Source organism: Alistipes sp. AF14-19, from assembly GCF_003461645.1.
GTDB lineage: Bacteria > Bacteroidota > Bacteroidia > Bacteroidales > Rikenellaceae > Alistipes > Alistipes shahii.
Window position 1 is genome coordinate 57,672 of sequence record NZ_QTXM01000012.1, and the last position, 48,625, is coordinate 106,296.

Consider the following 48,625-nt stretch of genomic DNA (forward strand, 5'->3'; position numbering starts at 1 on the left):
CAATTTGATCTGTGTATAACTTAGTATTCGTCAAGCTGTCTTTTTATCCGTTGGATCACATAGAGTTGCAATAATTGGAGTGAAATCGTGGAAATGTAGATCTAATTTTTCTGCAGTAGGGATATCCCTGTAGATATTTTGATTAGTATTTGAAAAAATGGAATCTTTGTCAATATTTCCACATATGCATTTAATTCATAAGCATTCGATAAATTGTATCTTTTTGACAGAATTTGTCATGTTTGCAGCATATCAGTAGATAAAAAGGTCACTTAAGATACGTTTATGCCGTGGAATTTTCATCACTTGTTAAAGGTATCTTCTGAGGTTTCTATTGCTCAATTCATTTTGAGGCATTCTGGCAAAAATATCTTCATCCATAGTTTCAGCACTTGTGGTCTTGCGGCCTTTCGAAAAAGCCATAAATCATATATCCATCACTTTAGTCCCCTCCTAGTAGTCTTCCAGAAGTTTTTTGTCAGACGACCGTTACGGGAACTTGTATATGGTGGGAAAAAGATTTTCTGGCACAGCATTGCAATTCACCACATGTAATTCTTTACAGCACAGAGTTTCTTATCGTCAATAACAGGCCCTATACTTTCTGCCTGAATTTCATCCCGCAAACAGCCACAACGATTTAAGTTATACATAGTGGCAAGTCTGGCGTTGAGCGTCAAAATGATGAGCGAGACTACCGGTTTCTGGTATTTTTAATCACCCAGTAAGAAGCAGTTTGGTAGAGATACTTGTTGGGATAATGTTGGTGGTCACGATCTAAACCAGAGATAGAACGCTTGTAATACAGTGCTGTATTACAAGCGTTCTATCTCTGGAAAGTAATCAATTTAGTATTGAAGCTATTCGGAGATCAGCTCTAAATTGATATTGCTGGAATATAAATCACCCTTACGCATAAGTATAAAGCTGATTACCTGCCATTTTTTTATAGTTTTTTGACAGTTTAAACGACATTTCGAATTTTCTATCTATTTTCGACCATCAACATCATATCTTTTGTGGGTTTAATTAAATGAATTCGCCTTTGGGAAAGACTCGCAATTCCTAATGCTTACATCGGATACGGTAATATTGATGTGAATTGAACCCGAATTCTCGTAGACTCGCAGTCAGACTTATCCCAGTATTTTACTGGAGGGCCCTATCAATGCTCTTTTATTTAGCATACTTTTTTGTTCAATGGGAAGTTGAAATTGCGAGTGGAAATATTGGGTTCATTCAGATACTTACAAATCACAAAAGTTATAAAAGATAAAAAACAATATGATATGGGAAAGCTTGTAATTTATACAGAAAAATCAAACATAGAAATTATTTTATTCCGTGTTTCTGCAATATTCGAATAATTTGTGGCTGAACTTTCTTCAGCATCCGTTCGAACCCGAGGTCCGTGGGGTGTACGCCGTCGACGGTCGCCTCGTGGTCGTCTCCCAGCTCCATGCCGGGATTGATGAACCAGATGTTTTTGTCCGTTTCGAGGATTTTCTCCATCCCTTTCCGGGCAGCTTCCCGCTTAGCGTCTTCGAAAGCCCGTTTTTTCAGGTCGAAGTTTCCGCTTTCGCGCACCTCCGTCTGGAGGAAGATCAACGGCGTCGTGGGATGGCTTTCGCGGATGCGCCGGACGAACCCTTCCAGCCGCTCGTCGATCTGTTGGGCCGACGGGTTCGAAAAGGTGTCGAACAGAAAGGCGTCGGCCCGGGTCTCCGCGGCGATGCGCGCGAAGAATGTATCGAGCTTGCATTGCCCGCTGGCCCCGAGGTTGATGAACCCGAATCCCAGGGTGCGGCCCAGGCGTGCGGCGTAGGCCATTCCCGGACGGCTAGCCGAAGTGCCGTGCGTGATGCTCGACCCGATCACCACAATCCGGTGGCGGAAGGGGTCGGGAGCGGCTTCCAACAGCGCACCTTCGTCGGTTCCGATTTCGAGGGCGGCGATCTCGTCGTGCAGCGGGAGGTAGAGCAGGCACTCCTTCATCGTCGTATCCATGTGTTCGACGACGGGGGCTTCGTGCTGCGTTCCGGATTTGCTCGGCACACCGACTCCGGCGAAGACCCATTTGCCGTCGCGGCGAATGTAGAGGTCGAGCCCGCGCTGGGCGATGAGCGTCGAATTGGCTCCGGGGAGTTGGTTGACGGTGGTCCACCGGGCGCGGATGTTGCGGCTGTCGGTGCGGAACACCACGGCCAGCCCCGTGGAGTAGCGGTAATATCGCGTGACTGTCGGGGTCAGCTCGGGATAACGGGCTACGTCTATGCGCTGAAACGCCGGGCCGCCCGGCTGGGCTTTGTTGACGATCGTGAGACTTGCCGCATCCGTGTATTTTACCGGAGCGTTTTCTGCGGCGGCCATTGCCGGCATCAGCAGGCAAAGGAGCAGGTATGTCAGTCTTTTCATGCTTCTGTCTTTTGTTTTCGGTTCATCAGCGGCAGCAGGAAGGAGATGACGGACGCCGCGATCCAGAACAGGGCGACGGGTCCGAAATCGTAATGCTTCGCACCGTCCGTGGCGACGGTGATGTGCGAGTCGATGAGCCATCCGGACGCCACGTCCTGAATGCCCGCGGCGATGTAGGAGGCGATTCCCACGACCCCGAGCGCGGCTCCCGTGGCCTTGCGGGGTACGATATCCACGGCCATCAGTCCTCCGAGGAAGCAGATCAGCACGCCGATTGCTATTCCGAAGAGCACCATCGAGAGAACGTTCACCCACATGGCATTTCCTCCGTAGAGGAACAGGACCAGCGCCAGGGAGTTCAGTATGCCGAACAGCAGGGCGGGAATCTTTCGGTCACCCTTGAACAGCTTGTCCGAGAACCACCCGGAGAGCACGGTTCCGAGAATTCCCAGCAGTGCGTTTATCGAGACTACGGAAATCGCCTCTACATCCGAGAATCCCTTGGCCTCCTGGAGGAACAACACTCCCCATCCGTTTATGGCATATCGGGATATGTACATGAATGCGCTTGCCGCCGCCAGCACCCATACGGCCGGGGTGCGGAGCACTTGTTTTTGAATCTCCCGAACGGATTTGTCCGCTCCCGGCGCTGGTTTCTCGTGGGCCAGGGCCTCTACGGGCGGCAGTCCTTTGGATTCGGGGGTGTCGTGAAGCCAGCACAGGACGATGACAACGCCTATTGCACCTGCAAGTGCCGATCCGAAGAACCCGGCCTGCCAGCCTGCGAATGTCACGATGGAACCCACGAAGAGGAACGAGAAGAACTCCCCGAGGTTATGGCTTGCGGAGAAGAATCCGTAGTAGGTTCCCCGTTCCCGGAGGGGATACCACCGCGAGAGGGATATGATGGCCGGGGGCGCTCCCATGGACTGCGCCCATCCGTTCAGTCCCCACATGACGGCGAATGCCGCGAATATCACGGCCGTGGGAACTACGGAATGCGCCAGCCCCAGCAGTCCCATCAGGGCGTTTGCGGCAGCCGAGACGATGAGTCCCGTGGCCATGAAGCGTTTGATGTTGCAGTAGTCGGCGATGAATCCGTTTACGAACTTTCCGACGGCATAGGCGAAGAGCAGGGCCGATCCGATGACGCCCAGCTGGGACGCGTCGAGGGATCCGCTGTCGAGAATGGGCTTCTTCATGACGTTGAGACTCGTGCGGCAGACGTAGTAGAGGCTGTATCCGAGCGTCGCGGCGACGAACGCTTGCAGGCGCAGACGTCGGTAGTACTTCGAGCGGGCGTCGTCGTCCATCTCGCGCCCGGGGGCGGGAGGGCTGATGCGGTAGAAGTCGGTGATGCGGCTCATGGGGTCAGTCGTGCAGTCCGCGTGCGCGGAGGTAGGAGATCAGCAGTTCGGGACGGTCGGTCTGGATCATGGTGGCGCCCATATCGACGAGTTTGCCGTAGACGGCCGCCGGGTCGCCTTCGAAGGCCGCATCGTCGCAGAGACCTCCGCAGAGCGACGGCCACAGGGAGTTCACCCAGAGTTTCGAGCCGCCGGCCACCACTTTTTTCATGCAGGCTTCGACTGCGGGGGTGTATTCCGACCAGCAAACCTCGTAGGCAAGGGGTACGGTGTCCGTGCCGAGGTATTCGGCGAAGAGCGCCTGCCCTTTGGGTTTGAGGATGTCGATGATGGGCATGTACATCATGTTGTGCTCGTAGCGGGAGAACTTCGCGGCGACGTCTGCGACGGGGCTTTTGCCTTTGATGAGGAGCTGTCCGGTGACCCCGAGTTCCTCGGAGAGGCGCTGCACGAGGTCATAGTACTGGTAGCCCTTGTCGATATTGACCACGATGCGGTCCTTGCAGAGCTCCAGCGCTTCACGAAGCGTCGGCATGCGGTGCGACGTGGCCACGCCGTGGCCCGATTTGAGGAAACACCGTTGGATGGAGTCGTAGGGGATTTCGGCGATGAGACCTTTGCCCGTCGTCGTGCGGTTCAGCGTCCGGTCGTGGCAGACCACCAGCACGCTGTCGGAGGTCAGCGCAAGGTCGATCTCAACGATGTCGGCCCCCATGCCGATCACCGACTCGATGGCCGCCAGGGAGTTCTCGGGCCAGTTGCGCCAGTCGCCCCGGTGGCAGGCGACAAGCACCTTTTTCGAGGCGGGGTTGTGAATCTCCGAAACGACCCGTTCGGCACGGGTGCCGGGGGCGGATTCGGTGTGTGAACAGGAGGTTTGTAAAAGCAGCAGTCCTGAAAGAAGAATAAGCAGTTTTTTCATGGATTGTTTGGATTGAAGGCAATAATAATGTTAAATATATAGTAAGAAAAATCGTGTATTCGCGTGGACATACACGATTTTCTGTTGGAATCCGCTTCGTGTTACCAGTTCATCACGCGGACTTTATAGACATCCAGGTCGGGAACTTTGATCGTTCGTGTCTCTGTCGAGGCGTTCTTGTCCGTGGAGTAGCGGATGGTCTGTGTCGACCAGCTTTGCGAGCCCTCGGGGTTGGTGGAATCCGTGTACCACAGTTCGCCCGTCTCGTCGTTGTAGTTAATCGATTTGATAGCTGTCGATGCGCTGAAGAGCATCATTTCGGTAAACCGGTTGGCGCCGATGTCGTAGAGATAGGCCCGGCGTCCGCCGATGCAGAGCGTGTTCGAATTGACGTAGCTCATGTCGTGCAGACCTCCCTGGGGCGTCTGTACGGTCTTTTCCAGTTCGAGCGACGGGGCTGCCGTCTCCCAGTCTTTGAGTTTGTAGATCTGGAGGCTCTGGCCGCCGATCGCATAGAGGCGCTGGGTCGTTTCGTTCCACACGACGCCGTGCGCCGAGCCGAGCGCCGACTGGTAGAGAATCCGGTTGGGCTGCGAGATGTCGTAAAGTTGTATAGAGTTATTCCCAGAACTTTCGCCTCCGGAACAAGCCACGACGATGCGGTTGCCGGGCAGCAGTTCCGCCGAGTGGGCGTTGGGAGTCGCCGTAGTGTGGAACAGCACCTCCTTCGTGGCGATGTCGAGCAGCACGCACCAGTTGTAGGAGCTGGTGCACAGGAGTTTCTTGCCGTTGTCCACCGGCTTGCAGTCGTCGAGGTGGTTGCAGCGGCTCTTGTCCAGCCCGAGCACGGCGGCGGCTTCGGTCGCGTCCCAGCTCCATGTGACCGCATCCTTGTAGGTGGTTTCGTTGGCCAGCCCGGCGTCGATCATGTAGACCATGTTGTCGCCGCAGAAGACCAGTTCGGTCACGAAACTCGAACGGGCGTCGTCGGTGTCGTGCTTGCCCCCGGCCTCCAGGGTCACGGGCTCCGTCTTCCCGACCGAGAACGAATTACCGTCGGTGTCGGTGAGGGTCACGGTGTAGCCCTGCGACAGGGCCACGGGGGCGATCATTACGGGTATCAGCTGCGTCTCTTTCGAACAGTCGAGGGGTGCGGGCAGCGTCACGGTGATCGTCTGAGCCGATGCCGATGCCGACCAGTCGTCGATGCCGATCGTGAGCTCTCCGGCGATCCCTTCGCCGCCGTTGGCCTTTACGACCGCCTTGCTGACCGAGTAGTTGCCCTTTTTAACGCTGACGTACATCGTGCAGAAGAGATTCGTGAGCTCCATGCTGCAACCCTCGTAGGTGTTGAGCCGCGCCGTGGCCTTGCCGGCGAGAATCGGGGCGACGGAACCCGTCTGCGCCGTGGGAACGACGGTTTTCAGCGTGCCGTTCTCACAGCGGAGATCGGCGTCCGAGGGCCAGAAAGCGACGACCGTCGAAGCGGCGTGCTGCGGCGCGCTGAGCGTGAAGAGAAAGAGCGATTTTTGCGATCCCGGCTGGATCGGCGCCGCATAGACGGCCTCCGGGACGCTTTGGTCTGCGGCGAACAGTCCGGCCTTGTCGTTTCTGCCCCAGGTGGGCAGCGTTGTCGCTCCCTTGTCGTTGTAGTATTTCGACAGCGTCAGGGTGGTTTTCGAAGAGAGTTCCCGGGGCGAGTCGTCGTCGTTCGAGCAGCCCGCGACGAGGAGTCCCGTTCCGGCGCAGAGCAGCAGAACCCGGAACAGGCGGAGTTTTAAGCTATTCATAATTTCAAATCTTTTGTGTCGCATTTTTATTGAGATCTTAAAATAAAACGAAACAAGTTCTTACCGGATAATGATCCGAGATATAAGGAGCACCATAATTTTCTTTCAGAGTTTGGAAAATGCTTGCCACGCATCCGTTATCATAAAAGATATGGTCAAGTTTACGGGTTCCAGATGTTTTGTAGCCGTTGTATGTGGCTTCCTGATCTGTGACAGGAGCAGTCGCACGGGCATCTTTCATTACTTGGTGCAACGGATTGAAACAACTCTCATCGGTATCCGAATTGAAATCAGCAGTAAGAAATACCGGAAGTTGTTCTGAGTTGACCTCCTCTATTTTATTTATAATTAATTTGATAGATTCTTTTCGAGCCACAGTGCCGGAGTTGTCGAGATGCGTGTTGAAAAAATAGAACCGCTTGCCGGTTGTTTTTTGTCTGAATAACGCCCATGTACAACTTCGGTTGTAATTGGCATCCCAACCCTTCGAGGGTATGTTAGGCGTTTCTGACAGCCAAAAAGTTCCTTTATCCAGCATTTCGACTATTGATGTCTGGAAAAAGATGGCCATACACTCTTCAGAGGCATATGTTTCCGTTTTGGGAGGTGCTTCACCGGTATCGCGTCCTAATCCGTACCAAGCATATTCCGGGCACTGTTTTGCCAAATAAGTGATTTGATGGGGTTGTGCTTCTTGTAAACCCATTATGGTCGGCTGTTGCCTGTTTATCATCGTTATGACGGCTTGTTTACGATTCTTCCAGATGTTGTCTCCATCGGAGGGGTTGTCGACACGGATGTTGAAAGAGATGGTTTCGATGACATAAGGCGAACGGGCCTCGTCAGCATCAGCCTTGCCGCCGGCTGTCAGCGTGATTGGCTTGTCCGATGAAACAGTATATGAAATCCCGTTAATGTCATAGATGGTCACGGAGTATCCTTGCGACAGGGTTACAGGCGCGAGCATAACCGGGATCAGTTTGATCTCAGCCGAGCAGTCCAGCGGTGTGGAAAACTTTACGGTAACACTCTTTTCCGATGCGCAAATAACACCGTCCTTAAGCCTGATTGAAGTTTCTCCGGCGATGGCTTCCCCGCCGTTGGCCTGTATAACGGCTTTGGCAATTGCATGGCTTCCCCAAACAGGTATATACATGGTGTTGAACAGGTGTTTCAACTCCATGTGCAACCCTTCGTAAGAGTCGATGCGACCTGTTGTTTGTCCGATCAGAAGTGGAGCGACGGTTCCTGTCTGCGTTGTGGGTATCGTCGTTTTCAATATGTCGTCCTCATATATGAGATTCGCATCGGCTGGGTAGAAAGCCACTAATGTTGCATTGCTATGTTTCGGGGCCTTGAAATTGAGCAGAAAAAGCGATTTCGGCGATTGTGTCTGAATTGGGGAGATGTTGATCTTCTGCAAAAAGTTGTCCCTGATGACGAAAATGCCGGCCTTATCGTCTTTTGTCCATGGATGAAGCGTTGTTTCTCCTTCGTTGTTGTAATATTCTGACTGGGTCAGGGTGATTTTTGCGGCTAATTCGATGTATTCCGAGGAATCGTTATCGGAGCAGCCCGCCATGAAATATGCGGTCATTCCGAATCCTATTCCGAACCATATTGATTTTCGAATTTTATTCAATGAAAAGCGTTTCATTGTTCAACGTTTTTTATTTTATTAAGAATGACTTTGCTGCAGGTTTTCATGACGTTTCCGGAGGTAAGGTTTCCTGCGGCGTGCCGGCCTGCTCCCCGCAGGCGGCTCCCGAAAGAGCCGCTGCGAGGATCAGCAGTTTGTTGATTGTTCGTATCATCGGTTATCGTTGGATTAAGTATTCGTTTTCATGTCCCAGTACGACCTGTTCGGCGACGCTGCGCAGGTAGGCGGCCTTCGATGCCTCGATGCCGCAGTCGGCGGGCGAGCTGCCGAACGCCTCCCCGTAGAGCACGAGGTAGTTGACGCAGGCTTTCAGGTAGGCGCCGTAGACCGACTGGTGCTTATTGTCGGTGTGGTAGAGGTTGATGCCCGAAGAGCCTTCGCGCACGATACGGAACGCTTCGCCGATCGGCGATATCCACGTTCCGGCGGCTTTTGCCATGGCACGTGCACCCTTGGCATTGTAGTTTTCGAAAGTCGCGAAGTCGGTGAATCCGCCGTAGCTGCTGGCCGAGAAGGTCCAGGTCTGTTCGAGAATGACTTTGCAGGAGGCCGATTTCGCCCGAATTTTGTCCGCCAATGCCGTGCAGTTGGCAGCTATTGACGCCGTGCCGTCGCGTCCGTAGGTCGCGGGATTCTGGCTCTGGTCCTGAATGAAGGCGTAGTCGTAGCCTCCGATGTCGATGGCGTCGGTCGAGAACGACAGCCCCAACTGCTGTCCGAAATTCTGCGAACCCTTGAAATGCCCCTTGACATTGAGATAGTGGCCTTCGTTCCAGGCGATCTCTTTGAGCATCCACGCCGGGTTGCTGTAATAGGAGAACGAGTTGCCGAGGCAGAGCACCTTTTTCGTGTCGCCCGGGACCGCCGTGCCGAGGTTCTGGACATAAGAGCCCGAGAACCCGAATTGGGGTAATTGACTTGCTGAGTCGTCAGCCGAAATGTCTTGTGTACCACCCGTGCAGGTGTAAGGACCCACAGCGCGGCAGCGGATCTGCACCGCACCCTCGACGGGATCGGTGAAACGGATGGTCTGCATGATGCTGGCGTGCTGGTAGTTGGTTCCTGTGGCCACGCCCGAGCACTTGTAGGAATAACGGATCGAGGGGTCCTCGGGTGCGGTGAGCAGGTCCTCTTCGACGCTCTTCCAGACACCTCCGTCGAGATACTCCACGATGAAGTATTTGGGCGAATTGGCTTCGCCGGCCATCGTGGCGTCGAACTCTACGGCCGTACCGGCTTCGAGTCGCCTTACGGGCAGGGTGTAGAGCCAGTAGTCACCTTCGACCATTGTCGAGACGGAGGGACGGTATGAATTGACCGTGCGGGTGAATTCACGCCCGACGTTGGCCTCGCCGCGTACGACGGATATACAACCCGAACTGCCCGAGGTCGACGGAAGCATGTTCGAAGCGCTCCACGAGGAGTTGTACTGTCCGACAGTCGATGCCGAGAAGATCCACTGGCTCGGGAAGGCCGGGCCTGCCATCAAATCAGTGTCGAGCTTGCCTCCGGCCTCCAAGGTCACCGGTTCTGTTTTTTTGATTAAAGCTATATCTTCGCCTTTGGAATCGTAGATGGTCACAGTATACCCTTGCAAGAGTGTCGCAGGGGCGATCATAACGGGTATCAGTTGTGTTTCCTGTGAACAATCCATGGGGGTGGGCAGTGTTACAGTGATCGTCTGTTCTGATGCTGATGTTGACCAGTCATCGATGTCAACGGTGAATTCCCCTGCAATTGCTTCGCCGCCGTTGGCCTTTATGACCACTTTGCTGACTGAATAGTGGCCTTTCTTGGCGCTGATATACATCGTGCAGAAAAGGTTTTTCAGTTCCATACTGCAACCCTCGTAGGCATTGAGTTGTGCTGTGGCCTTGCCGACGAGAATCGGGGTGACAAAACCCGTTTGCATCGTAGGGATGACAGTTTTTAACGTGCCGTTTTCACAGCGGAGATTGGCATCCGAGGGCCAAAATGCGACGACCGTCGAAGTTGCATGTTGCGGTGCGTCGAGCGTGAAGAGAAAGAGCGATTTTTGTGATCCCGACTGGATCGGTGCTGTATAGACGGCTTCCGGAGCGTTTTGGTCCGTAACAAACAGTCCGGCCCTGTTATTCCTCTCCCAGGCGGGCACCGTTATTGTTCCTTGCTCATTGTAGTATTCCGTTAGCGTTAAATTGGTTTTCGAAGCGAGTTCGCGGGACGAATCGTCGTTGTCATTAGAACAACCCACGGCGAGTAATCCTATTCCTGTGCAGAAAAGTAGCAAGCCTCGGAGCAAATAGAATTTTATTATGTTATTCATATTTGTGGCATTTGATTGGGTTATTTTTTCATTTTGCCGAGAATAACCTCTTTGTAGGCTTTTACGACATTTTCGGGCGTAGCGTTCACCCCGGCGCGGACTTCGTGCATGAAAACTCCCTTGTAGCCGGAAGCCTGTAGGCGGCGGAGGAAATCAGGCCAGTCGATGACGCCTTCGCCCGGCAGCCAGTGACGTTCGTCCTTGCGGTCGTAGTCCGAAGCGTGGATCGTGCCGATGCGGTTGCCGACGGCCTCGAAGAAGTGCGCATGCTCCTCTTTGAGCAGGTGGTTCGAATCGAAGCAGACCATGACTTCGGGGTAGTCGGCGATGAGCCGCATAAGCTCGCCCGAGTCGCGGCCCAGGCACGTGCGGGGCAGGTTCTCGATGCAGAGCACCGCGCCGATCTCTTTGGCGGACAGCGCGAGGCGACCGATGGAGTTGGCCGAGTTCTGCAGGCGGATCTCCCGTTCTTCGTCGGCGATCGGCTCCGAACTGGGATGGAGCACGAGCCGCTGCGGGCCGAAGATCGACGCGAGGCGGATCATCCGCTCCATAAGCGCGACGTTCTGTTCGCGCAGCGCCGGATCGGGTACCGAGATGTCGAGCTGGCGGCTGAACGGCAGGTGGCAGGACCAGACTTTCAGTCCGGCTTCTTCGAGCAGCGCCTTGACGCGGTAGGCCCGGGTGTAACATTCGTTCTCGGGAGCGTTGCGCCAGAAATAGTTGAAGACAACCTCCACGTGGTCGATGCCCGCGGCTTTGATCTGCGCGAGTTTTTCGGGCTCAGGGACCTTCACCATGCCGAGCGATACGCCCAGGGGGTATTCGGCCCGGACGGATCCAGCAGTCAGCAGAAAGGTTATCGTTATGAGCAGTAGTTTCTTCATTGTTTTATTTTGGCTGGTGAAAGGAGACGCCGGGGATTCCCGGCGTCTCTTGATTCAATTATTTGACGCAGCACGATCCACAAATGTCGCCGCCATGGGTACTCCAGCTCGATGCGCGTTCGCCGCCGACGTATTTGCCGACGAAAACGCCGTTCTTGCTTGAGCCGCCGATGAAAGCCGAATAAATGACTCCGTCGAGATAGTTGTTGCCGCCCATCTGCTTCTGGTTGTTGTCGCCGCTCTCGTAGGTCCAAGAATCAACCACGTTGCCGCTGGCATCGAAGATGTAGGTCGTGTTAGAGGTCTGTCCCGAAGTGATGTAGAAGCGGTTTTCGCTGTCGACGCACGGGTGGGAGTAATTGAAGGCGTTGGCGAGGGAGCTGCCGGTGTGGACGTACTCCCAGTTGACGGCCGAAAGGTCGCCCTTCACGTTGTAGACCGAACCGTTTTTCGAACCGGCGAAGACCGAACCGTTGGGGGCCACAACGGGCTCATAAAGGAGGTTGGGATTGTCTTTCTCTACTACCAACGATTTTATCGCTTCATGTGTTTTTATGTTAACGGCCCCTATATAACCATTTCTGCCACCAAAATAAGCAAGGGTTTTGTCGCTGTTGACGGCAAATCCGGTGATGTCGGACATTTCGCAGCCAAGGGTAACCTTGGCGATTTGTTCGCCGGTTTCAATATTGACGAAGAAAGCGTCGGTTTGCGTTCCGATCAGCAGCTCGCTGCCGTTAACCAGCAGGCCCCTTCCGGCATCTCCTGCTGAAAACTGCCATTTCTTTTGTCCCGATGCAGCGTCTATGGCGAAGGCTTTACCCAAAGCATCACAAATGTAAACCACTGTTCCGTTAGCATTGACGGCCGGGGCGGCGCTCTTCATTGAACCGGCTTCGGAGAAGATCCACTTCAACTCGCCTTCCGGCGTGATGGCATAGAACTGTCCAGCGCTTGTCGTGCCGTAGTAAATGTCGCCTGTCACGGGATTCACGGTGAGCATGTTGTAGCTTCCTGATTTGGAGGTTGGTAGGTAACGCCACTTCTCATTGCCTGTCACGACGTCGAAGGCGTAGAGGGCGGAGACTTTGTTGAAGGTGATGATGTAGACGGTCTTTCCGTCGGGCGAGAACACCGGACAAGTGCCTTTGAATCCGTTGTAGTTCGAGCCGTCCTGCGCCCAGTCGGTGCTGTAGATGACGTATTCGCGGATTTCGACCTCGAGGGTCCACGAGCGGGCGTTGCCGTCGATCGTGGCGTTCAGCTTCACGGTCTGTGTGCCGACCGTGCCCAGTCCGTATTTCACGACGGTTCCCTCCTTCACGACGTCGCCCGGGAAGGTCCACTTCACGTCGGTGGCCGTCGGGTAGTCTTCGGTGTTGAACGAGAACGTGATCGGCTGGTTCTTGGCCGCCTTGTCGCGGTCGAGGATGTAGGGGATCGCCAGGGTCGGCATCGCTTTCGCGGTGGCCGGTTCCGAGGCGCCCTTTTCGTAGTTGGCCGTCAGCGAGAAGTAATAGTTCTTGTCGTTGATCAGCTTGTCAAGCGTCACGCTCGTCGCGTCCTTGTCGAGCGTCTGTTGCTCGACGTTGTCGGGTGTGTCCTCGTTGTAGTAGGAGAGCGTGTAGGAGAGCACCGTCGTCGCGGGCTTGGTCCACGCGAGGCTCACGAACGAGTCGCCCGCATCGACCGTGAGGTCGGTGACCGGGAACCGCGTCGTGGCGGGTCTGCCGACGGCGGCGACGTAGTTCGAGACGAGTTTTCCGTAGACCGCCTGCACGTAGAAGGTGTACTGCGTGTCGTTGACGAGTCCGCCGACCGTGCAGTTCATCTCGCCGCCCGTGCGCAGGGTGACCGTTTCCGAATCGGCATCGGTGTAGTAGACGATGAAGTCCGTCGGGTTCCAGCCTTCGGGCAGGCTCCAGGAGAGCAGTACCTCCTCGTCGCCCGGCGTGGCGGTGAGATCGGTGACCTGGTGGCGGGCCGCTCCGGCTTCGGGGATATCCTCACTCCAGCATGCGGTGAGGCCCGCGGCGATGAACGATATCAGCAAAAGGTTGATTATCTTTTTCATGCTTGTTCTGACTTAAGTGGTTGGTTAATTGAAACCGGGATTCTGCCAGAGAATCGACGGGTTGTTCACGATTTCGATCTGGTTTTGCGGGATCGGGAAGATCAGGTTGTGCGAATCGAGTGAGTAGCCCATTTCGCGGAAATAGTCGACGGCCAGCCCCAGCCGCACGAGGTCGAACCAGCGGTGGCCTTCGAGGGCGAACTCACGGCCCCGTTCAGCGGCCAGCTCGCGGCGGAACTCCGCTAGGCTTTTGACCTCGTCGGTCGTCAGTTCGTCGAGCCCGGCCCGCGTGCGGGTCTTATTGAGCCATTCCAGCGCGTCGCCCAGGCTGCCTCCCGATTCGGCCAGCGCCTCGGCGTACATCAGCACCACGTCGGCATAGCGCAGGTGCGGGAAATCGTTGCCCACCTGCGTTGTGTAGGTTGCGTCGTAGGTGTCGTACCATTTGGTCATGGCGAAGAGATTGTCTTTAATCTTGGTGTAGGAGCTGATCAGCGGTAGACGGTTGTCCTTCTCGCTGTCGTAGATCGCCTTGAAGGTTGGTGTGGGGTTGTTGATGTCTGCCAACACATCTGTGTTGGCGCTGTACCAGTAACCGTGGCCGTTGTCGTTGGTCTTGTTGTAGTAGAGCGCGAAGATGATCTCCCGGTTCATTTTGTTACCCACGTCGAAAACCTTTTTCGTCGTCGATTCCAGTCCGTAGGAGGTGTTCTTCATCGCCTCTTCGAGGGCCGTCTTGGCCTCGGCGGGCTTGCCGAACGTGAGGTAGACCTTCGCCAGCAGCGTGTAGGCCGCGATGTTCGCCACACGGGCCTTTTCCGGACCCGGTGTCGGCGGCAACAGCCGGGCCGCCTCGGCAAGGTCTTCGGTCAGCAGCGTGTACATCTCCTCCTCTGTGCAGCGGGGGATGAGTTTGGCAGCTGCTGGGGTTACCACAGTGCGGGTGATGGGCACCACGCCGAAGACGCGGTAGAGGTTGAAATACCACCACGACCGCAGGAACAGACATTCGCCGCGATATTTGTCGTAGTTGGCGATCTTGGCTCCGGTCATGTGGTCGAGTACGTCGTTGCAGCGATAGATGCCGTTGTACCAGGCATTCCAGATGTCGTTCAGGATGCCGTTGTTAGCTGTCTCAGCGAAATGGTCGATGTCGTAGCGGTTCTGCGTCGATACAGCCATCGATTCAAGGACGTTTTCGTCTCCGCGGTAGCCGATCTCCGTGAGGTGGAAGCTCATCTGGGTTTTGAGTTTGGCATAGCACGCCACGACTCCTTGGTTGAAGTCGTCGTCGGTCTTGTAGAAGTTGCCTTCGGTGATGTTGTTGCTCGGGTACTGTTCGAAGAAACTTTCGCCGCACGAGCCCAGACCCAGTACGAGGAGTCCCAGCGCAAGGAAATATTTCGGTTTCATAGTCATCGTCATTTTTGATTACAGGTTAAAGTTCACACCGACGCTGAACGTGCGCGACAGCGGATAGGAGCAGTAGTCCTCGCCCGGACGCAGGGCGTCCGTCGAGCGTTTGTTGACCTCGGGGTTGTAGCCCGAATAGTCGGTCCACGTGAAGAGGTTCGTGCCCTGCACGTAGATGCGCAGCTTCGAGATGCCGGCCTTGCGGGTCCAGCGGTCGGGGAAGGTGTATCCCAGCGAAAGGTTTTGCAGGCGCAGGTAGGAGCCGTCTTCGAGGTGGAACGTCGAGGTACAGGCGCCGTTGTTGCCGCTCGATTTGCGGGTCGCGCGGTTCAGTTCGCCGTAGGGATAGCGTTGCAGCGACTCCTTCATCATGTTCGACGAAGCCTCCATGTTGAGCAGGTAGCGGCGTTCGAGGTTCAGGATTTCGTTGCCGTAGACGCCCTGGAAGTTGGCCGCCAGGTCGAAGCCCTTGTACGAGAGGTTAACCGAGAAGCCGTAGTAGAAATCGGGCATGTAGTTGCCTACGATCACGCGGTCGGCGTCCTTTTCGAGAATGCCGTTGCCGTTGGCGTCGACGAAGCGGAAGTCGCCGATCGTCGTGGTGTCGAAATGGGGATAGGAGTCCAGCTCCTCCTGGTTGTGGAAGATGCCGTCCTGCACAAGCAGGTAGTAACAGCCGACGGGCTGGCCTACGCGCGTGAGGTAGTAACCGCCGGCGTAGGAGGATTCTTTGATGATGTCGGCGTTCTCATCGCCGAGGCTCAGCACCTTGTTGCGGTTGAGCGACCAGTTGGCGGCAAAGGCGTAGGAAAAGTCGCCGAAGCTGCGCCGCGAGGTGAGCGCCAGCTCGATACCTTTATTCTGCATTGAACCGATGTTGACGTTCGACGAGGTGAGGCCCGATACTGATGAGACGGGAACGTCGAACAGCATGTCGGTCGTCTTCGAATAGTAGTAGTCGGCGGTGAATCCGAGGGTGCCGCGCCACAGGCTGACATCCAGACCAACGTTGTACTGCGTGTTCTTCTCCCAGCCCAGGTCGTTGTTAGCGATCTGCGTGGGATAGACCTGCGAAGTGAGTCCGTTGCCGAGATCGATGTTCGTCGAGCCGTAGAGCGCCAGGTATTCAGAATTGCCGATTTGAGCGTTACCGGTCTGTCCCACGCTGGCGCGGATTTTCAGGTCGTCGACCCATTTCACATCGCGCAGGAAGCTCTCGTCGCTCATGCGCCATCCCACGGAGGCCGCCGGGAAATAACCCCACCGGGTGTTGGGGGCGAAGCGCGACGAACCGTCGCCGCGGATCGAGGCCGAAACCATGTAACGGCCCTTGTAGGAGTACTGCGCACGCACGAGCCACGAGGCGAAGGTGTAGGCGTACTTGTTGTTGTAGGTCTCCGTCAGGTCGATGGTCTTGCCCTTCGTGGTGCGGATCTTGTCGTCGCCGGCCGTGCCGGTGCCCACGATCTGCGAGGTCTGGATGCCCTGCTTCTCGGCTTCGTAGACCGCCACGGCGTTGACCGAATGATCGCCGAAGGTGCGGTTGAAGGAAAGTTGGTTGGAGATCGTCCAGTGGAAATAGGAGTTCATGTTGTTCTGCGCTTTGGGGGCTGACAGATCGTCGTAATATTTATGGCCGCGCAGGGGGATGTACGAGGGGCGGTAGTAGTTGCGGATGTAGGAGTAGTAGTCGCCGCCGGCCGTGAATTTGTATTCCAGCCCTTTGATGAACTCATAGGAGACGTAGGCGTTGCCCAGAATGTTGATCTTCTCGCGCACGTCGTCGATTTCGAGCGCCAGCGCCACGGGGTTGAGCACCTCGTTGGTCTGGGTGTCCCAGCTGTTGACGCGCAGGAATCCGTTCATGTCCCAGTTGTAGGAGCCATCGGTGTTGTAGACCGGGAAGACCGGAGGCGCCATCAGTGCCGAGGCGATTACACCATCGTCGCCGTACTGCGTGTCAGAGGAGATGTAGTTGGTCTTCGAGTAGGAGGGCGAGAAGCTGACGCCGTATTTCAGCCGGTTGCGCTTGCCGTCGATGTTGGCCCGCAGGCTGTAACGTTCGAAATCCGACCCGATGATCGTTCCCTCGCGGTAGAGGTAGTTGGCGCCGATGTAGTAACCCAGCGTCTTGGTGCGGCCCGAGACCGATACAGAGTGCTTGGTCGAATAGGCCGTGCGGAAGATGGCGTCCTGCCAGTCGGTGTCGGTCATCGTGCCGGTCTTGTCCTGCAGGTAGGCCGTGATGAGCGGGTCAACGCGGTGGTAGGTCTGGGGACGGTCCTCGTAGGGGTCGTCGATCGAACCCGTCGGAACGTTGAACAGGTAGGCGCCGTCGCGGGCCTCTTTGAAGATTTTGGCGAATTCATAGGCATTGAGCATGTCGATCGTCTTCGAGACGCTCGAGACGCTGAACTGGCCGTCATAGCTCACGACGGGGCGTTCGCCCTCGCCGCGTTTGGTCGTGATGAGGATGACGCCGCACGAGCCGCGCGAACCGTAGATCGCCGCCGCCGAGGCATCTTTGAGCACTTCGAGGCTCTCGATGTCGCTGCTTTCGAGGTTCGAGAAGGCCCGGGCGTCGCACGGAACGCCGTCGATGACGTAGAGCGGGTCGTTGCCCGACGTGGCCGACTGGATGCCGCGGATGCGGATCGAAACGTTGCCGTCGGGCTGGCCGCCCAGGGTGAGCACCTGCACGCCCGGCATCTTGGCGGCCATGGCGTCGCGGAAATCGGCCGTCGGCATGGCGGCGAAGTCTTCGGCCTTGATGGACGAGATGGCCGTCGTCACGTCGCGCTTGTTCTGCACGCCGTAGCCTACGACCACCACGTTGTCCATGGCGATCGCCTCGCTTTTCAGCGTAACGTCGGCCTGCGTCTGGTTGTCGGCGAGGGCCAGTTCCACTTTGTTGTAGCCGATGAGCGAGTAGACCAGCACGGCGTCGGCCTGCCGGATGTCGATGGCGTATTCGCCCATGGCGTTGGTCGCCGTGCCGATCGTGGTGCCTTTCAGGATGACGGTGGCGCCGATCACCGGCGCGCCGCTTTCGTCGGTCACGCGGCCCTTCACGGTACGTCCGGCGTCAGCGGCCGGGCGGGTCTGCGATTCCCCCCCCCGTTTGGCTGTGAGGACAATTTTCAGCCCCTTAACTTCCATATTCACATTGGGAAGCACCTCGGCGATGATCGAGGCGATGCTGCGGTTGACGGCCTTCACCGACACCCGTTTGTCGGGGTTGATGTCGGCGTCGATGTAGGCGAACGTGTACTGGCTGTTGGCTTCGATGCGCTGCAACAGCTCTTTGATGGTAACGTTCTTCGCATCGACGGTGACGGTCGGGACCTGGGCCGAAGCCGTGGCGGCCGACACCGCGCAGAGGAGGACCGCCAGGAACAGATGCCGGCAGATCCTTTTCAAAACGTTGAGTTCATTCATGATAGTTTCGATTTGTGTTTGATTCGATTTTTCAAATGAAAGGGTATGCCGGAGCCTCTTGTTGCGGGAGGTTTCGGGACAGACCGTCTATGTTACAGGGTTTATCTCTGGGTGATCAGGACGCGGTTGCCGTCTATGCGGTAGCGGATCGACATCAGCGAGGACATTACCTCCATGAGGTCTTCCAGCGGTTCGTGGCAGACGACCAGCGACAGTCGTTTTTCAGGCGAGATGTTCGAAGAGAGGGAGATTTCGATATTGTACCTCCGTTCGAGGTTGATGATGATGTCTTTCAGCGGCGTGTTGTCGAAGATCAGACGCGGTGAGAACCACTGGCTGTAATTCCGCGCGTCGACCTTTTCGACGCAGGCGCGTTTCGAAAGCCGGTCGAGCGAGAACCGCTCGTCGGGACGCAGCGTCACGGGGCTTCGGAGATGCTCCCCGGAGATCTTCACCGAGCCGGTTTTGAGCACCACCTCCTCGCTCGATCCGAACGCGTAGTTCATGACGTCGAACGAGGTGCCCAGCACCTCGACCTGCAAGTCGTTCATGCTGACGCGGAACGGCCGCAGCGTGTCTTTACGCACTTCGAAGAACGCTTCGCCCGTCAGGGCCACGTCGCGGGTCCTGCCCGAGAATTCCGCGTTGTACTTCAACCGGCTTTCGCCGTTGAGCCACACCTTTGTCCCGTCGGGCAGGGTGAACTCCCCGACATGTCCCTTGGCAGTCAGCAGCGTGACCTCCTTTTCGGGTGCGAGCGTCTGCGTGGCGGCGAAATAGCCTCCGAGGAATACCAGCACGACGGCGGCGGCCATGCCTGCATAGCGCAGGACGCGGCGTGGAAGCGTGCGGACCCGGCTTGCGCGGAGCGATGCCCGGAGCCGTTCGAGTCCCCTGCGGTCCTCCTCCTCCGAGGCGGGCGCCGCATGGTTTTCCCAGATGTCCCACAGGATTTCGTCGATCCCGGAGTCGTGCTCCCGGGCCAGCATCCAGCGTTCGAATTGCTGCCGGATGTCTTCCGGGGTGTCCGGATGGCGGAATATGTAGTCGATGATTCGCTTGCGTTCCGTTTTGCTCATCGTGTGCCGGTTTTAGAGGGGCTGCGGTTTATTGCGCTTTCTGCGTCAGGGTGTAGGTTTCCGAATAGGTCCCGGCCTCGAAGACGACCCGGCCGGTGCGCAGTGCGCCCGTGTCGTTGGCCCCGAAGCTGAGGTGAACGGCGAAAATGCCCTTTTCGCCTCCCGAAAGGGGTTCGATCGTGATCCAGTCGTCGCCGGTGGCCTTCCAACCGCAGGTGGTGTAGATCGTCACGGACTGTGTGCCGGCAACGGCCTCTACGGTTCCCGACGTGCTGTGCATGTAAAGACTGTCGGGGGCCGCCGGATCGTCGTCCTTGCAGCTGCCCGCCAGACATGCGCACAACAGGACCGCAATGAATAGTAGCTGTTTTTTCATGTTGAGTTTTTCAGGTTAAATAGTTGTTTTCGGAGCCGGTTCCATAAATTAAGACAACTTGCCGGCGGCGATGGCCAGTCAGTTCGTACAATTTTTTTTATATTCCCGCCGTTCCGTTAAAAAATCGTGAAAAAAGGAGAAAAGATTTTTAATTTATTCGCTTAAAATCTATATTTGCACCGACCGACTATGGATTGCGACGAACATATTATCCTGAAAAAACTCCGTGACGGGGATTCCGAAGCATTGGATATCCTTTACCTGCGCTATGCCTCCAAGGTCCGTGATTTCGCCTTCCGGCTGCTCAAAGACCGGACCGACGCCGAAGATGTCACGCACGATATTTTCCTGAAAATCTGGGAACAGCGCCGGGGACTCGGGGCCGTCCTTTCGTTTCGGGGCTATCTGTTCCGCATGACGCGCAATGCCATCTTCAATGCCTACAAGCACCGGCAGGTAGAGTCCAAATATCAGGCGGAAACTGGAGCTGCGGAGAGTCCCGCCGCGCCCCAGGCCGACGAAAGCGTGTCGACGGACGACCTGTTGGAGATGATCGACCTGGCGGTCCGCAACATGCCCGAGCAGCGTCGGCGGGTTTTCTGCATGAGCCGTTACGAGAACATGTCCTACAACGATATCGCCGAGGCGCTCAACATCAGCCCCAAGACCGTGCAGTACCACATCTCGGGAGCGCTGGCCGAATTGCGCAAACTGCTCTCGGCGATGGCGTTTTTCATATAGCCTGCAAAAACGAAAAGGGCGGACCACAAGAGTCCGCTGTTTTCAATTCGACCGAAGCCGTCCACGGATTGCCCCCCCCCGAAAGTTCCGTCGTTTTTGATCAGCGAGGCATACATCGTAAAAACGGGACGAATGGATGACGTATGCTCCATTCGTCCCGTTCGGGGGATGATTGCGGCAGATGCGCCGCAATCATCGAAAATTACAGCCGGCGCGAACCGTCGGAGATCACGACGTCGTAAACCTTCGGTTCGTGGCCGTATTTGGCGTTGAACTTCTCCTTGGCCGTGGCGATGAAGTTGTCGTAAAGTTCGTCCTTCACCAGGTTGATCGTGCAGCCGCCGAAGCCGCCGCCCATGATGCGCGAACCCGTCACGCCGCACTCCTCGGCGACCTCCGCCAGGAAGTCCAGCTCCTCGCACGACACTTCGTAGTCCTTCGACATGCCCCAGTGGGTCTCGTACATGCGCTTGCCGACCGTCTCGTAGTCGCCCTTTTCGAGCGCCTCGCAAACATCCAGAACGCGCTTCTCCTCGCCGATCACATAGCGGGCGCGCTTGTAGTCCTCCTCCGAAATCCGATCCTTGACGGCTTCGAGCTGCTCCATCGTGGCGCCGCGCAGGAACTCCTGCCCCAGCACTTTCGCAACGCGCTCGCAGGAAGCGCGGCGGTCGTTGTACGGAGAGCCTACCAGTTCGTGCTTCACGCGCGAATCCAGCAGAACCAACTTATAGCCCTTCGGGTCGAACGGGAAGTAGGCGTATTCCAGCGAACGGCAGTCCAGACGGATCAGGTTGCCTTTCTTGCCGAACACCGAGGCGAACTGGTCCATGATGCCGCAGTTCACGCCGCAGTAGTTGTGCTCGGTCGACTGGCCGATCTTCGCCAGTTCGAACTTGTCGATACCGCAGTTATAGAGGTCATTCAGCGCAAAGGCGTAGGTTGACTCCAGCGCTGCCGACGACGACATGCCGGCGCCCAGGGGCACGTCTCCGGCAAACACCGTGTCGAAACCGCCGATCTTGCCGCCGCGCTTCTGAATCTCGCGGCAGACGCCGAAGATGTAGCACGCCCAGCTCTCGGCCGGTTTGTCCGCCTCGTTCAGGCCGAACTCCGAGCTTTCGCCCAGGTCGAGCGCATAAGCGCGCACCTTGTCCGTGCCGTTGAGCCGGATCGCTGCGACAATGCCCTTATCGACCGCCCCCGGGAAGACGAAACCCCCGTTGTAGTCCGTATGCTCGCCGATCAGGTTGATGCGGCCCGGAGAGGCGAACAGGATGGCTCCTTCGCCGTAAAGTTCATTGAATTTCTTGCTGACTTTTTCTTTCATGGCTCTTATTTTGTGGTTTTAAGTTTGAGTATCCGGATTCGGATTGCACGAAGATAGGAAAAAAATCCGTGACGCCCGGCATAATTTTGCTTCAATTAACAATAAAAATCGACCATTTCATGCCCGGAATCCCCGAAAACGGCTGCGGCGACATCCTTATGCAAACGAAAGTTTTGCCTTCCTTTCGACTTGTAAATCCGGAAATGTTTGCTACCTTTGTAATAGTTTCGTTTCAGAAGTCACCAACTAACATTTCAAACGATATGACAAAAAACCTCATTTTGGCCGCCGCCATGCTGTTAGCAGGAGGCGCCGTCGCAGCCCAACCCAAGGTAATCGCACACCGCGGTTACTGGACAGCCCCCGAATCGGCGCAGAACTCGATCGCTTCGTTCACGAAAGCCGACGCCATCGGTGTCTTCGGCTCGGAAATCGACGTATGGCTCACCGCCGACGACAAACTGATCGTCAACCACGACCGCATTTACAAAGGCACGGACGTCAACATGGAGAAAGCCACCGCCAAGGAGATCACGGCCATCGTGCTGCCCAACGGCGAGAACATCCCCACGTTCGACGCCTACCTGAAACTCGTCGCCTCGAAACCCAACACGCGCCTGATTCTCGAAATGAAGTCTCTTTCGGATTACAACCGCGAAGACCTCGCCGCCAAAAAGATCGTCAAGCAGCTCAAGAAATACGGCGTGCTGGACCAGACGGAGATCATCGCCTTCTCGATCAACGCCTGCATGGCATTCAAGAAGCTCATTCCCGACACCAAAATCTACTACCTCAACGGCGACCTGGCTCCCAAGAGCATCAAGAAACTGGGGCTGGCCGGCATCGACTACTCGATGAAGGTGCTCCGCAAAAACCCCGAATGGGTGAAGCAGGCGCACGATCTGGGTCTCGAAGTCAACGTCTGGACCGTGGATTCGGAGGAGGACATGAAGTATTTCATCGGGCTGGGCGTGGACTACATCACCACCGACTACCCCGAGCGGCTGCAAGCCCTGCTGAAATAACGACCGGCCGATTCGTCAGACAGCCGCTAAAGATATGTATAAAAAAGCGCTACTGATGCTGGGATTGCTGAGCCTCGGGCCAGGAGATGCGGTCATTGCACAAACAGACATTGTAAACATCCCGGAGGCGTTCTGGGAGTCGGGATTTGTTCTCAACGGTTGCAAAATCGAATTTCCCTGCAAACTTATCGACCTGATGCAGACCTCGAATTATAAAAGCGGCTCAGTCAACACCAAAATTCCTCCTACCGGCGAAAACGAATTTTGGGCCGTAACTTTAACCAACGGGAAGGGAGAGAGAATCGAGGCTACGCTATTCAACCCCACGGCGCAGGAACTCGATGAAGCCGACTGCCTTGTAAACAGCATCAGCATCGGACCGCGTTCCGATAATTGGCACAATATCTCGGACTTTGCCGTTTTCGGTTTAAAGAGTAAGACGGCCACGCGGGAAGAGGTCGTCCAGGCGATCGAGAAATATTGCGGCGCACCTGCATACGTCATCGAAACTCCGAATGCGGATTATTACCAATTTTATGATAAAAAGCCTACGGTAGCTAATCCGGCACATTGGACAAATATCAAAATAGAGATCACGATTTCCAAAATGAAAGACACGTATAATGAAAAAATGATAGGATTCGACTTCCAACATGCAGGTGACTTTTACCGTAAACCGGAACCGAAATGATAAACCGTGCCGAACCTCTATTTTTCGCTTAACCTGAAAGCGGCCGTGATGTTCACGGCCGCTTTTTTATGATTCCACGTTCGGGGAAGAATGGCATATCAGACATCCACCACCGTCACCTCGATTCCGCGTTCGCGCAGGCGCTCCAGATAGAGGGGCTGCACGCCGCTGTCGGTGATGATGCGGTCCACCGCCTCCAGGTCGCAGATCTTGCTGAACCCGCGGCGGCCGAATTTCGACGAGTCGGCCAGCACCACGACCTTCTGCGCGGCATTGATCATCGCATCGTTCAGCGAGGCTTCGAGCACGTTGGTCGTCGTCAGTCCGAACTCCGTGTCGATACCGTCCACGCCTACGAACAGTTTGCTGCAATTGAAATTGCGGAGCATCGCCTCGGCAAAAGGCCCCACGACCGACACCGAACTGCTGCGGGTGATGCCGCCCAGCTGGATGACGTCCACATCGGCGTGCTGCGAGAGAATCTGCGTCACGGGAACCGCCGCCGTGATGACCGTCAGGCGGCCTACGGGTTTGATCTCCCGGGCCAGAAAGGCCATCGTCGTGCCCGAAGCGATGATGATCGAATCGTCCTGCGACACGAGGGCCGCGGCGGCGGCACCGATCGCCCGCTTCTCGGCGACGTTCTTCTTCTCTTTCTCGTTGACGTGGCGATCGCTGATATAAGGGCTTATAAGAATGGCGCTGCCATGCGTCCGGTAGAGTTTCTTCTGCTGTTCGAGGTAGGACAGGTCCTTGCGGATGGTCACTTCCGAAACCTTGAAAAGCTCGGAGAGCTGTGTCACCGAAATCGAGCCGTTCTGCTGCAACAGCGACAAAATACGGCTGTGCCGTTCCGGAAGGCTCAAAAGTGGTTCTTCACCTGGTTTGTTCATGCGCAATTAAAATTTTAAAGTTTTGAGAGACTAATATACGAAAAATATTCGAAACACGAACATTCCGCCGCGATTATTTTCCCTCCCGCAAGAAATTGCATGCCCGATCAGAATATTTCAAATTAAAAGGTTTTTTATTTTGAAATCGCCGAAATGATTTGTACTTTTGTTCCGAAACGAAATCAATCATCAAACCGATATTTATGGAAAGAGCATCACAAATCAAAAAGTTGTCCGACAAGGGCAAAATCTGGGACATGGTAGTCGTAGGCGGCGGTGCGACCGGACTCGGCGTCGCGGTGGATGCAGCCACGCGCGGCATGAGCGTAGCCTGCCTGGAGAAGACCGACTTTGCGAAATGTACGTCGAGCCGCTCGACCAAACTCGTGCACGGCGGCGTGCGCTACCTGCAAAAGGGCGACGTGATGCTGGTGCTTGAAGCGTTGCGCGAGCGCGGCCGCATGAAGGCCAACGCCCCGCATCTGGTGAAGGACCAGGCGTTCGTCATTTCGAACTACCGCTACTGGGACAATTTCCTTTACTTCTGCGGCCTGACCTTCTACGACCTGCTCTCGTTCGGCTTCGGCTACGGACGTTCGAAGTACATCTCCGCCAAGAAAGTGATGAAATACATCCCCACCTCGGTCGAAAAGGGGCTGAAGGGCGGCGTGGTCTACCACGACGGACAGTTCGACGACTCGCGCATGGCCATCAACCTCGCCCAGACCTGCGTCGAGAACGGCGGCACGGTCGTCAACGAGGCCACCGTGACGGGCATCCTGCACAATGAGGCGGGCAAGGTCGCCGGCGTGAAGTTCGTCGACAACACCACCGGCGAGGAGTATTCGATCAAGGCGCGCAGCGTCGTGAACGCCGCCGGCTGCTTCGTCGACGACATCATGCACATGGACAGCCCCGAACACCGCAAGATGGTCACCCCGAGCCAGGGCGTGCACCTCGTGCTGGACATGAAATTCCTGCAGAGCGACTATGCGATCATGGTTCCCAAGACCTCGGACGGCCGCGTGCTGTTCGCCGTGCCCTGGCACGACAAGGTCGTGGTCGGAACGACCGACATCGTGCGCCCCACCCCGGAGGAGGAGCCGCGTCCGCTGAAGGAGGAGATCGACTTCATCCTCGGCACCGCGGGACTCTACATGAACCCGGCGCCCACCTACAAGGACATCCTCTCGGTATTCGCGGGTCAGCGTCCGCTGGCGGCGCCCAAGAAGGAGGGCAAGAACACGAAGGAGATTTCGCGCAGCCACAAGGTCATCACCTCGGACAACGGTCTGGTGACGATCACCGGCGGCAAGTGGACCTCCTACCGCCTGATGGCCGAGGACACGGTGGACAAGGCCATCGAAGTAGCGGGACTTCCCCGGCGCAAGTGCGTGACCAAGAAATTCCACATCCACGGCTACCGCAAGAATCCCAACCTCGCCGACCATATGTACGTTTACGGTTCGGACGAGCCGAAGATCCTGAATCTGATCAAGGAAAACCCGGCGCTGGGCGAAAAGCTCTCTCCGAAGTTCGGCTACACGCTTGCCGAGGTGGTTTGGGCCGTGCGCGAGGAGATGGCCCTCACGGTCGAGGACGTACTGGCGCGCCGCGTGCGGCTGCTGTTCGTCGACGCCCGCGAGGCGATGGCCGCCGCTCCGAAGGTCGCCGAAACGATGGCCCGCGAACTGGGCCGCGACCAGGCATGGATCGATGCGCAGGTCGAAAGTTTCACGAAGATGGCGAAAAATTATATCTTTGAAGCTTAAACGGACTTTAACCCAAGCTTAAAATGTTCAATTTTTTTAATCCTCCGGCTCCCAAACCGAGGCTCTCCCAGGACAAAATCCCGGCCAAATACGCGCAGATGCGTCTGCGCGTATTTTTGGGTGCGTTTCTGGGATACGCAGCCTACTATCTGGTGCGCAAGAATCTTTCGCTCGCAGCGCCAGGCATGATCGAGTCGGGACTCCTCGACAAGGCCAGCGTAGGACTCGCGGGTTCGGCGATCTCGATCGCCTATGCCTTCAGCAAGTTCATCATGGGCAGCCTTTCCGACCGTTCCGACGCACGCAAATTCCTTGTCGTAGGACTTATTCTCTCATCGTTGCTGATGATTTGCACGGGACTGATCCCTTACAGCCACACAAATCCCGGCATCAACGTAGGCATTATCTTCGGTCTGATGCTGCTGGTGGGCTGGCTTTCGGGCATGGGATGGCCTCCCTGCGGGCGTATCATGGCCCACTGGTTCTCCCAGAACGAACGCAGTTTCAAAATGTCGGTATGGAATACGTCGCACACGATCGGCAGCGGCTCGCTGGGACTGCTCGTAACCGCCGGAATCGCCATCTTCGCCATGCTGGGATGGGGCGACACGTGGCGTGCAGCCTTCATCTTCCCGAGTTGCGTGGCGCTTCTTCTGGCCGTTTTCTGCTGGTGGGCGCTGCGCGACACGCCCCAGGCCTGCGGGCTGCCTCCCATCGACGAATACCGCAACGATTACTCGGCGGTAAAGGCCGCCAAGGGAGAAGAACAGAAAATCCCCTTCAAAAAACTCTTCGTCGACTACATTTTCAAGAACAAGATTCTCTGGCTCATCGCCCTGGCCAACGCTTTCGTCTATCTGGTGCGTTACGGCATCAGCGACTGGGCGCCGGTCTACCTGCAGGAGATGAATATCATGGATGCCTCGCAGAGCAACCTGGCCTTCTCGCTGCACAACTACGCGGGCGTCCCCGGAACGATCATCTGCGGATGGATCTCGGCCAAATTCTTCAAGGGACGCTGCGCCCCGGCCAACGTGATCTACATGGTGTTGGTGCTAATCGGCATTCTGGTCTATTGGAAAGCCGCTCCCATTGCCCAGTCGCTGGCTGAAATCTTCGGCGGCGACCCTGCCGCCATCGGCCGCACGGTCGTCTACACGGCGCTCTGCGAAATCGGGTTCTGCATCTACGGTCCCGTGGCGCTGATCGGCATTCAGGCGCTGAACCTCGTGCCGAAGAATGCAGCCGGAACGGCCGCAGGATTCGTCGGGTTGTTCGGCTACCTGTTCGGCGACGCCGTGCTGGCGAAAATCGTCATGGGTTCGGTCGCCAACGACAACTCGCTGGGATGGAACGCCACCTTCTGGATGTTCATTGTCGCCAGCCTGCTTGCCACGGCATTCTGCGCCACAACCTGGAAACGCGAGAAACAGGCTCTCTCCCGATAGAAAATTCCCGCTAACGAATCGTGAAAGCCCTTAACTCCCGGTTAAGGGCTTTTTCACGCCCTCCGACCAGACGGTCGACCAAGGCATGGAAACGGGGCGAATGGTCGTGGTGAACCGTGTGGCAGAGTTCGTGGACGATCACATAGTCGCGCAGGTGCTCCGGAAGAGTCATCAGAAAGAGGCTCAACGAGATGTGGTTGCGCCCCGAGCAACTCCCCCACTTCGTGCGCGAGGCGCGGATCGAAAGTTTTTCGCACTTCAGGCCCGTCGCCTCCGACAGCCGCCCGATGCGGCCCGGCAGGTCGGCTTTCGCCGCACGGCGCAGCTCCTCGATGCGGGCTTTCCGCTCCTCGGGCGGCAACTGCGGAGGCAGGGATGCCCGCTTGCGGGCGAGCCGTTCGCGCGCCGCCCCGATCCATTCCGCTTTTTGCTCCAGAAAATCCAAAGCCCGTTTTTGCGGCACCCCGCAGGGGAACGAAAGCCGCACGGCGCCCGTGGCGCGCACCGAAATCGAAATGCGGCGGGCGCGCACGGTCTGCGAGAGGGTCACCTCGCCCAGCCGGGGATGCACATAGAGGGAGGTCATCGCATCAGCACAGCATTGATCGCCATTCCCTGTATTACAACGGCAGAATCCGTACGTTCCAACTTAATATTTTCGAACAGAATCCGGCAACGGTCATCGCGGTAATCCAACAGCCGCAGCAACTGCTCCGGCGCAGGCTCGCACGCTTCGGCCGGATCGAATCCGCTCCTTTCCAGCTGGCGTTCCAGCAAATCCCGACAGGAAATCCGGTACACGGCACACTCCTCCCCCAAAAACAGACGAAGCGTATCGTTGCTGACATCATAACTATGATCGTTGTACCAGTTCCGGAGATTCGTATAATAATGCGGATATTCCGCATTTACCTCGAACCGGACATTAACGGGCGCCTCCAGTTCAATAATATTGGTATCGACACATGTATCGACACAGCTCCAATCATAGCCCCACCTCACGTAATCGCGCATCGCTTCGGGAAAAATCGCGGCCAGATCGTCGAGGTCCTTCACGCCGAAACGGGCGAAAGCCGCGCTGTCGCGGCGGATATAGTCGAGCGACTCGTAGAGTTTCCGGTACTCCTTCTTATAAACGGTATCGGCCAGCGGCATCGGCGTCAGCAGCAGCCGTCCGTCCCCGCCGAGGCGTCCGAGCCGCTCCGCCACCCGCTCCGCGCGCTGCGTCTGCGACTGCACGGCGATACGCTCCGGCTCGAGGAAGGGAACGTAAGCCAGCGCGGCGAAGCTCACCCATGCCGCAAGACACACCCACAGGTAACGGCCCGTACGCTGCGAAAGGAACAACAGCACGCAGAGGGTCATCAGACCGCCGCACACCACGAGGTAGACGCGCGGTTCGGTCAGGCCGTATTCGTTCGTGCGGCGCACCACGCCGATCCAGAACAGCGTCAGCACGGGCAGCGACACAAGGCTGAAACGGTCGAAAAACCAGTCGTAAATCCGTTTTTCAAGCAGCCGCCCCAGCGCCTTCACGGCCAGCGCCGTCATCGTGAACCCGAAGACCAGATAGGCCACGCCGCCCTCGGGCAGCGTCCACGTGACGAGGATTTTGGCCATGTAGAGGTAGAGGATCGCGGCGTAGATCAGCAGCGCGGGGGTCACGATGTAGTTCAGCAGCATTTCGAGGATGCGGCTGCCGCGCAGTTCGGCGTCCCGCCAGCGGTCGGCCATCATCAGGAACAGCAGCGGCACGGCCAGCGTCTCGCAGATCGTCACGGACCACACCGCGACGTGTTCGATCCACGCTCCGCCGAGGCCGAAGATATAGGTCGCCGAATAGAGTATCGCATAGAACAGCCCCAGCGCGACATTGGCGAACAGCAGGGCCAGCGCACCCGAGCGCAGCCAGACGAGCGCGCCGTTGACGAACCGGTCGTTGCGCACGGCCCGCAGGCTCAACAGCAACAGCAGCGGCGCCAGTATGCCGAGCGAAATGCGGAAAGACGCGCTTTCGATCCAGTCGCCGAGACCGCTCCAAAGCGTCAGCGGCACGATCGGCGCCCACACGACCCAATAGACTTTCCGCCACGGTCCGCGCCCCGCCAGGTTGTTGACGGCAAGCGCCAGAGCGAAGAACAGCGGCACGAGGCCGAGTCTATTAAACAATTCCTCCTCGCTCCAGTCGAGTTCGTAGGTGAGCAGGCACCGGATGCAGGCGTAGAGCGCCAGGAGCGTTTCGACCGGGTACGACCGCACGACCCGCACGGCCCCTTCGCGGAGCCAGCGCAGGCAGTATTCGAGTTTGGCTTTCACAGAATTATGATTTTGATTATCGGCTTTGCATATTCGTTCGTCATGGCGAGGCGTCGTCAGATGCCGCGGCCATCTGCGGAGAGTGTCGTAACGCCGCAAAGATTGCCGCGTCGCTGCGCTCCTCGCAATGACGGGACTCCGTCTCCTCCTTTCAGTTCTCCGGCCCGATGCGCTGGCGCACGACCTCGAACAGCATCACGGCCGCCGCGGCCGAGACGTTGAGCGACTCGATGTGGCCGATCAGCGGAATGGCCAGCTGCTCGTCACAGAGTTTGAGCACCTCTTTCGAGATACCCGTATCCTCGGCGCCCATCACGATCACCGTAGGACGGCGGAAATCGGCATCGTAGAGCAGTTTGCGGCTCTTCTCCGTGGCGGCCACGACCTGAAAGCCCTCCGCCTGCAATGCCTTGAGCGTATTGCGGACCGAACCGACGCGGCACACCGGAATCGTCGTCAGCGCACCGGCCGACGAGCGGATCGCCTCGGCGTTCACGGGCGCCGAGTTCTTCAGCGGCGTGATCAGCCCGTGCGCCCCGGCACACTCGGCCGAGCGGGCGATGGCCCCGAAATTCCGCACGTCGGTCACCCCGTCGAACAACACCACGAGCGGCGTCTCGTCTTCGGGCACGCGTTCCAGAATGTCGGTCAGCTGCACATACTCGATGGCCGCGGTCTGCGCCACGACGCCCTGGTGGTTGCCGCGCGTCAGGCGGTTGAGCTTCTCGACCGGAACCTCCTGATAATGCAGACGGTGGCGCATGCAAAGATCTTTCAGCTCCTGCATCAGCTGCCCTTCGGCTCCCTTGCGGATGTAGAGTTTCTCGATCTGCTTTCCGGCCTCGATCGCTTCGGCCACGGGACGAATCCCGAAAATAAGGTTGCTATCCATAGTTAGGTATATTTGCTTTGTTCGTTCTTCGCCATTCCCGATTTCCGATTATCGCGGAGCATATTTTGAGTTTCGCGAGTCAGGCAAGGCAGGAGCATACTCCACGTATGTGACTGTCTCGACCGGCGAGGGAAGTTCGAAAGGTGCCCGAGAGAATTGGGAATCACTCGTTTTCGATGATTTCCAGTTCATACGACGCCTTCTCCCACTCGTGCATCTGGTGGTCGTAACGGGTTTTCAGTTCGTTGTAAGCCTTGTAGTCGGCCTCGTTGTATTCGGTCGCGGCGGCGAACCGCGCATCGTACTCCGCGATCCGCTTCTCGATGTCGGCCAGCTCCGCCTCGATCGTCTCCACGACCTTTTTCGCTTTGCGCAGCTGCTTCTCCTGCTCCTTCCTCTGCTCGTAGGAGAGCTTTCCGGATACGGCCGGCTTCGGTTCGTCGCCTTTCGCAGGCATTTTGGCCGGAGCGTCGCGCCGCTCGATCTCCTGCAACGACTCCAGCTTGCGCTTTTCGAGGAAATAGTAGATGCCGCCCAGATACTCCTTCACCCCGCCGTCGCGGAACTCGTAGACCTTCTCGACCATGCCGTCGAGGAATTCGCGGTCGTGCGACACCACGACCACCGTGCCGTCGTACTTCATAATGGCGTTCTTGAGGATGTCCTTCGAGCGCATGTCCATGTGGTTCGTCGGCTCGTCCAGCACCAGCAGGTTGCGCGGTTCGAGCATCATGCGGGCCATCGCCAGACGCGCCCGCTCGCCGCCCGAGAGGACCTTGACCTTCTTGTCGATGTCCTCGCCGCGGAACAGGAACGCCCCCAGAATGTCGCGCAGGCGGGTCCGGATGTCGCCCACGGCCACACGGTCCAGCGTGTCGTAGACCGTGAAATCGCCGTCCATCAGATCGTCCTGATTCTGGGCGTAATAGCCGATATTGACGTTCGCCCCGAGGCGCACCGACCCTTCGGTGGGCGTCAGCTGGCCGATCAGCATGCGTGCGAGGGTCGTCTTGCCCTCGCCGTTGCGGCCTACCAACGCAATCCTGTCGCCCTTCTCGATGACGAAATTCGCGCCGCTGAAGACATGTTTCTCGCCGAACGACATGCCGGCCTCGCTGATCTCCGCGACGATCTGCCCCGAGCGGGGCGCGGGCGGGAACTTGATGTTGAGCGTGGCGAGGTCCTCTTCCTCGATCTCGAGACGGTCCAGCCGCTCCAGCTGCTTGATGCGCGACTGCACCTGGTTCGACTTGGTGGGTTTGTAACGGAATTTCTCGATGAACTCCTCGGTCTTCTCGATCATCCGCTGCTGGTTCTCGTAGGCCGCCATCTGCTGCGCCCGCCGCTCGGCGCGCAGGACGACGTATTTCGAATAGGAGACCTTGTAATCGGTGATCTTGCCCAGCGACAGTTCGACCGTGCGGTTGGTGACGTTGTCCAGAAAGGCGCGGTCGTGCGAAATGAGCAGCACCGCGCCGTTGTAATTCCGGAGATACTCTTCGAGCCACTGAATCGACTCGATGTCGAGATGGTTCGTCGGTTCGTCCAGCAGGAAGATCGAGGGCCGCCTGAGCAGCAGTTTCGCCAGCTCGATACGCATGCGCCAGCCGCCCGAGAACTCGCTCGTGGCGCGCCCGAAATCCGACCGTTTGAACCCGAGGCCCAGCAGCGTCTTCTCGATGTCCGCGTCGCGGGTCTCGCCGCCGAGGATATGATAGTGGTCCTGCGCGTCGTTCAGACGGTGCAGGAGCTGTTCGTATTCGGAGCTTTCGTAGTCGGTGCGCTCGGCGATCTCGCGCGTCAGGGCCTCGATCTCGGCCTCGAGCCGCAACACCTCCTCGAAGGCCTTGGCGGTCTCCTCCGCGAGCGTCGTGGTGTCCGCCACGCGCATCGTCTGCGGCAGGTATCCGATCGTGCAGTCGCCGTTGAGCGTCACGGCGCCCGACGTGGGCTGCTGTTCGCCCGTGATGATGCGCAGGAGCGTGGTTTTGCCCGCTCCGTTCTTGCCCACCAGTCCGATGCGGTCCTTCGGGTTGATCAGGAACGAAATATTGTCGAAAAGGGTCCAGCCCCCATAACTGACGGTAAGGTTGTCTAATGAAATCATGGCGAATCTAAAAACACCGCAAAGTTAGCGATTTAATCCGACATATCGTATCTTTACGGTCCCGAAACAGAATCCCGGAGATGGAAAAACTGGAACGATACCTGCAATTCATGCGCGAAGCCGAACGGCTGAAAAACGTCCTGCGCTCGGCCCGCACCTCGACCGGACGGCACGAAAGCACCGCCGAACACACGTGGCGGCTGGCCCTGCTGGCCCTCGTCCTTGCGGACGAAAAACCGGAACTCGACCTGCCTCGGGTCCTTGCGATGTGCCTGGTCCACGACCTCGGGGAGGCTTACGAAGGCGACATCCCGGCCGTTGCGCAGTGCGACCCCGCCTCCAAGGCCGCGGCGGAACTTGCGGCCATGGAGCGGCTCACGCCCCTGCTGCCCGCAGAAGCCGCAGCACGCATCCGGACGCTCTGGGAGGAGTACGAAGCCTGCGCCACGCCCGAAGCCCGCTGGGTCAAGGCGCTCGACAAGGCCGAGACCATCCTCCAGCACAATCAGGGAGCCAATCCCGCCGATTTCGATTACGAATTCAACCTGACCTATGGCGCGGAGTGGTTCCGCGACGATGCGCTCCTGCGCCGACTGCGCCGCCTGCTCGACGCCGAGACGGCCCGGCACGCCGGACGCTGACGGAGTGTTTTTTCCGAAATGAAATCCCCTGCGCTCTTCCGGACGGACCCTCCGGTCAGGCGTTGAGCATCTTCACGACCTCGGCCTGCGGATCTTCGGCTCCGAAAACGCTGCTGCCGGCCACCAGCACGTCGGCGCCCGCCCCGTAAACCGCTCCGGCGTTGCGGGCCGAGATGCCTCCATCGACCTCGATGATCGTTTCGAGACCCATCTCCCGGGCCATCGCCCGCAGCTGCGCGATCTTCTCCAGCGACCCCGGGATGAACGACTGTCCGCCGAATCCCGGCTCGACGCTCATCACCAGCACCAGGTCCACCAGCGGCAACACCTCGCGCAGCGCCTCCACCGGCGTCGCCGGCTTGACCGACACGCCCGCTTTGGCTCCGGCCCGGCGGATCAGCGCGACGCACCCCGCGGGGTCGTCCGTCGCTTCGAGGTGGAAGGTCACCAGATCGGCCCCCGCCTCGGCGAAGCGCGCGACGTATTTTTCCGGGCTGACGATCATCAGGTGCACGTCGAGAAATTTCGCCGTCGCCTTGCGGATGGCTTTCAGCACGGGAAACCCGAATGAAATGTTGGGGACGAAAACGCCGTCCATCACGTCGATATGGACCCATTCGGCCGCACTGGCGTCGACCATCCGGGTATCGCGCTCCAGATGGCCGAAGTCGGCCGAGAGCATCGAAGGGGCTACTATACGTTGCATGAATCAAAGAGTTTGTCGGTCAAAGATACGAAGAATTCGTGAGATTCAGGCAGATTTTGGCGGAATAAAGTAAGTGATTGGAGGCTAAAGGGATTGGGTGTTGAATGACAATGTTCTTCCTTTTACTGAAAAAGCGGTATGTCGAGGAGTTGTGAGGTGATTTTGCTACCTATCCGTTGCCTTTTTTAGTGTCGAACGACATCGAAAATGAAACGTGAAACCACCCTGATTTCGCCTCCGTCATCTCAAAGAACCCTTGTTTGCGAGAACAAAGATACGCATAATTTTCCGTGTATCGACCAAATATGCCTATTGTTCTATGTTTCAAGGGTCTGTTTCTATGTTCTGCCATATTTTTCATGCTGACAGGTAACTCTATACCGGTTAATTTTGCAATTAAAAGTATAGAGCTATGAATCAAGAAGATGTAAGGGTTTCGTTCTACCTGAAAAAGAGCGAAGCGGACGAGCAGGGAGAGTGCCCGATTATGGGCAGGTTGAATGTAGGCAAGTATTCCGAGGCGGCCTTCAGCGTGAAGATGACGGCTCCGGAATCGGCATGGCTTTGCGGTCGTGCCACGGGGAAGAGTGCAAGGTCAAGGGAAATCAACCGGCAATTGGACGAGATACGCGCTTCGGCACTCTCCATCTATCAGGACTTGTTTGCCCTCCAGGAGAAAGTATCAGCCGAGGAGGTGAAATGTATCCTTTTGGGCATGGCCTACGGGCAGGAAACTTTGGTGGCGTTCTTCCTCCGTTTCATAAAGAAATTCGAGAAGAAAGTCGGAGTCAATCGCGTGGAAGGCACGGCCACATCCTACAAGTATGCTTGCAGCCATCTTATGCAGTTTCTCAATAAGGAATACAACTTGTCAGACATTCCGTTCACGGCGTTGGACAGGTCTTTCATCGACAAGTATGACCTGCACCTGCGGACGGACTGCCGCCTGGGTGCTGGAACCATCTTACATCTGACCACATTGCTTATGACGGTTATCCGGAGAGCGAAGTCGGCAGGTATTCTGACGTCCAATCCGTTTGCCGGCTATGAGGCGGAAAGACCGGCAAGGGAAATAAAGTATCTCACGGAGCAGGAATTGGAACGCATCATGTCAACACCGCTCCATAACAGGAAACTCTACCATATCCGCGACCTGTTCCTTTTTTCCTGCTTTACCGGGATTCCATACGGGGATATGTGCCGCTTGTCGGATGGAGATCTCGTGGCTGCCGAGGACGGCACTTTATGGATTAAGACCTCCCGCAAGAAAACAAAAATCAGCTATGAGGTCCCCTTGCTGGATATTCCGCTCTATATCCTTGAAAAGTACAGGGATGCCGCACCGGAAGGGAAACTGCTGCCGATGTACAGCAACAGCGAATTGAATAATGCGCTGAAAACCATTGCCGACTTGTGTGGTATCGAGCAACGGCTCGTATTCCATCAGGCCCGCCATACCAACGCAACGACCGTACTTCTGTCGAACGGAGTCCCGCTTGAAACCGTGAGCAAGATATTGGGGCATGAACGGATAAGCACCACCCAGATTTATGCCCATGTGACCGATGACAAAGTAGAGAACGACACCCGTATGCTTGATGCCAAGATTGCCGAGCGGTTCTCGGTTGCCATTTAGCTTGTATGTCGAATATCAAATTTATCAGCCATGAACATAAATAATAACATTCGGAATAAAGAGATAAAGCACCGCAGCACGTTTGCAATCCTGTTCTATATCAACCGTACAAAGGTACGCAAGGATGGAACGTGTCAGCTGTTGTGCAAGGTAAGTGTCGATGCCAATTGGGAACAAATCGGCATTAAGGTAGCGGTAAATCCCGCCCTGTGGAATCCGGAAACGGGACGTGCCGACGGCAGAAGCGAAAACGCCCTTACCGTAAATCGTGCCATAGACGACCTGGACAAACAAATCCGGGGGCATTACAAGCGTATCAAAAACAGCCTTGGTTTCGTTACGGCGGAATTGATCAAGAATGCCATGCTGGGTATCGGTGAGAAGAAATTGACCTTGCTGGCATTGTTCAGGGAACATAACGAGGAGTTCAAGAAAAGAATCGGTGTGGACCGGGAGAAAGGGAGTTACGAAAGCTATACCCGTTCCTACAAACATTTGCATGAGTTTATACGGGATAAAAAGAAAACGGAAGATGTCACCTTGAAAAGTCTCGACCAGGATTTTTATGATGATTTCGAGTTGTACCTGCGAAGCGATTGCGGTATGCAGCAGAAGACCGTACATGAACATCTGTACCGCTTGAAAAAGATGACTAAACGCGCATTGAGCCAGGGAACATTACGTCGTGATCCTTACGATGAACTGCATCCGGCCCTGCCGAAGCGCAAAAGCCGTCATCTGAAATACGAGGACCTGACGAAACTGATGGCGACACAACTCGATCAACCCAACCTGCAACGTGTCCGCGACTGGTTCATCTTTTCGACGTTCACCGGTCTGGCTTATGCTGACCTGAAACGCTTGTCGGAAAAGGATATCATACAGAAGGAGGACAGAAGTCAGTGGATTCGTATCCGGCGAAAAAAAACGGATGTCGCCTCTTATGTCCGGTTGCTGGATATTCCCTTGCGGATTATAGAGAAATACAAGCCGGAACGGCGTAGCGATAAGATTTTCAACGTGTATTGCCGTAGTTACCTGATTAAACTCACGAAAGAGGTCGGTGAACAATACGGATTCTACATGACTTTCCACAAGGCGAGGCATAATTTCGGAACGCATATCACGCTCTCGCTGGGTATTCCGATAGAAACTGTGAGCCGCATGATGGGACACACCAGTATCACGACTACCCAAATATATGCCGAAGTGGAAAGCCGGAAAGTGGACGAGGACACAAGAGCGTTGCGGGAAATGTCGGCAAAGCGACCGATAAACCTCTACGAAGAAGAAGTTATCGCCAAGCCCAAGCGGAAAAGAAAGACTGTATAAACAAACGATAATAAAAATAAGAGGAACAATCCGTGTTGCCGGGCTGTTCCTCTCGTACTGTTCCGTTGGAACCGCTTGCTCAGGTCATAACCATTTCCGTTGTTCGTCAAGGCACTTTCTATGCGCCTCTTCCAGCAGTTGCTGAATTTCCGATTCCTTGTACAGCACCTTGCCTTGTATCAGGTAGTAAGGCAGGATGCGCAATGAACGGTATTCCTGCAAGGTGCGGCGGCTGATACGCAGGAATTTTGCCAATTCCACATCATTCATGAAACGTTCGCCGTTGAACGAGCGTTGACAGTTCGGTTCCATTTTCTTCAGTGCCCTGCCGGTATTCTCCAGACGGAGGAGAAGGTCGGCCACACGCGGGTCTTGTTTATCGATGAAATAATGGCTCATAGTTTCTTTGAATTTGCATGATAATACGATTGTAATACTTTCTCCACATCTTCCGGCTTGTAGAACAGCTTGTTCTTGATCCTGCCGAAAGGCAGTAATCCTTTGGCCCGGTACTCCTGTAGGGTACGCTTCGATATGCCGAGAATGTCGCATACCTCCTGGTTGTCCAACCATTTTTTCAAGCCGAGGTCTTCCTGCCGTTTGCAGAGCATGTCGGCCTTTTCCTCGATGGTTTTCACACGCGCCATGAGCGCGTCGAAAGTCCGGATGTCCATACTGATAATTTCCATCGTAATTCTTCATTTTAATTTGTTAAACGTTGATTTTATTTCGCTCCATTTCCGCGAGGGAGAGCCTGCCTTTACGGTTTAGAAACTCCTTGACCTCGGATGATTTGTAATAGGTACGCCCATCTATCATGTAATAAGTCACGAGTTTTTTCTGTCGGTATCGTGCAAGGGTGCGTTTCGTGATACCGAGCAACTCGCACATATCTTGGTTATCCAGCAGCTTGTCGCCGTCAAGGGCGGAGGTCTGCCGGTTCATGCGGCCCAGTTTGTCTTCAATCTTGTCGAACCGTTCCATGATTTGGTGAAGCATCATCTGGAACGTCTCACGGTCTATCTGTATCATAATATGATCTGTCTTTTGAGTGTAAATAATGACTGATTACACCTTGTCGCGCAACAGGTTATACTATGATATAGGGCTAATGGCGTACCAATGACCCTGCATTTCACGGAATGGCACAGGCATTCCACTGAAATACAGCGAAATAAAAATTATCGAAGAAAAAATTGAGATAAAAAACGGTCTTGCAGAATGCAAGGATTCCCGCAATGTGCAAGTTACATCTTGCGAGGGTTGCGATAAATCAATCGGCAGATGCCGTTAGAAAAGGTAGTGGCTTTATGCAACCGCCATTGCAGAGCGGGAAGAATGCTTTGTATGGAAGTTCCCCGATTGGAGGAAATGGGAAGCAGGTAGATGACCAGTTCGTCCACGAGGTTGTAGTGGAAGAGTCCACGGAGCAGTTCCAACGATTCGGAATCGGAAACTTCAGCCAGATAGGTAAAGGTATTGTCTTTGCCGTCTTTCTCGCACAGCAGGTCCAGAATGGAATGGGGTAAAATCCTTGCGTCACAGCGTTCACGCCAATGGGCAAAACCTTTCCTGTGGTCCATTACCCATTGCATCGACTCGTTATCGGATTCCGGAAGGAACCCGTCCAATGTCATCACCGTTACTGCCTGTATCTTTGCCATGCCGTCTGTCTAAAAAAGAAGCGTGGTAACCACGCACTCAGACAGAGGCTCTGGTAAAGCCTAAAGGAGAATACGCAATACCACGCTATGACAAAGCATAGCATAAGCATTACGCAATCACTCTCCTTTAACGTCAATTTACCAGATTTCTGTCCGAGAAGCTTGCGCTCTTATGTTATATAGTCGGTAACTGCCCTATTGGCAGTATGCCGATTTTTTCTATTTAATTGCAAAATTACATATATTCAGCGATATTTCCATTAATTGCGGTTATCTATTTCACTTCAGCCCGTATTTCTTCATTTTCCGGTACAGCGTTGCCGGATTGATATTCAGCATCGCCGCGGCTTGTTCCCGGTGTCCGTTGCAAACCTTCAGAGCATTGATAATGCTCTCTTTCTCCATCGATTCATCTCTCAGAGGCAGGACGGCACGTGAAGGCGCATCGTCATTTACACTTGGACGTATTTCCATATCCAACGCTTCCATATTCAGCATCGGCGTTTCCGTGACCAGCACGGCACGTTTGATCCGGTTCTGCAACTCCCGCACGTTGCCCGGCCAGTGATAGGCAAGCATCCTGCGCCTGGCATCGTCCGTAAAGCCTTGCGTTTCCCGTTTCAGTTCTTTGGAATGACGTTCACGGAAAAATTCGGCCAGCGGCAGGATGTCTTCAGGACACTCCGCCAACGACGGCTGCCGAATCTCGAACTCGTTCAGCCGGTGGTAAAGGTCTTCCCTGAAACGTCCCTCCCGGATGGCCAGTTGCATATCCTCGTTCGTGGCGGCAATTATCCGCACATCGGCTGTCCGCTCCCTGCCGCCTACCGAAGCATAGGTATTCTCCTGCAATACCCGCAGGAGCAAGGACTGTATCTCGTAGGACATCGTCCCGATCTCGTCCAGAAACAGCGTGCCGCCTTTCGCCATGTCGAAATATCCGGTCTTGGCGCTGTCGGCACCGGTAAACGCCCCTTTCTCGTGCCCGAAGAAGAGCGAGGCGGCCAGTTCACGCGGCAACGCCCCGCAGTTTACCGCGACGAACGGCATATTCCAGCGTTCGCTGTTGTTATGGATGGTTTGTGCTATCGATTCTTTGCCGGTTCCGTTGGCACCGAGAATCATTACCGACATATCGGACGGAGCAACCAGCCTGGCAAACTTTTCCGCTTGCAGAATCTTGGGGCTTGTACGGTGAAACAGCTCCTTCTCTTTCCTGCGCACCGTAGCCACTGGGCGGAACACATCTTCAGCCAACTCCAGCAGATGCTCCCTGTGTACCGGTTTGGGCAGGTAATCCCTGGCTCCGAGTTTGATGGTACGCACCACATCCGAAACGGAAACATATTCCGTGGTCAGGATAAACGGGATGTCCTTTCTTTCCTTGCGCAACCATTCCAGCAGGGAAATGCCGTCCCCCTCCGGCAATCGCACATCCGACAATATCAGGTCGAACTGCGTTCTGCGTATCAACGAGCGTGCTATCGGCTCATTCATGGCCGTCACGGCATCATAACCCGCCTGGGCGAGCCAGTCTTTCTGCATCTGTGACAGACCTACATTGTCTTCAACTATCAGTATCTTCCGTTTCATTCGTCATTCTTTTTATCTCGGCTTCCGCCACTTTAATAAGTATGGCGGCGTAATCCATAATCTGTCGGGTATGTTCATTCAATATCTTATCGTTTATAGTCTCGTTTTTCAGTAAAGCGCGATAAGCCGACAAGGCTTCTTCCATTTGCAGCAATTCCCACATCGGTTGCATCCGGTGGGTGATTTCACGCAATTTCTGCCTGTCACCGTTTTTCATTGCCGTACCGAGTTCCTCCCGGTCTTTTTCCGACTGGGATATAAAGGAAAGAAGCGTTTTCGACTTGTCGCTGACTTCAGAGAGTATCAGACTGAAATCGACGCTATGGGTCTCTTCCTGTCGGTTTCTTCTTATCGTTGAAAGCAGGCTGAGCAACTCGGAGGAAGAGAAAGGCTTGTAGATATAGTCTGTAAATCCGGCATGGAGAAATGCCTCCTTGTCACTGTCACCGCGTGCTGTCATGGCCACAACGGGTATGGTACGGGAGTTCCCGATATTTGAGTTTCGCAACAGAGTCAGCAGATCGAAGCCGTTGGTTCCCGGCATTTGAATGTCTGACAGCAGCAAATCATAATCCTTGCCCCGCATTGCCTTTACGACCTCTTTGGAAGTGGCACAGGTTGTACAGTTCATTCCGTTCCGCTCCATCATCTCCTTTATCACATCCAGCAACATGGTGTCATCATCGATGACAAGTACATTTTGGGGCAGGTGTACCGGGTGCGGGATTATCCGGTTCTCGCCCTCTATCGGTTCATCCGTTAGCTTCATGGGAAGCGTCACGCGGAAAGTGCTGCCTTGGTCTATACTGCTTGTCACATTGATGGTCCCGCCAAGCAGGTTGACAAGTCCTTTCGTGATTGGCAGACCCAATCCGAATCCCTGGGCGTTGGCCACTGAACTCAAACGTTCGAACGGACGGAAGATACGGGAGAGCGTCTCCTCACTCATGCCGATACCGGTATCTTTTACCTCCAACAGCAGCACTCCTTCGCTATAACTCGCATTCAAACTTATTGTACCGGTTTCTGTGAATTTGACGGCATTGCTGAGCAGGTTGTCTATGATCTGCTCGATGCGGTCCACATCGCCGTAAAGTTTGACATCGGTATCCTTGAAATCGTGACAGAACAGGATTCCCTTGTTATTGACCACGTGGGAGAATCCGAAAACGGTACGTTCCAACAGGTCTTTAAGGCTGAAAGGCACATCGTTGCGGGTTTCTTTGGCCTCGTTCAGACGGTACACGTCCAACAGGTTGTTGAGCAGGTGTACCACGTGTTTACACACAATCCTGATGTTGTTCATGTGATTGTTCCTGCGTTTCTTTTCACGGGTATCCATAGCCAACTCGGCACTACCGCTGATGATGTTCAGCGGGGCGCGGATGTCATGGGAAATGGTCAGGATTATGTTCTTGCGCATTTCCAGCAACGCATTGTTCTGTTCTATCGTTTCTTCCAGGCGTTTCCTGTTCCTTGCCTTAATCTTGATATCCCGTTGTATGATAAGATACAAAACAAACAACAGGATTATGGAGAAGATTATCAGGCCGGTTATTACAAGGGTGGAATGCTCGTATGAATCCTTCAAACGGACTTCTTTGTTCCGGAGGGCGGATAATGCCTGCTCATCCAGGCTTGTGATTAACGTGCGCAACTTACCGTTGAGTTCACGGTTATGCAACCGCAGACTGTCCGTATAAGTCTCGATGTTTCTTCTGCGTTCTTCCTGCAAGGAAATAAGCTCGTTGCCCCGTGCTCTCACTTTGGTATTAGCGGATGGCAATTGTACGGTTTCCTTGCCTCCGAATAATCCGGCTATCCCTTTTTTCTTGCGGGTGACAGTACGGGAGGTATTTGCTTGTGATGTGACAAGTGAATATTGGCCGGCCAGCAGGCTGTCGATTTGTTTTTGTTGCCGGAAAATTTCTTTCATCCGCAACAGATGTTCCTCCTTGTTGAGCAGCTGGGAACGGAGGGAATCCACTTGTTCCGGACGTACAAATTCCTTGCATTGTTCACGTAAAATTTGCAGCAGGGAATCCGCTTTCAGACGACGTGTACGGTATAACTCACAATCTTTACCGGTCCACGTCATGACGGATTCCCCGAAAGTAGCAAGCACGGTGATATGGCGATGGGTGGTGCTGATATTGCTTTGTGTCTGGAATATGGTTATTGACTCCTGCTCTATCTCCGACACACGTTTACGCTCGTGTAAAACGATGGCGACCATACAACCTATGACCGCCATTAAGAGAAAATAGCCAATAAATATCTTATGTTGTAATAACAACCTCATTAGTTTCAAATACTTTGTTTATATAAAATCCACTTATGTCGTTTAATTTTTAACAGCCGCTTATTACATTCATTAATTGTAGTTTATGCTCCACCTCCCAGCGCATGATAAAGTTTAATAATACTCTGTATGCGTTCAAAATAGGCTTGTGACTGCAATGTTTCTGCTTCAAGCAGTGATTGCTGGGCAGTAAGCACTTCCAAATAGGTTGCGCCGGAATGACACATCAGCAGTTCTGTCTTCTGTACAGCGTCGTTCAAAACAGAAACGCGCCTTTCACCAATTTCAATTTGAGATTTTGCCGTCTGCCATACGGTCAAAGCATCGTTCACTTCTTTTCCCGCATTCAGCAATGCTTGCCGGAACAACAGTTTGGCTTCTTCCTGACGGCTTTTGGCTATATTCAAGTTGGCTATATTCACGCCTCGGTTGAATAACGGCTGTGTAAGGGAACCGATGACGTTGAGCAACCATTGTCCGGGATTAGTGATTACTCCGCCTCCATTGTTAGTCCAACCAAGTGTCCCCGAAAGAGTGATATTAGGATAGAAAGCGGCACGGGCTACATTGGTGGCGTAAAATGCTTGTGCCAGTTCCATTTCAGCCTGACGTACATCAGGACGGTTAGAAAGCAACTGCAAAGGAACTCCGATAGAGATTGTATCGGGAAAAGACGCCTCTGTCAAATTATTCCGTTCAATCGAGTGTGACGGCATGGCAAGTATCGCAGACAAGGCGTTCTCTGTTTCAGAGATACTCTTGCGTATGGCCAGTTGCGATGATTCGAGTTGCATCACGTTTGCCTTTGCCTGTAATACGCCGGCTTCATTCGCCTTGCCCACCTTTTTCAACGCTTCAAGCGTGCGTACTGTAGCCCGCCAGTTTTCCAAAGTCCGATTGTTTATCGCCATCTGCGTATCAAGCATGGAAAGTGTATAGTAACTGTCAGCTATAGTAGCGACAAGTTGTGTCTGTACGGCTTGCTGATAGTCACGGCTTCCTTGCAGTGCGGCGACCGCACCACGCTTTGCAGCCGTGAGCCTGCCGAATATATCAAGTTCCCAACTTGCAGACGCACCAACATTATATGTCTTTGCCGTCGTCCCGTCATACTGGCTGCTACCACCTTCGGCATTAATCCCAAGTGAAGGGAGATATGAAAGCTTAGCCGTAATCAAAGCTGCCTCGGCTGCTTCAACCCTCAAACGTGCCACATTGAGATCAGTGTTCTGCTTAATTCCTGTTTCAATCAGAGACTGAAGTTTCCGGTCAGTAAACATTTCCCGCCATGACATAGATGCAATTGTTACTGTATCAATACCTGCCGGTAAGGTCCGATATAGATTCTCTGTCGGGATTTCAGCCCGATGATATCGGCTATATGTGCTACAGCCGGTAAGCATCAAAGCGGATATTATATATATTGCTATCTTCTTCATTTAATTATGTTTAACACGTTCTTGAATATATTGGAATGCGATGAACAATGACGGTACGAGGAACAGCAATGCCAACGTACCTATAATCATGCCTCCGATTACGCCTGTGGCAAGCGAGCGGCTGCCGTTGGCACCCACGCCATGAGCCATCATCAGCGGAACAAGGCCGAACACCATAGACAGTACGGTCATCAGGATGGGGCGCAGACGAACCTTCGCCGCACTGTATGCCGCCTGTGCCAAGGTCATGCCCTCCGCCCTCCGCTTGCCGGCATATTCGGTCAGCAGGATGGCGGTCTTGGCAAGCAGTCCGATAATCATGATCAGTCCGGTCTGCATGTAGATGTTGTTCTCCAGACCGAACAACCATGCGAACAGGAAGCTGCCCATCAGTCCGCAGGGTACGGATAGCAGCACGGCAAAGGGAATGAATACGCTCTCGTAGAGGGCACACAGTATCAGATATATCAAGACCATACAGAGCAAGAATATCATCGTGGCATTGTTGGTGGTCTTGCTTTCCTCGCGCGACAGTCCTCCGTACTCGTAGCTGCAAGTGGCAGGTAGCACCTCTTGGGCAGTCTCGCCGATGGCCTTGATGGCCTGACCGGAACTGTAACCCGGAGCCGGAGAGCCGTTGATGGCGATGGCATTGAAAAGGTTGAAGCGCGTAAGGTCGGAAGGACCGTTGGTCTTGGTCAGGCGCACGAACTGGCTCAACGGAGCCATGCTGCCGTCGGAAGTGCGCACGTACATTAGGTTGAGCGACTCCGTATTGATGCGGTACTCCGCCGGCGCCTGCATGGTAACATGATAGAGCTTGGAGAAACGGTTAAAGTCCGATACATACGACCCGGTATAATAGCCGGAAAGCGTGGACAGCACATCGGACGGAGACACGCCCGACTGCTCGCATTTCGCAGCATCGATGTCCACCCAATACTGGGGATAGTCGGTGGCAAAAGAGGAATAGACCTCACCGATTTCGGGACGGCGGGACAAGGCTTCGACAAACTTGTCGGCCTCTTTCTTGAAGGCGGCGGCGTCGCCTCCCGTCTTGTCCTGCAAGTAAAGCTCGAAACCGTTGCCCATGCCGTAGCCCGCAACCATCGGCGGCGACATGGCGAATACCGTGGCATCGGGAACGTCGGAGGAGGCGGCATAAATCTTTCCTATCACGTCGTCCACCGACTGTCCTTCGCCCTTGCGTTGGCCCCAATCGCTGAGGGTCATGAAATACATGGCTTGCGACGGGCCGGAACCGTTGAACGAGAAGCCTGCCACCGCTCCGCTGTATTCGATCTCGCCGATGCTGTCAAGACGGCTGTTGAGCTGCTTCATCACCTCGTTTGTCTGCGCCATGGAGGAGCCGGGCTTCGTGTTCATGCTCACCATTACCGTGCCGGTGTCCTCCTGCGGGATAAGCCCTGTCTTTGTGATATTGACCAGCAAGACCAGCAAACCGAATGAGGTAATAATAGTTCCCCACAACAGCCATCGGCGGCGGATGATGTATAATACTCCACGCACATAACGGTGGCTCAAACGGTCGAAGATAGCATTGAAAGCCTCGCGGAAGCGTGCCGCGAAATTGTTCTTCGTGTTTCCGTACTCGTCGGTATAAGGTTTCAGGAACAAGGCGCACAATGCCGGAGAAAGGGTGAAGGCATTGACAGCCGAAATACCCACGGCAACTGCCATCGTGATGCCGAACTGGGCATAGAACGCCCCGGATGTGCCGCCCATCATGGCCACCGGGATAAACACCGCCATAAAGATAATGGTAGAGGTGAGAATGGCGGACGAGACGCCTTTCATGGCATCGTCGGCGGCAAGCACCGGCGACCGGTAGCCCTCGTCGAATTTCGCCTGCACGGCCTCCACCACCACGATGGCGTCATCAACCACTGTTCCTATGGCAAGTACAAGGGCGAAAAGCGTAAGCAGGTTGATGGAAAAGCCAATCATGGACATGACGGCGAATGTGCCGATAATTGAAACAAATATGGATATGGAGGGGATAAGGGTCGATTTTATATCCTGTAAAAAAACATAGACGACAATCACCACCAGCAGTATTGCCTCCAATAGTGTGCGGAGAACCGATTTTATGGAAGCATACAGGAATTTGTTGGTATCGGTAAGAACCACGAACTCCGCCCCTTGCGGCAGATCGCGCTTCAAGTCGTCGAGCACCTCGTGAATCTCATTGATGGTGCTCGAAGCGTTGGAGCCCGCTTTCTGGTTGATGAGCATGGTCGCCGCCGGACGACCGTTCACCTCGGTGGAATAGTTGTAGTATTCATCGCCCAGTTCCACGTCGGCGACATCCTTCAGTCGCAGCACGTCGCCGCCGGGCAGGGACTTGATGACCAGCTCGCCGAACTCTTCCGCCGTGGAAAGGCGGCCGCGATACTTCATCGTGTATTCATTGGCTGTAGGATGGTTAGCGCCGAACGAGCCGGTTGCCGCCTCGATGTTCTGTTTTGCAAGGACTGAAGATATATCATCGGGTATCAGCCCGTACTGCGCCATCTTGTCGGGGCGCAGCCAGAGACGCATGCTGTAGTTGGAACCGAACAGCTGTGCCTTTCCCACGCCGCCGATGCGTTTCAGCCGCGGCTCTACGTTGATTTTCACGTAATTGTTGAGAAACGTCTGGTCGAAACGGCCGTCGGGCGAGTAAAGCGCAAAGGTCATGAGTTCGGCATTCTGCTGTTTCTCCGTCATGACACCGCTTTTGGTGGCCTCCGCAGGCAACTGGCTCAACGCACCGTTCACGCGGTTCTGCACGTTTACCGCCGCCATGTCGGCGTTGGCGCCCTGCTTGAAATAAATGTTGATGGAAGCGTCGCCCGTGTTGGATGCGGTCGAAGTCATATAGATCATGTCTTCCACGCCGTTGATGGCTTCCTCAAGCGGAACGATTACCGCTTTCTGCACCGTCTCGGCATTTGCGCCGGGATATGTGCAAAATACGTTGACGGTCGGAGGTGCGATGTCGGGATATTGTTCCACAGGAAGGGCTTTCATGGCGATAACGCCCATCAGGACGATCACCACGGAGATAACGCCCGAAAATACGGGACGGTCTATGAAGAAGCGCAGGTTCATGGGGTTACGGTTTTAGGTGTGACAATCATTCCTTCCTTTATCTGCCCCACACCTTCGGTTATGATGGTGTCGCCGACGGACAGGCCCTGCTTTACGACGAAGCGGTTGCCGTCGTTCAGGCGGTCCACGGTCAGGTAGGCGGCTTCTGCCTTCCCGTTTTTAAGGCGGTAGGCGATAATCTTGTCCTGCAACTCGACGGTGGCGGTCATGGGAATCAGAATGGCATCCTCATTCAGTCCTTGCAGGATGACGTTGCCGATGGTTCCGCTCAACAGATGCCTGTTGATGTTGGGAAACAGTGCCTTTATCTGTACGGCACCGGTCGTGGGATTGACTATTCCGCTGATTGTCTCTATTTTCCCTTGTTTCCCATAGACGGAACCATTGTTAAGTTGAAGGCTAATCGGAGGCATTTCACTTATAATTCTGTCAATAGAACCATATCTGGCCTCGAACTGCCTAAGTTTGTTTTCCGAAATGGAGAAATAGGCATACATCTCCGAATTGTCCGACACCACTGTAAATGGTTGTTCGATGGTCGGACCGACGAGTGCGCCGATGCGGTAAGGGAGAGTGCCTATAACCCCGTTGCTCGGGCTCTTGATTTCGGTGTATGACAGTTCGTTTCGGGCATTTGCTTCCTGAGCTTTTGCTTGTTCCAGCTCTGCCTGTGACACTACTAATTGATTTTGGGTAACTGACAGTTCGTAATCGGATATGACTTTTTCATCGAACAGCGACTGTTTGCCGTTCAGTTCAATACGCGCTGTTTCCACTTTTGCCTGTGCCGCACTCACATTGGCGATTGCGATGCGCAGCGCAGCCTGATAGGGCGCTTGGTCTATGACAGCCAGCACTTGCCCTGTTTTTACTTGCTCTCCCTCTTTCACGCATAGGCGGATGATGCGACCCGATACTTGAGGTATGATGTCCACATCCTGTCGTCCGCGAATCGAAGCGGAATACGTTTCTTCAAATTCAATGGGTTGGGAAGAAACTACCATGACGGGCAGCGTCTGTCCTGTTTCCTGTTCTTTCCGTTCTTGTTTGCAGGCTGTCAGCGAAACAGCCAAAATTGCCGTTACCGTGACACCGGCAATCCATGTTCGTCTATTCATCATCTGTTTTTATTATTTTTTCCATTCATTTCGTGCATGTATGTCATTTTGCTCTCGCTGTTCCGCCATTCTTTATTCAGTATCTATTATATATGTTTGGGAGCAAACCGGATAAACCGATCCATCGACAACAGTTTGC

Annotated in this window: 36 protein-coding genes; 8 read left to right on the top strand and 28 right to left on the bottom strand. The window is 55.1% G+C overall.

All coding sequences use genetic code 11. The annotated features are described in order from the left end of the window. Positions 1 to 1,332: 1,332 nt before the first annotated feature. The 12 genes from DWW03_RS10980 to DWW03_RS11035 form a co-directional block, all read right to left on the bottom strand. Positions 1,333 to 2,415, bottom strand: a complete 1,083-nt coding sequence (locus DWW03_RS10980; protein WP_118406760.1) for an SGNH/GDSL hydrolase family protein — start codon at positions 2,413 to 2,415, stop codon at positions 1,333 to 1,335. Continuing rightward, positions 2,412 to 3,782: an MFS transporter gene (locus DWW03_RS10985; RefSeq protein WP_022062206.1), complete on the bottom strand. Its 1,371-nt coding sequence runs from the start codon at positions 3,780 to 3,782 to the stop codon at positions 2,412 to 2,414. Before DWW03_RS10985 ends, DWW03_RS10980 begins: the two co-directional genes overlap by 4 nt. A 4-nt stretch (positions 3,783 to 3,786) precedes the next feature. Further along, a complete protein-coding gene (locus tag DWW03_RS10990; protein WP_015546297.1) occupies positions 3,787 to 4,704 on the bottom strand; it encodes a glycerophosphodiester phosphodiesterase family protein in 918 nt (305 codons plus the stop codon). A gap of 101 nt (positions 4,705 to 4,805) precedes the next feature. Continuing rightward, on the bottom strand, positions 4,806 to 6,494 hold the full coding sequence (locus DWW03_RS10995; RefSeq protein ID WP_022062205.1) for a DUF6528 family protein: 1,689 nt from the start codon (positions 6,492 to 6,494) through the stop codon (positions 4,806 to 4,808). 37 nt (positions 6,495 to 6,531) lie between these two features. Beyond that, positions 6,532 to 8,151 (bottom strand): endonuclease/exonuclease/phosphatase family protein, encoded by a 1,620-nt coding sequence (locus tag DWW03_RS16890; protein ID WP_022062204.1) that lies wholly within the window; start codon positions 8,149 to 8,151, stop codon positions 6,532 to 6,534. Positions 8,152 to 8,311: 160 nt separating this feature from the next. Beyond that, positions 8,312 to 10,066, bottom strand: a complete 1,755-nt coding sequence (locus DWW03_RS16640; RefSeq protein ID WP_229096006.1) for a DUF4886 domain-containing protein — start codon at positions 10,064 to 10,066, stop codon at positions 8,312 to 8,314. 413 nt (positions 10,067 to 10,479) lie between these two features. Then, positions 10,480 to 11,346: a sugar phosphate isomerase/epimerase family protein gene (locus tag DWW03_RS11010; RefSeq protein WP_015546293.1), complete on the bottom strand. Its 867-nt coding sequence runs from the start codon at positions 11,344 to 11,346 to the stop codon at positions 10,480 to 10,482. 58 nt (positions 11,347 to 11,404) lie between these two features. Continuing rightward, on the bottom strand, positions 11,405 to 13,420 hold the full coding sequence (locus tag DWW03_RS11015; RefSeq protein ID WP_015546292.1) for a fibronectin type III domain-containing protein: 2,016 nt from the start codon (positions 13,418 to 13,420) through the stop codon (positions 11,405 to 11,407). 24 nt (positions 13,421 to 13,444) lie between these two features. After that, positions 13,445 to 14,833: a RagB/SusD family nutrient uptake outer membrane protein gene (locus DWW03_RS11020; RefSeq protein ID WP_015546291.1), complete on the bottom strand. Its 1,389-nt coding sequence runs from the start codon at positions 14,831 to 14,833 to the stop codon at positions 13,445 to 13,447. 18 nt (positions 14,834 to 14,851) lie between these two features. Next, positions 14,852 to 18,271, bottom strand: a complete 3,420-nt coding sequence (locus DWW03_RS11025; RefSeq protein ID WP_022062306.1) for a SusC/RagA family TonB-linked outer membrane protein — start codon at positions 18,269 to 18,271, stop codon at positions 14,852 to 14,854. Between the two features lie 101 nt (positions 18,272 to 18,372). Further along, the gene (locus DWW03_RS11030; RefSeq protein ID WP_022062307.1) at positions 18,373 to 19,350 is read right to left on the bottom strand and encodes a FecR family protein; all 978 of its coding nucleotides are present in this window, start codon (positions 19,348 to 19,350) and stop codon (positions 18,373 to 18,375) included. Between the two features lie 28 nt (positions 19,351 to 19,378). Beyond that, complete coding sequence (locus DWW03_RS11035) at positions 19,379 to 19,726, bottom strand: BACON domain-containing protein (protein ID WP_022062308.1); 348 nt, start codon at positions 19,724 to 19,726, stop codon at positions 19,379 to 19,381. A gap of 189 nt (positions 19,727 to 19,915) precedes the next feature. On the opposite strand from DWW03_RS11035, the gene DWW03_RS11040 reads away from it, so the two are divergent. Continuing rightward, positions 19,916 to 20,467: an RNA polymerase sigma-70 factor gene (locus tag DWW03_RS11040; protein ID WP_015546288.1), complete on the top strand. Its 552-nt coding sequence runs from the start codon at positions 19,916 to 19,918 to the stop codon at positions 20,465 to 20,467. A gap of 202 nt (positions 20,468 to 20,669) precedes the next feature. Here DWW03_RS11040 and galK read toward each other — a convergent pair whose 3' ends face one another. Next, positions 20,670 to 21,797 (bottom strand): galactokinase, encoded by a 1,128-nt coding sequence (gene galK / locus DWW03_RS11045; RefSeq protein ID WP_015547187.1) that lies wholly within the window; start codon positions 21,795 to 21,797, stop codon positions 20,670 to 20,672. A 263-nt stretch (positions 21,798 to 22,060) separates the two neighbouring features. On the opposite strand from galK, the gene DWW03_RS11050 reads away from it, so the two are divergent. Both DWW03_RS11050 and DWW03_RS11055 read left to right on the top strand, forming a co-directional pair. After that, positions 22,061 to 22,822 (top strand): glycerophosphodiester phosphodiesterase family protein, encoded by a 762-nt coding sequence (locus DWW03_RS11050; protein ID WP_118406762.1) that lies wholly within the window; start codon positions 22,061 to 22,063, stop codon positions 22,820 to 22,822. A gap of 55 nt (positions 22,823 to 22,877) precedes the next feature. Then, positions 22,878 to 23,513, top strand: coding sequence for a hypothetical protein (locus DWW03_RS11055; RefSeq protein WP_022062311.1), 636 nt, complete (start codon positions 22,878 to 22,880; stop codon positions 23,511 to 23,513). Between the two features lie 98 nt (positions 23,514 to 23,611). Here the strand turns inward: DWW03_RS11055 and DWW03_RS11060 are convergent, their stop codons facing one another. After that, a complete protein-coding gene (locus DWW03_RS11060) occupies positions 23,612 to 24,406 on the bottom strand; it encodes a DeoR/GlpR family DNA-binding transcription regulator (RefSeq protein WP_022062312.1) in 795 nt (264 codons plus the stop codon). A gap of 203 nt (positions 24,407 to 24,609) precedes the next feature. Between DWW03_RS11060 and DWW03_RS11065 the strand changes: the two genes are divergently transcribed. Further along, on the top strand, positions 24,610 to 26,178 hold the full coding sequence (locus DWW03_RS11065) for a glycerol-3-phosphate dehydrogenase/oxidase (RefSeq protein ID WP_015547190.1): 1,569 nt from the start codon (positions 24,610 to 24,612) through the stop codon (positions 26,176 to 26,178). A 23-nt stretch (positions 26,179 to 26,201) separates the two neighbouring features. Continuing rightward, complete coding sequence (locus DWW03_RS11070) at positions 26,202 to 27,626, top strand: MFS transporter (RefSeq protein WP_015547191.1); 1,425 nt, start codon at positions 26,202 to 26,204, stop codon at positions 27,624 to 27,626. Between the two features lie 10 nt (positions 27,627 to 27,636). Here DWW03_RS11070 and DWW03_RS11075 read toward each other — a convergent pair whose 3' ends face one another. The 4 genes from DWW03_RS11075 to abc-f form a co-directional block, all read right to left on the bottom strand. Next, positions 27,637 to 28,212, bottom strand: coding sequence for a M48 family metallopeptidase (locus DWW03_RS11075; protein ID WP_118406763.1), 576 nt, complete (start codon positions 28,210 to 28,212; stop codon positions 27,637 to 27,639). Further along, positions 28,209 to 29,942, bottom strand: coding sequence for a DUF4153 domain-containing protein (locus DWW03_RS11080; RefSeq protein ID WP_118406764.1), 1,734 nt, complete (start codon positions 29,940 to 29,942; stop codon positions 28,209 to 28,211). Before DWW03_RS11080 ends, DWW03_RS11075 begins: the two co-directional genes overlap by 4 nt. Before the next feature lie 151 nt (positions 29,943 to 30,093). Continuing rightward, the gene (gene rlmB, locus DWW03_RS11085; RefSeq protein WP_015547193.1) at positions 30,094 to 30,834 is read right to left on the bottom strand and encodes a 23S rRNA (guanosine(2251)-2'-O)-methyltransferase RlmB; all 741 of its coding nucleotides are present in this window, start codon (positions 30,832 to 30,834) and stop codon (positions 30,094 to 30,096) included. A 163-nt stretch (positions 30,835 to 30,997) separates the two neighbouring features. Continuing rightward, on the bottom strand, positions 30,998 to 32,941 hold the full coding sequence (abc-f, locus tag DWW03_RS11090; RefSeq protein WP_015547194.1) for a ribosomal protection-like ABC-F family protein: 1,944 nt from the start codon (positions 32,939 to 32,941) through the stop codon (positions 30,998 to 31,000). Between the two features lie 80 nt (positions 32,942 to 33,021). Between abc-f and DWW03_RS11095 the strand changes: the two genes are divergently transcribed. Beyond that, entirely contained in the window at positions 33,022 to 33,582 is a 561-nt protein-coding gene (locus DWW03_RS11095; RefSeq protein WP_015547195.1) for an HD domain-containing protein, read from the top strand. A gap of 55 nt (positions 33,583 to 33,637) precedes the next feature. Here DWW03_RS11095 and rpe read toward each other — a convergent pair whose 3' ends face one another. Beyond that, the gene (rpe, locus tag DWW03_RS11100; RefSeq protein WP_118406765.1) at positions 33,638 to 34,288 is read right to left on the bottom strand and encodes a ribulose-phosphate 3-epimerase; all 651 of its coding nucleotides are present in this window, start codon (positions 34,286 to 34,288) and stop codon (positions 33,638 to 33,640) included. A 412-nt stretch (positions 34,289 to 34,700) separates the two neighbouring features. Here rpe and DWW03_RS11105 point away from each other — a divergent pair, with 412 nt between their 5' ends. Together DWW03_RS11105 and DWW03_RS11110 are read left to right on the top strand one after the other, a co-directional pair. Beyond that, a complete protein-coding gene (locus tag DWW03_RS11105) occupies positions 34,701 to 35,924 on the top strand; it encodes a site-specific integrase (protein ID WP_118404649.1) in 1,224 nt (407 codons plus the stop codon). A 30-nt stretch (positions 35,925 to 35,954) separates the two neighbouring features. Continuing rightward, positions 35,955 to 37,256 carry a site-specific integrase gene (locus tag DWW03_RS11110; protein ID WP_118404648.1) on the top strand — a complete coding sequence of 434 codons (1,302 nt, stop codon included), beginning with the start codon at positions 35,955 to 35,957 and terminating at the stop codon, positions 37,254 to 37,256. A gap of 84 nt (positions 37,257 to 37,340) precedes the next feature. Here DWW03_RS11110 and DWW03_RS11115 read toward each other — a convergent pair whose 3' ends face one another. The 9 genes from DWW03_RS11115 to DWW03_RS11155 all read right to left on the bottom strand — a co-directional run bounded on the left by DWW03_RS11115 (position 37,341) and on the right by DWW03_RS11155 (position 48,489). Then, entirely contained in the window at positions 37,341 to 37,655 is a 315-nt protein-coding gene (locus DWW03_RS11115; RefSeq protein ID WP_118404647.1) for a helix-turn-helix domain-containing protein, read from the bottom strand. Next, positions 37,652 to 37,945 carry a helix-turn-helix domain-containing protein gene (locus DWW03_RS11120; RefSeq protein ID WP_118404646.1) on the bottom strand — a complete coding sequence of 98 codons (294 nt, stop codon included), beginning with the start codon at positions 37,943 to 37,945 and terminating at the stop codon, positions 37,652 to 37,654. The genes DWW03_RS11115 and DWW03_RS11120 overlap by 4 nt, the downstream gene beginning before the upstream one ends. A 22-nt stretch (positions 37,946 to 37,967) precedes the next feature. Continuing rightward, positions 37,968 to 38,288 (bottom strand): helix-turn-helix domain-containing protein, encoded by a 321-nt coding sequence (locus tag DWW03_RS11125; protein WP_118404645.1) that lies wholly within the window; start codon positions 38,286 to 38,288, stop codon positions 37,968 to 37,970. A 215-nt stretch (positions 38,289 to 38,503) separates the two neighbouring features. Continuing rightward, positions 38,504 to 38,920, bottom strand: a complete 417-nt coding sequence (locus DWW03_RS11130) for a hypothetical protein (RefSeq protein ID WP_118404644.1) — start codon at positions 38,918 to 38,920, stop codon at positions 38,504 to 38,506. 279 nt (positions 38,921 to 39,199) lie between these two features. After that, on the bottom strand, positions 39,200 to 40,513 hold the full coding sequence (locus DWW03_RS11135) for a sigma-54-dependent transcriptional regulator (protein WP_118404643.1): 1,314 nt from the start codon (positions 40,511 to 40,513) through the stop codon (positions 39,200 to 39,202). Then, complete coding sequence (locus DWW03_RS11140) at positions 40,488 to 42,815, bottom strand: hybrid sensor histidine kinase/response regulator (RefSeq protein WP_118404642.1); 2,328 nt, start codon at positions 42,813 to 42,815, stop codon at positions 40,488 to 40,490. The genes DWW03_RS11135 and DWW03_RS11140 overlap by 26 nt, the downstream gene beginning before the upstream one ends. An 83-nt stretch (positions 42,816 to 42,898) precedes the next feature. Then, positions 42,899 to 44,254, bottom strand: coding sequence for an efflux transporter outer membrane subunit (locus DWW03_RS11145; protein WP_118404641.1), 1,356 nt, complete (start codon positions 44,252 to 44,254; stop codon positions 42,899 to 42,901). Beyond that, the gene (locus DWW03_RS11150; protein ID WP_118404640.1) at positions 44,255 to 47,368 is read right to left on the bottom strand and encodes an efflux RND transporter permease subunit; all 3,114 of its coding nucleotides are present in this window, start codon (positions 47,366 to 47,368) and stop codon (positions 44,255 to 44,257) included. After that, on the bottom strand, positions 47,365 to 48,489 hold the full coding sequence (locus tag DWW03_RS11155) for an efflux RND transporter periplasmic adaptor subunit (RefSeq protein WP_118404639.1): 1,125 nt from the start codon (positions 48,487 to 48,489) through the stop codon (positions 47,365 to 47,367). The genes DWW03_RS11150 and DWW03_RS11155 overlap by 4 nt, the downstream gene beginning before the upstream one ends. Between the last annotated feature and the right edge of the window lie 136 nt (positions 48,490 to 48,625).

What these genes read in the sequence shown, in the direction of transcription:
- DWW03_RS11025 (WP_022062306.1), bottom strand. Translation starts at nt 18,271, where the DNA reads ATGAATGAACTCAACGTTTTGAAAAGGATCTGCCGGCATCTGTTCCTG.
- DWW03_RS11150 (WP_118404640.1), bottom strand. Translation starts at nt 47,368, where the DNA reads ATGAACCTGCGCTTCTTCATAGACCGTCCCGTATTTTCGGGCGTTATC.
- DWW03_RS11145 (WP_118404641.1), bottom strand. Translation starts at nt 44,254, where the DNA reads ATGAAGAAGATAGCAATATATATAATATCCGCTTTGATGCTTACCGGC.
- DWW03_RS11010 (WP_015546293.1), bottom strand. Translation starts at nt 11,346, where the DNA reads ATGAAGAAACTACTGCTCATAACGATAACCTTTCTGCTGACTGCTGGA.
- DWW03_RS10990 (WP_015546297.1), bottom strand. Translation starts at nt 4,704, where the DNA reads ATGAAAAAACTGCTTATTCTTCTTTCAGGACTGCTGCTTTTACAAACC.
- DWW03_RS10985 (WP_022062206.1), bottom strand. Translation starts at nt 3,782, where the DNA reads ATGAGCCGCATCACCGACTTCTACCGCATCAGCCCTCCCGCCCCCGGG.
- DWW03_RS11060 (WP_022062312.1), bottom strand. Translation starts at nt 24,406, where the DNA reads ATGAACAAACCAGGTGAAGAACCACTTTTGAGCCTTCCGGAACGGCAC.
- DWW03_RS11020 (WP_015546291.1), bottom strand. Translation starts at nt 14,833, where the DNA reads ATGAAACCGAAATATTTCCTTGCGCTGGGACTCCTCGTACTGGGTCTG.
- DWW03_RS11110 (WP_118404648.1), top strand. Translation starts at nt 35,955, where the DNA reads ATGAACATAAATAATAACATTCGGAATAAAGAGATAAAGCACCGCAGC.
- DWW03_RS11125 (WP_118404645.1), bottom strand. Translation starts at nt 38,288, where the DNA reads ATGATACAGATAGACCGTGAGACGTTCCAGATGATGCTTCACCAAATC.
- DWW03_RS11015 (WP_015546292.1), bottom strand. Translation starts at nt 13,420, where the DNA reads ATGAAAAAGATAATCAACCTTTTGCTGATATCGTTCATCGCCGCGGGC.
- DWW03_RS11105 (WP_118404649.1), top strand. Translation starts at nt 34,701, where the DNA reads ATGAATCAAGAAGATGTAAGGGTTTCGTTCTACCTGAAAAAGAGCGAA.
- DWW03_RS11095 (WP_015547195.1), top strand. Translation starts at nt 33,022, where the DNA reads ATGGAAAAACTGGAACGATACCTGCAATTCATGCGCGAAGCCGAACGG.
- DWW03_RS11130 (WP_118404644.1), bottom strand. Translation starts at nt 38,920, where the DNA reads ATGGCAAAGATACAGGCAGTAACGGTGATGACATTGGACGGGTTCCTT.
- DWW03_RS11040 (WP_015546288.1), top strand. Translation starts at nt 19,916, where the DNA reads ATGGATTGCGACGAACATATTATCCTGAAAAAACTCCGTGACGGGGAT.
- DWW03_RS11065 (WP_015547190.1), top strand. Translation starts at nt 24,610, where the DNA reads ATGGAAAGAGCATCACAAATCAAAAAGTTGTCCGACAAGGGCAAAATC.
- DWW03_RS16890 (WP_022062204.1), bottom strand. Translation starts at nt 8,151, where the DNA reads ATGAAACGCTTTTCATTGAATAAAATTCGAAAATCAATATGGTTCGGA.
- rlmB (WP_015547193.1), bottom strand. Translation starts at nt 30,834, where the DNA reads ATGGATAGCAACCTTATTTTCGGGATTCGTCCCGTGGCCGAAGCGATC.
- DWW03_RS11115 (WP_118404647.1), bottom strand. Translation starts at nt 37,655, where the DNA reads ATGAGCCATTATTTCATCGATAAACAAGACCCGCGTGTGGCCGACCTT.
- galK (WP_015547187.1), bottom strand. Translation starts at nt 21,797, where the DNA reads ATGAAAGAAAAAGTCAGCAAGAAATTCAATGAACTTTACGGCGAAGGA.
- rpe (WP_118406765.1), bottom strand. Translation starts at nt 34,288, where the DNA reads ATGCAACGTATAGTAGCCCCTTCGATGCTCTCGGCCGACTTCGGCCAT.
- DWW03_RS11135 (WP_118404643.1), bottom strand. Translation starts at nt 40,513, where the DNA reads ATGAAACGGAAGATACTGATAGTTGAAGACAATGTAGGTCTGTCACAG.
- DWW03_RS11030 (WP_022062307.1), bottom strand. Translation starts at nt 19,350, where the DNA reads ATGAGCAAAACGGAACGCAAGCGAATCATCGACTACATATTCCGCCAT.
- DWW03_RS11035 (WP_022062308.1), bottom strand. Translation starts at nt 19,726, where the DNA reads ATGAAAAAACAGCTACTATTCATTGCGGTCCTGTTGTGCGCATGTCTG.
- DWW03_RS11055 (WP_022062311.1), top strand. Translation starts at nt 22,878, where the DNA reads ATGCTGGGATTGCTGAGCCTCGGGCCAGGAGATGCGGTCATTGCACAA.
- DWW03_RS16640 (WP_229096006.1), bottom strand. Translation starts at nt 10,066, where the DNA reads ATGCAAACGGGTTTTGTCACCCCGATTCTCGTCGGCAAGGCCACAGCA.
- DWW03_RS11070 (WP_015547191.1), top strand. Translation starts at nt 26,202, where the DNA reads ATGTTCAATTTTTTTAATCCTCCGGCTCCCAAACCGAGGCTCTCCCAG.
- DWW03_RS10980 (WP_118406760.1), bottom strand. Translation starts at nt 2,415, where the DNA reads ATGAAAAGACTGACATACCTGCTCCTTTGCCTGCTGATGCCGGCAATG.
- DWW03_RS11075 (WP_118406763.1), bottom strand. Translation starts at nt 28,212, where the DNA reads ATGACCTCCCTCTATGTGCATCCCCGGCTGGGCGAGGTGACCCTCTCG.
- abc-f (WP_015547194.1), bottom strand. Translation starts at nt 32,941, where the DNA reads ATGATTTCATTAGACAACCTTACCGTCAGTTATGGGGGCTGGACCCTT.
- DWW03_RS10995 (WP_022062205.1), bottom strand. Translation starts at nt 6,494, where the DNA reads ATGAATAGCTTAAAACTCCGCCTGTTCCGGGTTCTGCTGCTCTGCGCC.
- DWW03_RS11155 (WP_118404639.1), bottom strand. Translation starts at nt 48,489, where the DNA reads ATGATGAATAGACGAACATGGATTGCCGGTGTCACGGTAACGGCAATT.
- DWW03_RS11050 (WP_118406762.1), top strand. Translation starts at nt 22,061, where the DNA reads ATGACAAAAAACCTCATTTTGGCCGCCGCCATGCTGTTAGCAGGAGGC.
- DWW03_RS11120 (WP_118404646.1), bottom strand. Translation starts at nt 37,945, where the DNA reads ATGGAAATTATCAGTATGGACATCCGGACTTTCGACGCGCTCATGGCG.
- DWW03_RS11140 (WP_118404642.1), bottom strand. Translation starts at nt 42,815, where the DNA reads ATGAGGTTGTTATTACAACATAAGATATTTATTGGCTATTTTCTCTTA.